46 protein-coding genes, 1 tRNA gene and 2 pseudogenes (1 of these 49 running past the window's edge) are annotated in these 57,671 nt (G+C 46.8%); 44 read left to right on the top strand and 5 right to left on the bottom strand.

Annotated features, from left to right (window positions below; all coding sequences use genetic code 11):
• From HMPREF9469_RS34180 to HMPREF9469_RS15320, 5 genes and pseudogenes are all read left to right on the top strand, one after another.
• Positions 1 to 67: pseudogene (locus HMPREF9469_RS34180) on the top strand (IS200/IS605 family transposase); the annotation flags it as partial.
• A gap of 1,056 nt (positions 68 to 1,123) precedes the next feature.
• A complete protein-coding gene (locus HMPREF9469_RS15305; RefSeq protein WP_006775569.1) occupies positions 1,124 to 2,317 on the top strand; it encodes a site-specific integrase in 1,194 nt (397 codons plus the stop codon).
• A complete protein-coding gene (locus HMPREF9469_RS15310) occupies positions 2,314 to 3,597 on the top strand; it encodes a tyrosine-type recombinase/integrase (protein WP_007863469.1) in 1,284 nt (427 codons plus the stop codon). The genes HMPREF9469_RS15305 and HMPREF9469_RS15310 overlap by 4 nt, the downstream gene beginning before the upstream one ends.
• A gap of 317 nt (positions 3,598 to 3,914) precedes the next feature.
• Positions 3,915 to 5,897, top strand: a complete 1,983-nt coding sequence (gene uvrB / locus HMPREF9469_RS15315; protein ID WP_007863470.1) for an excinuclease ABC subunit UvrB — start codon at positions 3,915 to 3,917, stop codon at positions 5,895 to 5,897.
• Positions 5,898 to 6,038: 141 nt separating this feature from the next.
• Complete coding sequence (locus HMPREF9469_RS15320; RefSeq protein WP_007863473.1) at positions 6,039 to 7,220, top strand: N-acetylmuramoyl-L-alanine amidase family protein; 1,182 nt, start codon at positions 6,039 to 6,041, stop codon at positions 7,218 to 7,220.
• Between the two features lie 196 nt (positions 7,221 to 7,416).
• Here the strand turns inward: HMPREF9469_RS15320 and HMPREF9469_RS15325 are convergent, their stop codons facing one another.
• Positions 7,417 to 7,896 (bottom strand): hypothetical protein, encoded by a 480-nt coding sequence (locus HMPREF9469_RS15325; RefSeq protein WP_007863474.1) that lies wholly within the window; start codon positions 7,894 to 7,896, stop codon positions 7,417 to 7,419.
• Between the two features lie 192 nt (positions 7,897 to 8,088).
• Between HMPREF9469_RS15325 and HMPREF9469_RS15330 the strand changes: the two genes are divergently transcribed.
• The 5 genes from HMPREF9469_RS15330 (at position 8,089) to feoB (ending at position 14,825) form a co-directional block, all read left to right on the top strand.
• Positions 8,089 to 8,817, top strand: coding sequence for a response regulator transcription factor (locus HMPREF9469_RS15330; protein WP_007863475.1), 729 nt, complete (start codon positions 8,089 to 8,091; stop codon positions 8,815 to 8,817).
• Positions 8,817 to 10,268 (top strand): sensor histidine kinase, encoded by a 1,452-nt coding sequence (locus tag HMPREF9469_RS15335; protein WP_007863476.1) that lies wholly within the window; start codon positions 8,817 to 8,819, stop codon positions 10,266 to 10,268. Before HMPREF9469_RS15330 ends, HMPREF9469_RS15335 begins: the two co-directional genes overlap by 1 nt.
• Positions 10,269 to 10,418: 150 nt before the next feature.
• A complete protein-coding gene (locus tag HMPREF9469_RS30690; RefSeq protein ID WP_007863477.1) occupies positions 10,419 to 12,320 on the top strand; it encodes a plasmid pRiA4b ORF-3 family protein in 1,902 nt (633 codons plus the stop codon).
• 172 nt (positions 12,321 to 12,492) lie between these two features.
• Positions 12,493 to 12,729: a FeoA family protein gene (locus HMPREF9469_RS15345; RefSeq protein WP_007863479.1), complete on the top strand. Its 237-nt coding sequence runs from the start codon at positions 12,493 to 12,495 to the stop codon at positions 12,727 to 12,729.
• A complete protein-coding gene (gene feoB / locus HMPREF9469_RS15350; protein WP_007863481.1) occupies positions 12,726 to 14,825 on the top strand; it encodes a ferrous iron transport protein B in 2,100 nt (699 codons plus the stop codon). Before HMPREF9469_RS15345 ends, feoB begins: the two co-directional genes overlap by 4 nt.
• A gap of 24 nt (positions 14,826 to 14,849) precedes the next feature.
• On the opposite strand, the gene HMPREF9469_RS15355 is transcribed toward feoB, so the two are convergent.
• Positions 14,850 to 15,779 (bottom strand): DUF5688 family protein, encoded by a 930-nt coding sequence (locus HMPREF9469_RS15355; RefSeq protein WP_007863483.1) that lies wholly within the window; start codon positions 15,777 to 15,779, stop codon positions 14,850 to 14,852.
• Between the two features lie 378 nt (positions 15,780 to 16,157).
• Here HMPREF9469_RS15355 and HMPREF9469_RS15360 point away from each other — a divergent pair, with 378 nt between their 5' ends.
• From HMPREF9469_RS15360 to metA, 8 genes are all read left to right on the top strand, one after another.
• Positions 16,158 to 16,943 carry a threonine/serine exporter family protein gene (locus HMPREF9469_RS15360; protein ID WP_007863486.1) on the top strand — a complete coding sequence of 262 codons (786 nt, stop codon included), beginning with the start codon at positions 16,158 to 16,160 and terminating at the stop codon, positions 16,941 to 16,943.
• A complete protein-coding gene (locus HMPREF9469_RS15365) occupies positions 16,937 to 17,392 on the top strand; it encodes a threonine/serine exporter family protein (RefSeq protein ID WP_007863488.1) in 456 nt (151 codons plus the stop codon). The genes HMPREF9469_RS15360 and HMPREF9469_RS15365 overlap by 7 nt, the downstream gene beginning before the upstream one ends.
• Positions 17,393 to 17,426: 34 nt before the next feature.
• A tRNA-Arg gene (locus HMPREF9469_RS15370) sits at positions 17,427 to 17,498 on the top strand.
• Positions 17,499 to 17,676: 178 nt separating this feature from the next.
• Positions 17,677 to 18,747 (top strand): hypothetical protein, encoded by a 1,071-nt coding sequence (locus HMPREF9469_RS15375; RefSeq protein ID WP_007863490.1) that lies wholly within the window; start codon positions 17,677 to 17,679, stop codon positions 18,745 to 18,747.
• 18 nt (positions 18,748 to 18,765) lie between these two features.
• A complete protein-coding gene (queA, locus tag HMPREF9469_RS15380; RefSeq protein WP_007863492.1) occupies positions 18,766 to 19,815 on the top strand; it encodes a tRNA preQ1(34) S-adenosylmethionine ribosyltransferase-isomerase QueA in 1,050 nt (349 codons plus the stop codon).
• 26 nt (positions 19,816 to 19,841) lie between these two features.
• A complete protein-coding gene (locus HMPREF9469_RS15385) occupies positions 19,842 to 20,636 on the top strand; it encodes a pseudouridine synthase (protein WP_007863494.1) in 795 nt (264 codons plus the stop codon).
• Positions 20,637 to 20,655: 19 nt separating this feature from the next.
• Positions 20,656 to 22,608: an NAD-dependent DNA ligase LigA gene (gene ligA / locus HMPREF9469_RS15390; protein ID WP_007863495.1), complete on the top strand. Its 1,953-nt coding sequence runs from the start codon at positions 20,656 to 20,658 to the stop codon at positions 22,606 to 22,608.
• A gap of 155 nt (positions 22,609 to 22,763) precedes the next feature.
• Complete coding sequence (gene metA, locus HMPREF9469_RS15395; protein ID WP_007863496.1) at positions 22,764 to 23,684, top strand: homoserine O-acetyltransferase MetA; 921 nt, start codon at positions 22,764 to 22,766, stop codon at positions 23,682 to 23,684.
• Positions 23,685 to 23,908: 224 nt separating this feature from the next.
• Here the strand turns inward: metA and HMPREF9469_RS31390 are convergent, their stop codons facing one another.
• The gene (locus tag HMPREF9469_RS31390) at positions 23,909 to 24,082 is read right to left on the bottom strand and encodes an Arc family DNA-binding protein (RefSeq protein WP_007863498.1); all 174 of its coding nucleotides are present in this window, start codon (positions 24,080 to 24,082) and stop codon (positions 23,909 to 23,911) included.
• A 133-nt stretch (positions 24,083 to 24,215) separates the two neighbouring features.
• Here HMPREF9469_RS31390 and HMPREF9469_RS15400 point away from each other — a divergent pair, with 133 nt between their 5' ends.
• The gene (locus HMPREF9469_RS15400; protein WP_007863499.1) at positions 24,216 to 24,851 is read left to right on the top strand and encodes a hypothetical protein; all 636 of its coding nucleotides are present in this window, start codon (positions 24,216 to 24,218) and stop codon (positions 24,849 to 24,851) included.
• 69 nt (positions 24,852 to 24,920) lie between these two features.
• On the top strand, positions 24,921 to 25,460 hold the full coding sequence (locus HMPREF9469_RS15405) for a GNAT family N-acetyltransferase (RefSeq protein ID WP_007863500.1): 540 nt from the start codon (positions 24,921 to 24,923) through the stop codon (positions 25,458 to 25,460).
• Between the two features lie 155 nt (positions 25,461 to 25,615).
• Here the strand turns inward: HMPREF9469_RS15405 and HMPREF9469_RS15410 are convergent, their stop codons facing one another.
• On the bottom strand, positions 25,616 to 26,302 hold the full coding sequence (locus HMPREF9469_RS15410) for a helix-turn-helix domain-containing protein (protein ID WP_007863503.1): 687 nt from the start codon (positions 26,300 to 26,302) through the stop codon (positions 25,616 to 25,618).
• A gap of 245 nt (positions 26,303 to 26,547) precedes the next feature.
• Here HMPREF9469_RS15410 and HMPREF9469_RS15415 point away from each other — a divergent pair, with 245 nt between their 5' ends.
• From HMPREF9469_RS15415 to HMPREF9469_RS15435, 7 genes and pseudogenes are all read left to right on the top strand, one after another.
• A complete protein-coding gene (locus HMPREF9469_RS15415; protein WP_007863504.1) occupies positions 26,548 to 26,877 on the top strand; it encodes a hypothetical protein in 330 nt (109 codons plus the stop codon).
• A 96-nt stretch (positions 26,878 to 26,973) separates the two neighbouring features.
• Positions 26,974 to 28,110: a replication initiation factor domain-containing protein gene (locus HMPREF9469_RS15420; RefSeq protein WP_007863505.1), complete on the top strand. Its 1,137-nt coding sequence runs from the start codon at positions 26,974 to 26,976 to the stop codon at positions 28,108 to 28,110.
• A gap of 10 nt (positions 28,111 to 28,120) precedes the next feature.
• A complete protein-coding gene (locus HMPREF9469_RS33810) occupies positions 28,121 to 28,246 on the top strand; it encodes a hypothetical protein (protein ID WP_465244949.1) in 126 nt (41 codons plus the stop codon).
• A gap of 84 nt (positions 28,247 to 28,330) precedes the next feature.
• Complete coding sequence (locus HMPREF9469_RS15425) at positions 28,331 to 29,605, top strand: site-specific integrase (protein ID WP_007863506.1); 1,275 nt, start codon at positions 28,331 to 28,333, stop codon at positions 29,603 to 29,605.
• A 361-nt stretch (positions 29,606 to 29,966) separates the two neighbouring features.
• Positions 29,967 to 30,200: pseudogene (locus tag HMPREF9469_RS34085) on the top strand (DUF4624 family lipoprotein); the annotation flags it as partial.
• A gap of 162 nt (positions 30,201 to 30,362) precedes the next feature.
• Positions 30,363 to 31,736 (top strand): hypothetical protein, encoded by a 1,374-nt coding sequence (locus tag HMPREF9469_RS15430; protein WP_007863508.1) that lies wholly within the window; start codon positions 30,363 to 30,365, stop codon positions 31,734 to 31,736.
• 66 nt (positions 31,737 to 31,802) lie between these two features.
• Positions 31,803 to 35,402, top strand: coding sequence for a protein kinase domain-containing protein (locus tag HMPREF9469_RS15435; RefSeq protein ID WP_007863509.1), 3,600 nt, complete (start codon positions 31,803 to 31,805; stop codon positions 35,400 to 35,402).
• Positions 35,403 to 35,523: 121 nt separating this feature from the next.
• On the opposite strand, the gene HMPREF9469_RS15440 is transcribed toward HMPREF9469_RS15435, so the two are convergent.
• A complete protein-coding gene (locus HMPREF9469_RS15440; RefSeq protein WP_007863510.1) occupies positions 35,524 to 35,850 on the bottom strand; it encodes a helix-turn-helix transcriptional regulator in 327 nt (108 codons plus the stop codon).
• A gap of 185 nt (positions 35,851 to 36,035) precedes the next feature.
• Here HMPREF9469_RS15440 and HMPREF9469_RS15445 point away from each other — a divergent pair, with 185 nt between their 5' ends.
• The 17 genes from HMPREF9469_RS15445 to HMPREF9469_RS15525 form a co-directional block, all read left to right on the top strand.
• Entirely contained in the window at positions 36,036 to 36,401 is a 366-nt protein-coding gene (locus HMPREF9469_RS15445; protein WP_007863512.1) for a hypothetical protein, read from the top strand.
• Between the two features lie 117 nt (positions 36,402 to 36,518).
• On the top strand, positions 36,519 to 42,854 hold the full coding sequence (locus HMPREF9469_RS15450) for an InlB B-repeat-containing protein (RefSeq protein WP_007863518.1): 6,336 nt from the start codon (positions 36,519 to 36,521) through the stop codon (positions 42,852 to 42,854).
• Between the two features lie 235 nt (positions 42,855 to 43,089).
• A complete protein-coding gene (locus HMPREF9469_RS15455) occupies positions 43,090 to 44,091 on the top strand; it encodes an N-acetylmuramoyl-L-alanine amidase family protein (protein ID WP_007863520.1) in 1,002 nt (333 codons plus the stop codon).
• 129 nt (positions 44,092 to 44,220) lie between these two features.
• Complete coding sequence (locus HMPREF9469_RS15460) at positions 44,221 to 46,116, top strand: sigma 54-interacting transcriptional regulator (RefSeq protein ID WP_007863522.1); 1,896 nt, start codon at positions 44,221 to 44,223, stop codon at positions 46,114 to 46,116.
• Positions 46,117 to 46,328: 212 nt separating this feature from the next.
• The gene (locus tag HMPREF9469_RS15465; protein ID WP_007863524.1) at positions 46,329 to 47,519 is read left to right on the top strand and encodes a CaiB/BaiF CoA transferase family protein; all 1,191 of its coding nucleotides are present in this window, start codon (positions 46,329 to 46,331) and stop codon (positions 47,517 to 47,519) included.
• A 28-nt stretch (positions 47,520 to 47,547) separates the two neighbouring features.
• Positions 47,548 to 48,450, top strand: coding sequence for a hydroxymethylglutaryl-CoA lyase (locus HMPREF9469_RS15470; RefSeq protein WP_007863526.1), 903 nt, complete (start codon positions 47,548 to 47,550; stop codon positions 48,448 to 48,450).
• A 39-nt stretch (positions 48,451 to 48,489) separates the two neighbouring features.
• The gene (locus tag HMPREF9469_RS15475; RefSeq protein WP_040416570.1) at positions 48,490 to 49,323 is read left to right on the top strand and encodes a transketolase; all 834 of its coding nucleotides are present in this window, start codon (positions 48,490 to 48,492) and stop codon (positions 49,321 to 49,323) included.
• Positions 49,307 to 50,254: a transketolase family protein gene (locus HMPREF9469_RS15480; RefSeq protein WP_416387970.1), complete on the top strand. Its 948-nt coding sequence runs from the start codon at positions 49,307 to 49,309 to the stop codon at positions 50,252 to 50,254. The genes HMPREF9469_RS15475 and HMPREF9469_RS15480 overlap by 17 nt, the downstream gene beginning before the upstream one ends.
• Before the next feature lie 58 nt (positions 50,255 to 50,312).
• Positions 50,313 to 51,581 carry an SLC13 family permease gene (locus tag HMPREF9469_RS15485; protein ID WP_007863532.1) on the top strand — a complete coding sequence of 423 codons (1,269 nt, stop codon included), beginning with the start codon at positions 50,313 to 50,315 and terminating at the stop codon, positions 51,579 to 51,581.
• Between the two features lie 46 nt (positions 51,582 to 51,627).
• Positions 51,628 to 52,602 (top strand): D-2-hydroxyacid dehydrogenase, encoded by a 975-nt coding sequence (locus HMPREF9469_RS15490; RefSeq protein WP_007863534.1) that lies wholly within the window; start codon positions 51,628 to 51,630, stop codon positions 52,600 to 52,602.
• A 38-nt stretch (positions 52,603 to 52,640) separates the two neighbouring features.
• Complete coding sequence (locus HMPREF9469_RS15495) at positions 52,641 to 53,018, top strand: VOC family protein (protein ID WP_007863537.1); 378 nt, start codon at positions 52,641 to 52,643, stop codon at positions 53,016 to 53,018.
• A gap of 287 nt (positions 53,019 to 53,305) precedes the next feature.
• Positions 53,306 to 53,569: a CD3324 family protein gene (locus HMPREF9469_RS15500; protein WP_007863539.1), complete on the top strand. Its 264-nt coding sequence runs from the start codon at positions 53,306 to 53,308 to the stop codon at positions 53,567 to 53,569.
• Positions 53,570 to 53,698: 129 nt separating this feature from the next.
• Positions 53,699 to 54,334: a CatB-related O-acetyltransferase gene (locus tag HMPREF9469_RS15505; RefSeq protein ID WP_007863541.1), complete on the top strand. Its 636-nt coding sequence runs from the start codon at positions 53,699 to 53,701 to the stop codon at positions 54,332 to 54,334.
• Positions 54,335 to 54,336: 2 nt separating this feature from the next.
• Entirely contained in the window at positions 54,337 to 55,032 is a 696-nt protein-coding gene (locus tag HMPREF9469_RS15510; protein ID WP_007863544.1) for an Ntn hydrolase family protein, read from the top strand.
• A gap of 128 nt (positions 55,033 to 55,160) precedes the next feature.
• The gene (locus HMPREF9469_RS15515) at positions 55,161 to 55,826 is read left to right on the top strand and encodes a response regulator transcription factor (protein WP_007863546.1); all 666 of its coding nucleotides are present in this window, start codon (positions 55,161 to 55,163) and stop codon (positions 55,824 to 55,826) included.
• Between the two features lie 7 nt (positions 55,827 to 55,833).
• Entirely contained in the window at positions 55,834 to 57,222 is a 1,389-nt protein-coding gene (locus tag HMPREF9469_RS15520) for a sensor histidine kinase (RefSeq protein ID WP_007863548.1), read from the top strand.
• Between the two features lie 91 nt (positions 57,223 to 57,313).
• Positions 57,314 to 57,671, top strand: the 5' portion of a protein-coding gene (locus HMPREF9469_RS15525) for a DUF6034 family protein (protein ID WP_157140304.1). 974 nt of this gene lie beyond the right edge of the window; the window shows 358 of its 1,332 coding nt (coding positions 1–358); it begins with the start codon at positions 57,314 to 57,316; its stop codon lies off the right edge, out of view.

Genomic DNA, 57,671 nt, shown 5'->3' on the forward strand with positions numbered 1-57,671 from the left:
CCAGATGTCGTTAGTAGAGTACATAGACCCGTTTACGGGCGAGCCGGTGAAGAAAAACAAGAAGTAGGACTCTTAAGAGTCAGTAGGAAGTCAAAGCAAACCGGTAAGCCCCTATTGGGGCAAAGCCGGAGTAAGGAAGCACTGAACATGCCCTTTTAAGGGCAGCTGAGAATGTGGTGCAGCAGGCAGACTTTTCAGTGCGCCTTCCGGGCGCAAGCAGGTAACAGCCCCTTATAGGGGCAGAACAAGCCACCGGCTAAGCCGGTGGTCTTGACTTGATAACACATAATTCCATAATAATCTATATTATAATTCTGAACAATCCGATTTTACTCCTATATATATAATATAATGTTTTATTTATGTACCATGACAAAAGAATATGTTCAGTTATCTTATTACGAAAGCTAATATCGAGCATACGAAAGATACGCGGAAGCAGAAATGTTGCGATACATATCAAATCAAAATAAATCCATGCAGGGATTTGATGGTTTGTGCTGGAGGCATAAACTGTGCGAGGATGATATTAGTTGGATACTTGTGGGGACTGCCGCTCACCAAATGAGGGGATGCTGCGCTGGCATGGAATATCCAGTGTGGTTTAAGCTGTTTTGCAGACAGGTAAGATAATTCCAAATGCCGGGGGGAGGGAAAATACGGCATATAAATTTGCTTTGGAGAAAGCACAACCACCTTAATGAAATGTTATAAGAAGTAAAAAAATTGTGAAATGCTCTTGAGGAAACAAAAGCCAATTTTTTACAATGATTGTAGAGAAACAGACTGTTTTAAAAACCGAGCGGTTTTGTGAAATCAATATAGTATTAGCGATTAGTCTAAGATTGAACCACGTTAGGTGGTATCAATCATGCTCATGGCTAGTTGCCTTTGTAAAGGGGGTGACAGCGATAGAAGTTTTACAGAAAGATAAAAAAGTATATAACGCAGAGGAAATCCAGGAGATTTTAGGGATTGGGAGGAGCAAAACATATACCTTTTTGGACGAGGCGTATAGGAATCAAAAGCCGTTCCGGGTCCTTAAAGTTGGAAAGCTTTTCAGGGTTCCCAAACAATCTTTTGATGACTGGCTAGACGGAATTAGTTAAGGCGGGTGAGATAGTTGAAAAGAAAACCACAGAATAGTGCAGCTTTTTTTGAAAATAATTCATGGTATCACCGTACCAAGATACTTCAGGACGATGGTTCGATAAAGTACAGCAAAAAGGGCGGGTTTGCTACCAGTGAAGAGGCTGATAAGAGCTATAGGCGACACGAAGATGAGTTTAAAAAGGCGTATCGGGCCTATCATCTGGCACATCAAATCAATACAGAAGTCACGCTTAAGGATTATTTGATTTATTGGTTTGAGGAGATATTCTCTCAAAGAATTGAAACAACAACCAGAATGGTAGGCGCGTATGCGGTTTATGACTTAATTTTGCCGAATATTGAGTACGACATCAAGGTCCGGTTTGCCAATGCAGAGTATCTTGATGCATTGTTGGAGCGGGTAGCAAAGGTCAGTGCCTCTGCAGGAAATAAAGGGCGGGAGATTCTAAATATGGCAATGAAAGAGGCAGTAATCGGTGGGTATATTAAAACCAATCCGGTTACTGGCACAAAGCCGTATAAGAGACAAAAGCCAAAGATAACAATTCTGAGTAAAGAAAAAATCAAGGTCCTGCTGAAAGCGTCTTCCGAAAATAACTGGTATTTGGAAATATTGTTAGGGCTATTCTGTGGCTTACGAAAAGGCGAGATTCTTGGACTTAAATTCAGTGATTTGGATATGGAGAAAAGGACTGTAACTATCAGAAGGCAGATTGCTTCAGATCCACTTATAAAAAAAGGGAGTGGAAGTAAAATAGACAATTATGGGCTGATTGAACGAGATCCAAAAACACCAAACAGTTTCCGGGTTTTGCGGGTTCCAGCCATAATCATAGAAGAACTGGAAAAACGGAGACGACTTGTGGAGTCCAATAAGGTAGTGTATGCCGGTCAATATGATGACAATGATTATATCAGCTGTCAGAGAAATGGAAAACTACATAGTTTGTCAGCTTTAAATAGCGCTTTAACTGGAATTTGTAGCAAGAATGGCCTTCCGCATATCACGGTACATGGATTAAGGCATATGTATGCAACAATTCTGATTGAGATGGGGGTTCCACTGATTAAGATATCTGCATTACTTGGGCACGGCTCTGTCCACACAACGTTTGAATATTATTGTGATGTAATGGATGAAAACGAGAATATATTGGCATTTATGAATCAAGCATTCGTTCCTGTAGAAAGGAGAGCAGTATGATAATTGATTTGAGCCTTCAGCAGTATGTGGATTGGGAAGTAAAGCCAGTGATTCCTATAAAGGGAAAATTCGGATACCGTGTTGTGTTAAAATACATAGATGGTACTGAAAGAACTCAGCAAAAGTCGGGGTTTAGGACAGAAAAAGAGTCTAATGCTGCCAGGGATAACACAATAGGTAAATTACATGCTGGAACTTATATTGTATATGAGAATGTTAAAGTAAGTGACTTTTTAGAGTTTTGGCTAAAGGAGGATATATGCAAGAGGGTAAGAAGCGAAGAAACTTATGCTGCTTATTCCAATATCGTGTATAACCACATTATTCCAATCCTTGGAAAGAAAAAGATGTCGTCCGTTAACCGTGGAGATGTTCAAAAGCTGTATAACGACCGTGCAGAATATTCTGTATCGGTCTCAAGGCTGGTTAAAACGGTGATGAACGTCTCTATGAACTATGCTGTAGCGAAAAAAATCATTGCGGAGAATCCGGCAGTTGGTATCAATCTTCCTAAAAAGGTAAAAAAGAAGGAATACCATGCCCGCAGTATTGACACACAGAAAACCCTGACAATGGATCAGATTCTGATTCTATTGGAGGCCAGCAGGGACACGCCGATACATATGCAAATCCTGTTTAATGTATTAATGGGACTTCGCAGAAGGGAAATCAATGGTGTGAAGTATTCGGATATTGACTATATTAACCGAACACTAAAGCTTCGCCGGCAGCTGGGGAAGAAAATCAACACAAAAAAAGAAGACTTTCCACCTAAAACCTTTACGAAACAGGAACTTGGATTGAAGACCCCATCGAGTTACCGAGACATTCCGATACCAGATTATGTGTTTGAGGCGATTCTGCAACAGAGGGAGGTGTATGAGAGAAATAAGAGCCGCAGAAGAAGCCAGTTTCAGGATTCAGGATATATTTGCTGCTCTAACTACGGGAAACCGCGAAGCAAGGATTTCCATTGGAAATATTATAAAAAACTGTTAGCGGATAACAACCTGCCGGATATAAAGTGGCATCATTTACGCAGTACCTTCTGCACACTGCTTTTGAAAAATAATTTTAATCCCAAAGCGGTATCCAAATTAATGGGACATGCAACGGAACTAATCACCTTAGATGTATATGGTGATAACCGGGAAATTATTGCTGACTGTGTAGATGAAATTCAGCCGTTCATAGATGAGGTGCTTCCGATAAAGGAGGTAGACAAGCAGCTTGAGGAAGAACTGTTGGAAATCGAAGTTCCGGCAGAAGATTATTTTTAAAAATTAAGGGCAGTAGTAGTTTCAATCAAATATCAATTTGGTTCTCAAAATAAAACAAGGCGCAGGGAAAGAACAAATGTTCCTACTTGCGCCTATACTTTTTCCTTCCGCTATGTTATAATTTTGGTGACATTTGGTATTACTAATTTCATTGAGTTTATATAGTGTTGCGGAGTTAAGAAAATAGCATTTTGGTGACCTTCATTCGTAAAATGGCAAAAGTTCGTCTATTAGGCAACTCAAAACGGTCTTCTTTTACGAATTTCTGCCTAATAGGCGAACTTTTTAAGTGGTCACCAAGGAAGGAAAAAGCGAAAATGGAGTTCAAATTACACTCAGAATACCAGCCCACCGGCGACCAGCCGCAGGCGATTGAAGCCCTTGTAAAAGGCTTCCAGGAAGGCAACCAATTCCAGACTTTACTAGGGGTTACGGGCTCTGGCAAGACCTTCACCATGGCAAATGTAATCCAGCAAATCCAGAAGCCGACCCTCATCATTGCCCACAACAAAACCCTTGCCGCGCAGCTCTACAGCGAGTTCAAGGAATATTTCCCGGAGAACGCGGTGGAGTATTTTGTATCCTACTACGACTACTACCAGCCGGAGGCTTACGTCCCTTCCACAGACACCTATATAGAAAAGGACTCCTCCATCAATGATGAGATTGATAAGCTGCGCCACTCAGCCACGGCTGCGCTTTCTGAGAGGGAGGATGTGATCATTGTGGCATCCGTGTCCTGTATCTATGGTCTGGGCAGTCCCATTGACTACAAGGAGATGGTAATATCCCTAAGACCCGGCATGGTAAAGGACAGGGATGAGATCATCCACAAACTGATCGATATCCAGTATGACCGCAATGATATGGATTTTAAGCGCGGCACCTTCCGGGTCCGCGGGGATGTGCTTGAGGTTTTTCCGGCATATTCTGACAGTGAGGCATACAGGATTGAGTTTTTTGGGGATGAGGTGGATCGGATTGCGGAGATTGACACGCTAACTGGCGAGATAAAATCTCAGCTGGGTCATATCGCTATCTTTCCTGCTTCCCATTACGTGGTCCCGAAGGAAAAGATGATGGAGGCCACTGAGAATATCCTGGCCGAACTTAAGGAGCAGGTTGCGTTTTTTAAGAGTGAAGATAAGCTGCTGGAAGCGCAGAGAATCTCGGAGCGCACGAATTTTGACGTGGAGATGATGCGGGAGACTGGTTTTTGTTCCGGTATTGAGAACTACTCCAGGCATCTGACAGGAGGGCTTCCCGGAGAACCGCCCTGTACGCTGATCGATTATTTTCCGGATGACTTCCTCATCATTGTGGATGAGTCCCATATCACCCTTCCACAGGTCAGGGGAATGTATGCAGGCGACCGGTCCAGGAAATCCACCCTGGTAAACTATGGTTTCCGTCTGCCTTCCGCATTGGACAACCGTCCGCTAAGCTTTGGGGAATTTGAGGATAAGATCAGCCAGATGATGTTTGTGTCAGCAACTCCCTCTGTCTATGAAAAGGAACATGAGTTGATGTGTGTGGAACAGATCATCAGGCCCACAGGCCTGTTGGATCCGGAAATCAGCGTCCGCCCTGTGGAAGGACAGATCGATGACCTGATCTCAGAGGTAAACAGGGAAGTAGCCAATCATCACAAGGTGTTGATCACCACCCTGACTAAGAGAATGGCCGAGGATCTGACGGATTACATGCGGGAAGTGGGAATCCGCGTAAAGTATCTCCATTCAGACATTGACACCCTGGAGCGGGCTGAGATCATCAGAGACATGCGGTTGGATGTGTTTGACGTGCTGGTGGGCATTAACCTTTTGAGGGAAGGACTGGATATACCGGAGATCACCCTGGTGGCGATCCTGGATGCGGACAAAGAGGGATTCCTCCGCTCTGAAACTTCACTGATCCAGACCGTGGGACGTGCTGCCAGAAATTCAGAGGGCCATGTTATCATGTATGCGGATAAGATAACGGACTCTATGCGTGTGGCTATTGAGGAGACGGAACGCCGGCGGCAGATCCAGCAAACGTATAATGAGGAACATGGGATCACTCCAACAACCATCAAAAAAGCGGTCCGAGACCTGATCGCAATATCCAAGGCAGTGGAGGAAAAGGATGCCCGGTTTAAGAAGGATCCGGAATCCATGGATGTGAAGGAGCTTAACAAGCTGGTGAAAGAACTGGAAAAGAAGATGCGTCAGGCCGCGGTTGAACTTAACTTTGAGGAGGCTGCAAGACTTCGCGACCGAATGATGGATATCAAGAAAATACTATTAGACATGGAATAATTTGTAACCTATCTCCCCCTGGTCTTAAAAATGTAATATTCTCTTAAGGATTATTAAATTGTACAAAATGGATTGATTTACTATAATAAAGATAGGCAATTAAAACAAAATTTATATAATTGTAGGCAAGGAGGAAGGTTTATGAGAAAACAGAAAGGATTATGCCTGATTTTGGCAGCCGTGATGGCTATTAGTACCGGTATCACGTCTTGGGCAGCAGATACTAAGATTGATAAGGTAAAACTTACATTTTCTTATGATAAGGCGCCTGCAAGCGGTGATGATATCGGCGATATCACTGTAAAAGCGGGAAGCAGCGAGTTTTATGTGGAATCAGCGGAGTATACGAATTCAGAGGACCAGGATACCTGGACAGTGGGCGATGTGCCTGAGGTAAAGATTGAACTGTCTGCTAAGGATGGCTACCGTTTTTCCTACACATCCAAAAGCCATTTTCAGCTTTCGGGATGTAATGCGGAATTTAAGAAAGCCAAGATATATGACAGCGGGGACTACATTGAAGTTTATGCAGAGCTGAAGCGCATTGGCGGAAAGCTGGAAGGGGCATCAAACCTGGACTGGGAAGATACCATTGCTGTGTGGGATGAGATAGAGGGAGCTAAAAGCTATGATGTAAAACTGCTGCGGGATGATAAGACAGTGACCACGGTCAGCACCACAGGGACATCCTATAACTTTGCCGGCTATTTTAACCGGGAAGGGGACTACACCTTTAGGGTAAGAGCAATTTCAAAGTATAACAGCAAAACAGGAGAGTGGTCCGAGGATTCCCATTCCTTCTATGTGGATGAGGATGAACTGGGAACCTATGGAGGAAGCGGCCGCTGGGTACAGGACCAGAAGGGATGGTGGTACTCCTATGACACAGGCGGATATCCGTCCTCCTCATGGCGCCAGATTGACGGTGCATGGTACTATTTTAACAATTCAGGCTATCGGGTGACCGGCTGGCAGCGGCTGGACGGGACCTGGTATTATCTGAACGGGGATGGCGTCATGACAACGGGCTGGCAGGCTGTGAACGGACAGTGGTATTATATGAATGGCAGCGGTGAGATGCAGACGGGCTGGCAGGCTGTCAATGGAAGATGGTATTATCTGAACAGCAGCGGTGCTATGCAGACAGGCTGGTTAAAGATGAATAACCAGTGGTATTATCTGGACGCATCAGGCGCAATGACAACGGGCTGGCAGGCTGTAAACGGCAAGTGGTATTACCTGGGCAGCAATGGTGTGATGTACGCCGGTACGTGGACACCGGACGGCAGATATGTGGACAGTTCAGGAGCATGGGTGCAGTAATCGGTTTAAATGTGGCTATTGATCGTTTGCAAAATTGAAGTTTGTAGAATTTCTGTAAAATAAAAGTTTGCTGAAAAATGCGGTAGATGGCTGAAATACCATCTATCGCATTTTAAATAAAATGAGATCCCTGCTGCAGCAACTATCCCTGCTGCAGCTGTTTTTCCGGTTGCACCCGTTATCCCAGTTCCGGGTATTAACCCTGCTGAAGTAGTGTATCGATCTGCTGCCAGATCTGATGGATCTCATTGATGGGATCCTGTCTTGATTTTTTCAGTTCCAGGAGCTGGTCCATGCTTTGGATGGCCGTATGGAAATTTTTCTCCTTAACAGCGGTTTTTATCTGCTGTCTTAAGTCTTTGCCGGTGGATTTGCCCATATCTTTGCGGATCGCCGTGATCTGACTGTGAAGTTCCTTTGCTTTTTTCCATGTTTCCTTGCTGACACTTAGAGAGCCGGTTTCCTTTTTAGAAAGGCGTACCGATTTATAACGGGCAGCAGAAGCCTTGTTTTCTTCGCGTATAGGTTTCATTTCTGATTCCAGGGCTTTTAACTCCGCCCGGACCGGGGCAATCTCTTCCTTGTATTCGGCTTTTGTCTCTGCAGCCCATGAGGGAAAGGCCGTGAGACAGCCCATGACAGCTGCGGTACATAAAATTTTAATATTTTTTTTCATAATAAATACTTCCTTTCTGGTTTGTTTTAGTCGTGTGAATGCTGATCACGAGGTTATTATACCTGTTTCAGTTTGGTGGTTAACAGTGCATGTTTGTGGCAAATATGTGGCAGCCGTTTACGATTTTCTGATAAAATGTTATGATGATAGACATATATTTCGATTTGGAAAAAAATAACAGAGGAGGGCAGGATGCAGAAACTGATTTATATAGCGGATGATGAACAGAACATACGAATGATGATGAAAACATTTCTTGAGAATGAGGGATATGCAGTGGAGGTCTTTGGGGATGGCTATAGTATACGTAAGGCGGTCCGTGAAAAGATGCCGGACATGATCATTCTGGATGTGATGATGCCCGGAGAGGACGGCCTCAGTTTATGTACTTCATTCCGCAAAGAAAGCAGGGTGCCGATCATGATCGTATCGGCAAAGGACAGCCCCATGGACCGGGTTACGGGGATTACCATGGGAAGTGATGATTATATTTCCAAACCATTTCTGCCCCTGGAATTGATTGCCCGTGTAAAGGCATTGTTTCGCAGGTCAGAACTGTCCGGGGAACAGTCCGGGAGCGACAGACCGGTCCAGGATGAGTATGAGTGCGGTAACCTAAGGATATACAGAAAGGAACGAAAAGTGTATGCGGGCGATGAGGCGTTTACGGTTACGCCTACGGAGTTTGAGTTTCTTTTGTATCTGATCGAGAGAAAGGAAGCGGCTGTTTCTAAAAAGGAATTGCTGGAGCAGATTTGGGGATGCAAGGGAATCCAGGATGAAATGCGGATGCCGGACGACCTGGTAAAACGTCTCCGAAAGAAGCTTAAACAGAAGCATGTATCTGCAATGGTGGAGACGGTCTGGGGATATGGATACCGCCTTACACAACAGCCGGTTTGGGAAAGGCAGCAATCTTAATGGGAAACAGAATACATACGCGTATATTTTATCTGGTTCTGCTGGTGATCCTTCTGCTGACCGGCTCAGCCTGGTTTATTTTTTCTTCCACATCCCAATGGTATGTAAATGTCACGGCAGAACGGGATGCGGAACGGGTCATAAAGATCGTGGAGGGACTGGCCGGGGAAATTTACCGGGATGCACCTGCACCGGAGGACAGAACGCCTGAGGAAGACAGAGCATATTCCAAAGAACTATTAAAGCAGGTTAAGCAGAGTGTAAAATCAGGTGAGACAGGCGGCAGGCTTTTGGTCTTTAATTCAAAATTAAAGAAGATTTACCCGGATGATCAGGATGAAACGGCTGGCTTTGACCGATTTACTTCAGCTTGTGTTGAACTGATCGAAAGCGGACAGCTGGATCGGACGGCTGGAACGAATATAGAAGCGGGCGGTGAAAATTGGAGCATCCGTCTTTTTCAGGCAGAGGCAGAGAATAATGTCAGGGCAAAATATTTTATTGCAGCAGCGAGGATACCGGATGTGGCGCTGTTATGGAACTATACGGGAAAGCTTTTGGCATTTATAGCAATTGCGGCTGTCTTTGTTGCTGCCGGTATGATATGGATGGTGGCAGGCAGTATTGCACGGCCCTTGGAACAGTTATGCGGACAGGCTAAGGCAATCGGAGACGGGAAGTCTGCGCAGATCGAAGATGTTTATTCGGTTCGGGAACTGGAGACGCTGAAACAGGCATGCAACCGGATGGAATTAAAGATCAGGGAAAGTGAAAAACAAAAAGAGCGTTTTTTTCAAAATGTATCCCATGATCTCAGGACGCCGCTGTCGTCCATAATCGGATATGCCCAGGGCATCCAGTGTGATGTGATGAAGGAACACAAAAAAGCCGCCGGAGTCATCTTATCAGAGAGCATGCGCATGATGAATCTGGTGGAGAGTATCCTCACACTTACGAAGATGGATAACAATGAACTAAAGATGCATATGACAGAGATAGATTTGGAAGAATTTTTGGAAGAACGAATGGACGCCCTTCTAGGGATCGCGGGAGGGAGTAAGCTGCGGATGGAACCGGGAGAGCGGGATGTTTATGTGTGGGCGGATCCTGAACTTTTAGGGCGGATCGTACAAAACGTCCTTTCCAACTGCATCCGCTATGGGAAAAGTGAAGTTTTGGTCCGCTGTGAAACGGATGGGGAGCAGGCGGTCATACTGGTTGAGGATGATGGAATGGGATTTAGTATGGAGGATATTCCCCATGTATTTGAGCGGTTCTACCAGGGCAAGGGAGGAGAATTTGGAATAGGGCTCTCTGTGGTGCGCACCGGAATGGAGTATCTGGGGGGGCGAGTGGAAATCGGCAACCGTAAACCGCCGGAGAACGGGGCTTATTACAGATTGGTTCTGCCCGCCGGCACTCCCGATCCTGCCCATTGTATAGGGAAATAAACCGGTGGGTGAGCCGGTGGAGGGATAGGTGTTAAAATGGCATCTATCCCTTTTTACATATCAATGATATAATTCTAGCATCAGGTTTTATATAACGAAAAGCATTGCAGCCAATGGTGCAGTGAAGGTACGATGGAGAAAGGAAAAAAGATGAAGGCATATCAGTTGAAAATTGTGATCAATGGCTCCAAACCGCCGATCTGGAGACGGTGTATTGTCCCCTCAGGTATTACATTTTCCCAATTGGGGGTGATCTTAAATAAGGTAATGGGATGGACCGGGTATCATTTGTCCCAGTTTGAGTTTTATCATCTGGAACTATGCATTATGGAGAATGTGGAAGAGTTTGAGTATTTCAAGGGCGGAAGATATGATTACGGGGAAGCCAATACCACTTATATCCGCAAGTATATGGAGGAAAATGACTGGTTTACCTATATATATGACCTGGGAGATTACTGGAGACACCGGGTGACGATTGAGAAGATCATTGCGGATTATCCCTTTAACTATCCACAGGTGATCAAATATAAAGGGGCGTGTCCCATGGAAGACTGTGGGGGGATCGAGGGATATTACCAGTGCCTTGAAATTATGGCTGATAAAGGCCATCCCGAGCATGACGAGAGATGCGAATGGGCAGAGTGTCAGGGATATCAGGAAGCGTATGATATGCTTGGGGTGAATGAGATTCTTGAAAGTGATTGTTTCCTTATCTGGGGAAAAGGGGACAGGCGCACGGGCAGAGAGATTTACGAGGATTTTTTGAATGGGGAATTTGGACTGAAAGCAACAAAATCAGACCGGAATAAGAACATTCCTCTCCGTTCGGACCGTCACAGGATGGAGGATTCCATACAAATGATGGCAGAGCTTATAAGAAAAAATATCAACAGGTATGACATTAGTTTAGAGAATGACAGGGAGGCATTTCAACAGTATTTGAAAGATGAGATCTCACAGGCTGTCTACTTAAAAGATATATTTGCTGATTTCACCAGAAAGGATCTGGTGGAGATTGCAGAGCTCAAAGGCATGGATCAGTTTTCAAAGTATGGGAAGGAACGGCTGATCACCGCATTGTCAGCGGAGATGCTGAAAGCTGAGGAGGCCATACGGTATTTTGTCTGCATTGGAACGGATGAGCTGAATCGCTTTGAGCAGATTATTAAAAATGGCGGGATCGGTGATGAGGATGAGGCAGAATTGCTGGAGAGACTTTATGAGTCTTGTTATATAGGTGTCAGGGAAGATGACCGGATCGTGATTCCTGAAGATGTGAAGAATATTTACCAATCCATAAAGTCAGAAGAATTTGAGCAAAAAAGAAGACGATTCAGTGCCCTGGTGGACTGCTTTGATGCGGCAGCCGGTCTTTGCGGGATCCTGCCGGCAAAGATCATGACCCGGTATTTTGCCGCTGCCAGCGGGGATTCTGTCAGCTGCGAGGAATTGGTCCGGATGGCGGAACAGGTACCGGATTGCTTTATGGAGTTTGTGTATAAGAAGGATATGTTTTATAACAAGCTCCTTTATCCCAATGACAGAGGACTTCTTATGGCACAGGGAGATAAGGAGTTTTATATACCCACAGGAGATGAGATCCGTGACCTGGCCCGGACCGGGTATCTGCCCAATGACCGGTTCCTGAAGAATTTTATTGCATTTCTGGTAAAGAAAATGAAACTGGATCAGGAGACCGCGGAGTATGCAGGGATGATGGTTCAGCATGAGATCACAGACGGCTGCCAGATGCGGGAGATTTTAAATATCCTGGTGGAAAATGATATTATATGTAACGGTCAGGCGCAGATGGAGCAGCTGGTCCAGGCCATCGGCGAACTGTGGAACAATACCCGCATGCTGATGAACCGGGGATATACGCCCCTGGAGCTGGTTGATAAGGGAGCATTAGGATCCGGGATAAAAAAGGACAATATCATCCGCCTTTCACAGCGACAGGGGGAGAAGGCAAAGAAGGTATATCCAAACGATCCCTGTCCCTGTGGAAGCGGTAAGAAATATAAGAACTGCTGCGGAAAAAACCGTTGATATTACCATAAAGGCATAGAGAGATTTCTCGGTGTCTTTTTGTATTTTTATCTCATTTCATCCCATTGTTAAAAAAGAGTTTGTTGTGACAAACTCTTCTTATTGACAATTTTTCTTATTAAGCATACAATGAATATGGTTTGAAGGATTTTACAGGAGGATACAAGTCGGAATGCAAAAGAGATTAAATGAGTGTGAGGTTGGCGGCCGGTATGTGGTGGCCGGTGTTCAGGTGGATGAAAGCATTACCAGGAGGCTGGAGGCCCTGGGGGTCAATGAAGGCACGCCTGTGAATATATTGAATAAAAAGGGAAGCGGAAGCGTTATCATCAAAGTTAGAGGGACCAGGCTGGCATTGGGCCGCCGCCTGTCGGAAGGGATAACTGTCAGGGAGGAGCATGCGTCATGAACGGTCAGGGCAGAGCATCGGGAAGCGATTCGTATGGAAGTGTGATCCTTGGAAAGGAACCTGACGGGAGAAAGCCGGGGGCTAAAAAGCATGAGAGGAGCAAGCGTCCCATTACAGTGGGATTTGTGGGGAATCCCAACTGTGGGAAGACCACCTTATTTAATGCATTTACAGGAGCCAAGCTCAAAGTGGCCAATTGGCCCGGCGTTACCGTGGAGCGTGTGGAAGGGGAGACTAGTTACAAGGGACGCCCCATCAAAGTGATCGACCTTCCAGGTATTTACAGCCTTACCTCCTACACCATAGAGGAAAAGGTGACCAGAAAATGTATCGAGGACGGGGAAGTGGATGTTATCATTAATGTGGTGGACGCCTCCTCCCTGGAACGCAACCTGTACCTTACCATGCAGCTTATCGAACTTAAGAAGCCGGTCATCCTGGCTCTCAACATGATGGATATCGTGGAGGAGAGGGGCATGGAGATTGACATGCACCGCCTTCCGGAAATGCTTGGCGGAATTCCGGTGGTCCCGGTTTCTGCAAGGAAGCGCACAGGATTGGATGTCCTGATGCATGCAGTGGTCCATCATTATGAGGAAGGACCTCAGGGAGTGGTTATCCGCTACAGCCCTGAGGTGGAGGAGAAGATTGCCCGGATCGAGGAAGCGCTGTATGAAACATACGGTGAAATGGACAATATGCGCTGGCATGCCATTAAGTTCCTGGAGTTTGATGAGGTGGTCATAAGCGACCATCCTCTGGAAAAGATGGAGCAGATCCTTACAAAGAACTATGAAAAGCAGATCATCAATGAAAAGTACGATTACATAGAAGAAGTGATCCAGGAATGCCTTTTTAATAAGGATGTAAAGGCAGCCACCACGGACAAGGCAGACCGTATCATGACCCACCCGGTGTGGGGGATCCCGGTGTTCCTGGGGATTATGGCGCTGGTATTTTTCCTGACTTTTACGGTGGGAGATTTCCTCAAAGGATACTTTGAGACCGGGCTGGACGTGTTATCCCGGGCGTCCCTTGCATTTCTCACCAATATCCATGCGGCCCAGTGGATCACTTCCCTGATCGTGGATGGGATCATTGCAGGCGTGGGAGGAATCCTCACCTTTCTGCCCAATATTTTCATCCTTTTCCTGGCATTGGCCTTTTTGGAGGACAGCGGATATATGGCCAGGGTTGCTTATGTGATGAATGAGACAATGGGCATGGTGGGACTTTCAGGCAAGGCATTCCTGCCCATGCTGCTGGGGTTCGGGTGTACGGTGCCGGCTGTAATGGCTACAAGGGCTCTGGAAAGTGTGAAGGACAGGCGCAGGACGATTTTGATTACACCCTTTATGTCCTGTTCCGCACGCCTCCCCATCTATGTGCTGTTTGCTGATATGTTTTTCCCGGATAAGGCCCTGTTTGTGGCATATTCCCTGTATATCATAGGCCTGTGCATGGCGATTTTCGTGGCATTTGTGGCCCATATGCATGAGAAGCACGACAGCTCGCAGAATGCCCTGCTGATCGAGCTGCCTGAGTACAAGACCCCCAACAGCAGAACCGTGGCCATCTATGTATGGGACAAGGTAAAGGACTACTTAAGTAAGGCCGGAACCACTATATTTATTGCTTCCATTGTACTCTGGTTTGTTCTCAACCTGGGACCGGCAGGCTTTGTATCCGATGTATCAGACAGCTTTGCTGCCATTATCGGCCATGTTTTGGTCCCGGTGCTGCGCCCGGCAGGATTGGGGATGTGGCAGGTGGCGGTTGCCCTTATTTCGGGTATTTCAGCCAAAGAGGTGGTGGTATCCAGTTTCAGTGTCCTTTTTGGCATTAACAATATTAACTCTGCGGCAGGTATGTCCCAGCTGTCCTCCAGCCTGTCTGTGGCCGGTTTCGGCGGGGTAAATGCCTATGCATTGATGATATTCTGCCTGCTGTATTCTCCTTGTATCGCTGCAGTGGCAACGATCAAAAAGGAGACCGGTTCCTGGAAATGGACCATTGGCATGGTTTTCTTTCAGCTGGCGGTCGCATGGGCCGGAGCCGTACTGGTATTCCAGGTGGGAAGCCTGCTGTTTGGATAGGCAGGGAGCGCATGTAAGATGGGATCAGCAGATCGGTATCATACAGCCGGACGCCAGGGTAAGGGTCTGATGGATACGTGAATAGAGATATACCTGATTGGAGAGACGGTCCTCTTTGGGAACCTCGGTTTGATTGATGTGGGTCACAAGCCTGCTCATCTCATCGCAGGAAATGTCTCCCTCATCAGGGAGCAGAAGAACTTCGTGGATGCTGGATGGAAGGATGATAATATCTTTTTCCATTATTTCTGCGAAGTTTTTTATTACATCCGGGTACAGGATACATGCGGCGCCATTGATTCCGGATGTATTGCTCAATACAAAGAATGGCGCGGATTGGTCAGAGGAGGGAAGACATGCGGATTCCTCCTCTGCCACGGCCCGGCTCAAGTCTTCGATCATCTGTGACATGCTGGTTATCACAGGGGGAAACAGGGATGGGGTGTTGGCAAGTGCCGTCTCCTTTAATTCCTCCAGGGAAATATCCCATACATCCAGGTGATTGTTATGGATCACGGCGGTCATCAGGCCGCTGTCATCCTCATGGATACACAGGTAAAAGATAATGGCCAGATCCAGCCACAAGATATGAGGGATCTCCTCTAAAAGGGATTGGTTGGAAGCGGCATGGATCAGTTTACAGGCAATATGGGGTTTCATATCCCTGTAGCGTGCCAGCCTGGCGTAGTCCAGGTCGGGCGGCGTGTGGTTCTTCTGATACAATGTAATGAGCTCTGCCACAATATCCTCCATGGGCCGTCCTGCCAGATACTGATCATAGCAGGGATTCAGATACATGGCCGGAGCCACATGGTCATCCCCATGGGTGATGCACAGTCCGTCCAGGATCTGTCCGTTGTTCTTGGGGACCTTGCACAGTGTCAGGCCATAGCCCTCCCCCAGTTCCTGTGTCATCTGCTTGGTTACTTTGTTGAGAAATGCTTCGTATATCACGAAACTACCCCCTTTTTTATAATATTTATGATAACTGTGATACAGTTACATATCATGGAGAATGCGGATCATGAAGAATGCGGACCATGAAGAATGCGGACCATAAGGGTGGCCTGGGATCAATGCTGAGAAATATGCAGCCTTAGAATCTACAGGATGAAAAAGATGGATCATGGATAGAATAATTAAGAATTGAACCTAGCTTAATCCATGTTTCCCATTTTGTCAATGGCAAGGAGGGGGATTTTATGAATTCTTTACATTCTCAGGGAGGCGGTGAATCCGTTTCTGATTGTTGACGAAAACCGGCATGGCTGTTATACTCAAAATTGGCGAAATATGTGAGTATAAGTAAGATTAAAATACACAGGTGAAAACATGGGAAATGAAGACCATCTCCTGGCAAGGACTGCGGTGCTGGCCGGGGAAATCATGCTTGTAAGCGGGGCTGAGATAGCCAGAATCGAGGGTACGATCCAATATATCCTAAGCAGCTGTCCCGGCAGGAAAGCGCAGTCTATGGTATTTAGCACAGGTATTTTCGTAAGCCTGGACAGCGGGGACGGGGAACCGATCACCCTGGTGCGCAGGGTGGAGGACCGTTCCACCAATCTGGGCAGGATCTATCTGGTCAACCAGGTGTCCAGGAAGCTGTGTGGAGGGGAAATGGCGCCCGCCGAGGCATATGAAGAACTGGAACGAATACAGGCCGGCTCCCAGTATAAGAAGTGGCTGAAAGCCCTGAACTATATGTTCATTGCCTTTTTCTTCGGTATTGTGCTGGGGGGAAGCCCTGTGGACTGCGGAGCTGCCGCTGTTACTGGAGGCGTACTGGGTCTGGTGGTATATGTGGCATCCCGTATCATGCTTAATGACTTTTGTACCAATGTGCTGGGAGCATTTTCATTGGGCCTCAGTGCCCTGGTGATGAACCGGTGGCTTTTTCCCGGGAGTAATACGGATATTGTTATTATCAGCGCCATCATGCCGCTGCTGCCCGGGGTTATTTTTACCACGGCGGTGAGGGACACCCTGAACGGGGATTATTCTTCCGGGGCAGCCAGGATGCTGGAGGCCATTGTGACAGCACTTGCAGTGGCAGCCGGAGTGGGTGCCAGTATGGCATTATTCCATCAGCTGGCAGGAGGTGGAGGCATATGGTAGGAAGTTATGTAGCCGAAGCTGTGCAGGTGGCCGGATCGTTTATGGCAGTGCTCAGTTTCGGGATCGTATTAGACCTGCCAAAGAAATATCTGGGCTGGTCCGGTGTGACAGGGGGTGTCTGCTGGCTGGTGTATCTTTTGATCAGAGAGGAAACGGGATCCCTGATCTTTGCCGCATTTTTGTCCGGCCTGTCTGTTGCATTGCTGGGGCATATCCTGGCCAGGATACTCAGAGCGCCTGTGTCTGTTTTCCTGATCCCGGGAATCCTGCCCCTGGTTCCGGGAACCTCTATTTATAACTGTGTATACAATATCATCCGCAGCAGCCGGGAACAGTCCACCTATTACCTGATCGAAACCATGCAGATCGCAGGCGCCATTGCAATGGCTGTGTTCCTTATGGACTCCATGTTTAAGATGATAAAGAACAAAGATAAAAATAGGGCTTGAAGTTTTTGGGAAAATATAGTATTATTATGGGGATGCGTCTGTAGCTCAGTGGATAGAGCAGTGGCCTCCGGAGCCGCGTGCGGAGGTTCGATTCCTCTCAGACGCATTTTTGATTGCATTTTTTGATACCGCAGAGTGTAGGGGAGACCTTGCCTTTGCGGTGTTTTAATTAATTCTTAAAGGATGGTAACATTGCATTTTGCCGTGGTTTTTGTTAGAATAAAACGAAGTAGTTGAATGAATCAAATTCCATGGAAGTGGTATTAGAGCGGAGGACTTATAATATGGGACAGAACAGAAGACGGACCAGCAGGAGATCTGCTGATGACAAGATAAAATACATTCGTATGGCAGCAATCCCTCTTTTGATCGTGATCGTGCTGGTCATCATTATTGTGGTGATGGACAAAAAGCCATCGGACAAGCAGACTGCTGCCCCGGGAACCGAGACTTCAGCGGATGCCGGCCACAGCTCCCAGGACAGCCAGGGGCAGAAAGACCAGGGGCAGAAAGAACAGAGCCAGGATGCGGTTGCACCGGACAACAGTCAGTATACAACGGATTTTTCGGATTATGAGCTTCAGAAGGACGAGATTCCACAGGTGAACCTGATCATCAGCGAGTATTTCCAGGCAAAGGTGGACCAGGACGCTGAAAAGCTGTTCCAGCTATTTGGAAAGGCAACGGATGAGAGCTTAAATGCGCGCAAGGATGAGCTGAAGAATGAAGCCGTGTACATTGAAGATTATCAGGATATCGTGTGCTATACAAAGCCAGGTCTGACAGAGGAATCCTATGTGGTCTATGTGACCTACGAGGTGAAGTTCAGAAGAGTGGATACCCTGGCACCCGGCCTGATGTGGTGTTATGTGCTGAAGGATGACAGCGGCAATTATATCATCCGTGAAAATGTGGTAGGTGACGAGGCCGATTATGTGGCAAAGCAGAACCAGTCCGAGGACGTGAGACTGTTATCCAACCAGGTTAATGAGCGCCTGAGGCAGGCTATTGAGTCCGATACCCTGCTGGCGGGAATTTATAAGGATCTGAGAAACGGTGCGGTTGTTTCAAACTCCGAGGAGGATGGACAGGACAGTTTTGTATCCCTGGAGGATGGCGGAAGTGATGAATCCGGCAATGATGGCACCCAGGCCGATGACAGCCGGAATGAGGGAAGCCAGGATGATTCGGCCATCTCGCCTGAGAGCGGTTCCCCAGCAGGGGAAAACGGATCCCAGGGACAAGGCTTAGAGGGACAAAGCTCGGAGGGACAAGGCTTAGAGGGACAGACTGCTTCCAGCGGACAGGAACCGGCCGAAGGGACCACTGGCGGTTCCAATGTGAAGATAGAGTGATGCTGGAGGAAGAAAGACATGGATGTTAAGGATTTTTATTTTGATTTACCGGAAGAACTGATCGCCCAGGATCCTCTGGAGGACAGGTCATCCTCCAGGCTTCTGGTGCTTGACAAGGATACAGGAGAGATCCGGCACAGGGTATTCAGGGATATTGTTGAGTATTTAAGACCGGGGGATTGTCTGGTGATTAATGATACCAAGGTGATACCGGCCAGATTATTCGGAACAAAGAAGGACACCGGTGCAAAGATTGAGATACTGCTGTTAAAGCGCAGGGAGAATGATATATGGGAAACCCTGGTCAGGCCCGGAAAAAAGGCCAAGCCAGGTACTGTGATTGATTTTGGAGAGGGGCTTCTGACCGGCACTGTCATCGATACCGTGGATGACGGAAACCGGCTGATCCGGTTCAGCTACAAGGGGATCTTTGAGGAGATCCTGGATCAGCTGGGTCAGATGCCGCTTCCTCCTTATATCACCCATCAGCTTCAGGACAAGAACCGGTATCAGACCGTGTATGCAAAGCATGAGGGATCGGCAGCAGCACCTACGGCAGGGCTCCATTTTACAAAGGAGCTTTTAAAACAGATAGAAGACATGGGAGTGAAGATCGCCCATGTGACGCTTCATGTGGGTCTTGGTACTTTCCGCCCGGTAAAGGTGGAGAATGTGCTGGACCACCATATGCATTCGGAATTTTATGTGGTGGAGGAATCTGAGGCCAGGAAGGTCAATGACACTAAGGCAGCCGGCGGCCGGGTCATTTGTGTGGGAACCACAAGCTGCAGGACAGTGGAATCAGCTTCCACCCAGGAGGGGATTCTGGAGGCAAAGACAGGATGGACGGAGATCTTCATCTATCCGGGATACCGGTTTAAGGTGTTGGATGCGCTGATCACTAATTTCCACCTGCCCGAGTCCACCCTGGTCATGCTGGTGAGTGCACTGGCGGGGAGGGAGCACATCCTCAATGCCTACCAGGAGGCTGTGAAGGAACGCTACCGGTTTTTCTCATTTGGGGATGCTATGTTCATTGCATCTGATCCAAAAACGGGGAACCAGTAGCTGCAGAGGATATGAGAGAGATCGTTATGAGAGAAGCGGTTAAAGAATCAGTGAAAGACGAATCGGTTAAGGACGAGCGTCTGAATAAATGGCTCAGTCAGATGGGGGTATGCTCCCGGCGGGAAGCGGACCGTCTGATCCAGGAAGGCAGGGTACTGGTGGACGGCTGTCCGGCAGTTATGGGGCAGAAGGTGTCACCGGGGCAGACGGTGGTCTGTAATGGAATCCCTGTGTCTTGGGAGACATCGGGAAGGCCGGAGCCTATTTTGCTGGCAGTAAACAAGCCGCGGGGGATCGTGTGCACTACCTCATCCAAGGACAGGGCTGAAAATATAGTGGAATACCTGAAGTATCCGGAACGGATCTATCCGGTGGGAAGGCTGGATAAGGAGTCGGAGGGTCTGCTTCTTATGACAAATCAGGGGGATCTGGTGAATAAAATCATGCGCAGCGGCAATGCTCATGAAAAGGAGTATATTGTCACCGTGGATCATGCAGTGACAGCGGAGTTCATGGATCAGATGGCAAAGGGCGTGTATCTGAAGGAACTGGATGTGGGAACCCGGCCCTGCAGGCTTCACAAAGTGGGGGAAAAGACATTTTCCATTGTACTGACCCAGGGACTTAACAGGCAGATCCGCCGCATGTGCGAAGCCTGCGGATATCATGTAAAACAGCTGGTCCGGGTGCGGATCATGAACCTTTGTCTGGGGAACCTTAAAACAGGGGAAAGCAGGAAGGTGACACCGGAGGAATACCGGGAACTGACCCGTCTTTTAAAGGATTCCACCAGTTTGCCGGTCAGACATGGCGGACAGTAATCTAAATCAGGAGAACAGAATGGAAGACAGAATTCAGAGAATGAAAGAATTGGTTTCCATCCTGAGGCAGGCGGGAAAAGCCTACTATCAGGAGAGCAGGGAGATCATGAGCAATTTTGAGTATGACAAGCTTTATGATGAGCTGAGTTCTCTGGAACAGGAGACAGGAATCATCATGTCAGGAAGCCCTACCCAGAAGGTAGGGTATGAGGTGTTAAGTGAGCTTCCCAAGGAAACTCATGATTCTCCCATGCTTTCGCTGGATAAGACAAAGAGCGTGGAGGATCTGCAGGCATGGCTGGGAACCCAGAAGGGCCTGCTGTCCTGGAAGATGGATGGTCTGACCATTGTGCTGACCTATGAAGGGGGAAGCCTTCAGAAGGCGGTTACAAGGGGAAATGGAGAGATTGGGGAAGTGATCACTGCCAATGCAAAGGTATTCTCCAATATTCCGTTGAGTATTTCCTATGAGGGACAGCTGGTACTACGGGGAGAGGCTGTGATCACTTATTCGGATTTTCGCAGGATCAATGAGGAAATCGAGGACGTGGATGCAAAATACAAGAATCCCAGGAATCTGTGCAGCGGCTCCGTGCGCCAGCTCAACAGCCAGATCACGGCTGAGCGGAACGTGCATTTCGAGGCATTTGCCCTTGTGAGGGCGGATGGGGTGGATTTTGACAACTCCAGGAGGAGACAGTTTGAATGGCTGAGGGAACAGGGATTTGAGGTTGTGGCATTTACGGAAGTAACCGCAGAGAGCCTGCCTGAGGCGGTGAAGGAATTTGCGGACGCGGTGGAGGGCAATGACATTCCTTCCGATGGTCTGGTGCTTACCTATGATGATATTGCTTACGGGGAATCCCTGGGAAGGACTGCGAAGTTTCCGCGCAATTCCATTGCGTTTAAGTGGCAGGACGAGATCCGGGAGACACGGTTGGACTACATTGAGTGGAGCGCTTCCAGGACAGGGCTGATCAATCCGGTGGCGGTGTTTGATCCGGTGGAGTTGGAGGGAACCACGGTGAGCAGGGCCAGTGTCCATAATCTGAGCATTATGGAGGGGCTGGAACTGGGAGTGGGCGATACCATAACTGTTTATAAGGCGAATATGATCATTCCACAGATCGCAGACAATCTGACCCGCAGCGGGGTAAAAGATATACCTGGGGAATGTCCCGTATGCGGCGGAGAAACCCAGATCAAACAGATCAATGACGTGAAAAGCCTGTACTGTATCAATCCTGACTGCCAGGCTAAGAAGATAAAGAGTTTTACATTATTTGTAAGCCGCGATGCCCTTAATATTGACGGACTTTCAGAGGCGACCCTGGAGAAATTTATCGGGGCAGGTTTTATCCATGAGTATGCCGACATTTTCCATCTGGACCAGTACAGGGACACGATCGTGGAGATGGACGGTTTTGGGCAGAAATCATATGACAATCTGATGGCATCCATACAGACTGCGTCCAATACTACCCTGCCAAGGCTGGTTTATGGTCTGGGAATTGCCGGGATCGGGCTTGCCAATGCCAAGATGCTTTGCAGGGAGTTTAAGTTTGATTTTGAGAAAATGCGCCATGCCCAGGCTGAGGAGCTGGTGGCTGTGGACGGGATCGGAGGCGTGCTGGCCCAGGCATGGATGGATTACTTTTCATCGGAGAAAAATAACCAGTCGGTGGATCACCTGCTAAAAGAACTTACCATTGAGTTGGAGCAGGCGGAGACAGGCGAGGCTGTTTTTGAGGGAATGACCTTTGTGATCACCGGATCGGTGGAACATTTTGCAAACCGCAAGGAGCTGCAGGAAGTGATCGAGAGCAAGGGCGGCAAAGCCACAGGCTCTGTCACTGCCAAGACCACGTATCTGATCAATAATGATGCGGCCTCCAATTCATCAAAGAATAAAAAGGCAAAGGAACTTGGGGTTCCCATCATATCCGAGGAGGAGTTCCTGCGAATGTTGTAGCACAGTTTCGGCCGGCATACGGATGGCGGAAATGATTATTCAAACACGCTCGTGGATGGTTCAGACAAAAACCTGTATGCAGCGGCTGTGGGATTGCCGGCGAATCTGTGCTGTTTGTGAATGGATCACACAACATTTGAAGGGAGAGAACAAGTATGCCAATAAAAGTACAAAAGGAACTTCCGGCCAGAGCCATTCTGGAATCAGAGAATATATTTATCATGGATGAGGACCGTGCCATGAGGCAGGACATCAGACCTTTGGAGATTTTAATCCTGAACCTGATGCCTATCAAGGAGGATACCGAGACACAGCTTCTGCGGGCATTATCCAATACGCCCCTGCAGGTGGACTGCACCTTTCTCATGCTGTCCACCCACGTGTCCAAGAATACCTCGGCCAGCCATCTGAATAAATTTTACGTAACATTTGACGATATCAGAAAGCGAAAATACGATGGCATGATCATCACCGGGGCGCCTGTGGAAAACCTGGAATTTGAGGAGGTTAATTACTGGCCGGAACTTTCCAAAATCATGGAGTGGAGCAAGACACATGTGACATCCACCATACATATCTGCTGGGGAGCCCAGGCCGGACTGTATTATCATTATGGGATCCATAAGTATCCAATGAAGAGGAAGCTGTCCGGTATCTACAATCACAAGGTGTTAAACAGGAAGGTGCCCCTGGTGCGCAGCCTGAACGATTACTTCCTGGCGCCACACTCCAGGTATACGGAAGTGCGCAAAAGTGATATCTTAAAGCATCCTGAGCTTATGGTGCTGGCGGAATCAGAGGAGGCGGGAGTCTTTCTTGTAATGAGCTGTGACGGCAGCCAGGTCTTTGTCCAGGGCCATCCGGAGTATGACAGGATGACGCTGAACAATGAATATCACAGGGATTTAAACAAGGGGTTGGATCCGGAACTGCCCTGTAATTATTATGAACACAATGATCCCTTCTCGGTACCGGCGTTGACATGGAGAAATACCTCCAATACATTGTATACAAACTGGCTGAACTACTACGTATATCAGGCGACACCGTATGACCTGTACGGAACACCGTTTTAAAGCGGGTTTTCAGTGGTTTTGTAAAAATTGGACTTATCATAAAATGGTGCAAAATAACGGGTAATATCGTAAGTTTGGGAGTACAAAGGGAGTATAGAAGTTTCTCTTTTGGGAGTACAAAATTTGTGGTATAAAGGGTCTGCGAAAGGAACATTTCGAGTGAAGAAATGAAGAAGCAGGAGATTGCTGTAAAATACAGTGGTCTCCTGCTTATTTGTTAGAAACTATTGGGATAATTCAATTTTTCCATGAGCCTTTTCAAAATCTGCGATGTGCTTTTTCATAATGACTTCAAGCTCACGATTGGCTGAACGGGCGTTATATTCGGCAACATAGCGAAATTTCTGTAATAGTTCGGTATCCGTCCGTAAAGTGAATTTTGCATTATCATTCGGCATAGGTCAATCTCCTTTCTGTGACATTATTATAACGTCAAAATGACGGCTAAAAACATATTGACGGCAAAGTGACGGCATAATATAATAAAAGAGAAACAGGAAATGAAACAAGCAAAAAGAAAGGGGATAAAAAATGTCAGAATTTACGGAAATCATGAAAAAGATAAGTTTGGAGAATCTTATGTCTTACCTGATTTACGGCATGGATTCTTCAAGAGAAAATTTTGAAAGTTATGGAGATAAAATTGAAAAGTCCTTTGAGGTACTTTTTGAAAAGCTGGAACAATTATATGACGGAGCAGACAGAAATGACAACAGATTGTTTGACGCAGTATCAGATTTTGCGATATTACATGATGATATATATTTTGAAGTGGGAGTTATCATAGGCACTGAATTGTTTAAGGTTCTGGAAAACAGTTATCGGAAACATGAAAACGGAGATATAGAGAGGATTTTAAGAAGCAGTAATCGTTTGAAGAAAAAATCAGAACAGACAGTTATGCAACAAATCATACAGGGGCGTATGGACAGCGCATTGGAAGAAGCGTTGAGAAAAGAACGGGCATATCAGGACTTGAACAGAAGCGTGGGGGAAAAACTGAAAGACTTAGATAAAAGCGAGCTTACTTCGGAGCAATGGGAATTGATAGACGAGGCTTTGACAAAGAGCAATGAAAGAAGTTGTGAGTACGGGAGAATGGCATATCAACAGGGGCTATTAGATACGCTAAACTTCTTGAAAGATATGTTGGTGTTAGAAAAATAGTTGCTTGTAGGGAAAGAAAAAAGTATAATGAAAGAAAGTTGCAAATTGGAATTTAAAGGAGAGGGTATTGTGATAGAAACTCAACGTTTAATAATGCGACCGTTTGATATAAAAGATTTAGATATACTATCGGAACTATATGGAAATTCTGACATTATGGTGTATATGCCTTGTGGATGCTTAACGGATAAAGAAATCCGTATACATTTGCAGAAAATAATATCTGACTGGAACGAAAGGCCTCAAGTTAATTATGAAATGGCGGTAATTTGTAAATCAGATTTCAAAAAAATTGGACGAGCAAGAATACATATGGATTATGAAAATGATACAGCAATGATTGGATGGCTTATCATTCAATCTGAATGGAACAAAGGATATGCTACGGAAATTACAAAATCTTTGTTGGAATATTGTTTTAATGTTCTCAGTGTTCATCGTGTGTGCGCTCTCTGCCATCCGAAAAATATAGGTTCGTGGAAGGTGCTGGAAAAGTGTGGGCTGAGACGAGAGGCTCATTATATCAAAAAGGTAAAATACTTAAATAATTCTGATATTCATTGGGAAGATGAATTGGAGTACGCTATTCTAAAAGAAGAATTTGTGTAAGCAAAATCCCAGTTTGTAGGACAAACCAGTGAGGTCAAGAAACAAGGCAAAGCCGATACGCCGTAGGGCAGTTCTTGACGGAACGGACGAAAAGAAAACAACATGATATGAGAGAGGACTTGAAAGGTCAAAAGCCTTGCAAGTCCTCTTGTTTATTACTTGGCGTTCTGCTTTAAATACAGAGACTCTTTTTCCAATTCCCGCACAAATCCTTTGACATGGACGGCATGAGGGGCGGTGTCAACAGAATAGCGTTTTTCAGCCTGTGAATAGGAAAGCTGGGTGATTTTCGGTTCAAAGGTTTCGGTATCAATCCCGTAATAGTAGATTGTGGAAGTTTCCAATATCATGTGAATACTGTCAAAGTCCTTTGTGAAAACAGAGTGCTTTTCTGTACTGAAAAATTCAGAGGGACATTCGTAAAATTCAGAGCTGTCCTCTCGCAAAAACAGCGGGAGCAAGTGCATTTCATTTCCGCTTTGATTGACAAGGACATAAAAGCGGGGAATGAGCGCGGAGTATTGTGTCATCATGGCGATATACATATCATCTGAATTATCAAGCAAATATTCGGAACAGGTATTGTTGTAAAAGACATATTGCAGGACGGTGTCGTCTGGCTTGGGATTGGTCTGCATAGGTACGTTTTCCCCGTTCAGCCAGTTTACGTCAACGCCGAGGGAATCCGCAATCAGTCGGAGCTTGTCCGCTTTCGGATTGTACTGTCCTGAAAGATAAGAGCTAAACGCCCCTTTGGTGATTCCCGTGTCCCGTACAATATCGACCTGCTTTTTGTTCTTGGCTTTCATGGCAAATTTAATTCGTTCTGCGATTGTATTCATTTTAAATCCCTCACTTTTCATATCTCGTTATAACTTGTTATATCTTATCGCTTAAATCCACTATACCACAAGTTCAGAAAAAAAGAAACAAAAAGTTTATAAAAAACTAAATTTTCTATTGCAAAAGGGAAAAAGGTGTGCTATGATACAATTAAGTTCAGAAATAACTGAACAATATGACGTCATATAAAAATCCAAAATAGAAAAGCTGTCCTATCGGCAAAACGGGGAGAAAGGAAACAAGTATGCAGATTACATTGACAAAAGAACAGGTGAAGGAAGCCTTTGGGGAGCTTCGCTATATGGGGGCGGATATTTGCTACCGCTACGACAGGGAGAGTAAGAAAAAGACTGAGGACGTGGAAGCGGTGAAACTGCACCTCGGAAGCGCAAAGCTGGGAAACAGCGTAGACATTCGTTTGGAGACAACGGAGCTTCCAAAGATTGAGCCGTATTCTGTGGTGGAGTTGGACGGGGCAGTCTATTCCCCTTATGTGCAGAGAGGAAACTTTCCCGTGCTGGTGGAGAGAGTTACCTGCAAAGGAATCCGCTGTGTTGTAAACAAACAGGGATAAAGGAGAAGTCCCCCTGTCCTCGTTCTGAACCGTCTCAAACGGGCAGGTTGAGGACAGGGCAGGGGCGAAGCCACTGTAAAAGAAAGGGGTGACGGTTTGGAAGAAAGAAGCGGGAGCGTTCTTTCAAAACTCCCCTATACTAACAGGGGAGTAATACGGCAGGAAGAATTATCGGCACTGATAGATTGGTGTCAGATAACGGTAAAAGACATTTCTCTTGAGGAAGTCATAGAACGAGTGCTTAGAATCCCGTCCGAGCTTATGGAAGTGACAGAATATCAAAAGGGAATCGCAGGGCATGAGCTGGTGGCGGTATTTGATAATATCAAAGTCTTAAAGCCGACAGGGAAAGCGCAGTATAACGGATTTCAGATTTTGATGAGTGGTTCGGGGTGCAGGAATTATGAGAATTTTCTGCAACTGAATGGGGAAACGTGGTTTGACTTTCTAAGGCGTGTGAACCGATACCATGTGAACTTTCCACGGCTTGATTTGGCGATTGACGACAGAAAACCTTATTTAAGTATTCCTGAATTGATACAGAGGACAAAAGAAGGGCTGTTGTCAAGCAAAATGAGAGAGGTAGATTTCCACGATTCGGGGGAAGTGAAAGAAGAAGTATATCAAAGCAAAGGCGGGAGTCTTTATATCGGAAGTTCAGCAAGTAATTTGAGAATTGTATTTTATGAAAAGGGATATGAACAGAATCGGAAATATGGGACGGAGTTAGATGAAAACTGGAATCGGTATGAATTGAGATTCAGGCAGGAAACAGCGGTCAAGGCGGTGGAAGAATTGATACGCTGTGAAGATGTGGCAAGGCTGGCAATGGAAGTCCTCAACAGCAAAGTGCGGTTTTTGGAACAACCAAAGGATAATAAGAATTTAAGAAAAAGGCTTTACCCCACTTATGAGGCATGGGCGGAATTGATGAAAGAGATAGGAAAGGTAAGGCTGACAATAGAACCGCAGAAGAAGAACCTGCAAAGGGTGTGGGACTGGCTGGAAAGGAGTGTTGCCCCGTCGCTGAAGCTGTTTGCAGAATTGGGAAAGATAGAAAAGAAAGATTACATAGGGGATTTGATAGAAAATGGAGAAATGAACGCAACGCAGAGAAAGCTGTATGACGATTATATAAAGGCACGTTGTTTTGACGAAAGGGGGCGAGAACATAGAAAAGGCGTTGCTGAATCTGAAAGAAGTAAGCGAGTATCTCGGTCTTGGAGAAACTAAGACAAGAGAGGTGTTGAAAAATAGAAACTGCCCGTTTTCCATGAAAATCGGGTATCGGTGGTATGCCAATAAAAAATTATTGGATAAGTGGCTGGAAGAACAGCCAGAAGGGAGAGGGGGTAAATTTTTTATTTGATATATGGACTGAAATTTGTTATATTAAATGAGAAATGTTCTGTAAGTGAGACTACTTTATGCTACACGGAAAGGTGTGGTGTAAATGGGTAAAAGCTTAACAGGAAAAGAGCTGGGCGCAGGATTTTATCAAAGAAAAGACGGCAAGTATTGTGGGCGTTTTTATGACCGTTTTGGTATCAGACGTTATGTTTATGGGAAAACCATTGCAGAAACAAAGGAAAAGCTGAATACCGCAATCTATGAAGATAAAATGGAAATGAATGTTGCCGATAATACAGTAACACTAGATGAATGGTATCAAAAATGGCTGGAAATCCATAAGTATAAAGTTATTGCCCCCAGCACAAGAGTTCAGTACGAGGGTATTTATCAAAGGCATATTCAGCCAGATTTTGGGCGTATGAAATTAAAAGATATACAACCTCTGCAAATTAGAGGAAAGCTCGTAAAGCTGGATAAACAGGGTTTTGGGTACGAAACACAAAACAAGGTTCGTATTTTATTGTTGGATATGTTTGACAAGGCAGTGTTGGATAATGTAACCATGAAAAATCCTGTTAGAGGAATTAAGGTAACTCGTGATGAGGACAAAGAGCCCCGTGTACTGACAGTAGAAGAACAATCTGCATTTTTTGATACCTGTAAAGGAACATTTTATGACAATCTTTTTAATGTGGCAATTTCAACGGGACTTAGGCCGGGGGAATTGTACGCTCTGCAACCGCAGGACTTAGATTTTGAAAAGAAAGTGATACATATTACGAAATCACTGTCTTATCAGAAATTTGAGGGAGATACAGGCAAGACGTTTCATATGGGAAAACCAAAAACAAAGTCAAGCTATCGTGACGTACCTATGAACAGAAAATGTGAACTTGCATTAAAGAAACAGCTTTTGCAAAAAAGAGTTGTTGCAGGTAAAAATGGGGCGAAACCATTAAAAGGATTTGAAGATTTAATTTTTACAACAAAGTACGATACTCCACTAAACGCACAAATCTATGCGGACGCTATCAAGGCTATTGTAGAACAAATCAATCTTGTCAGAGATGATTTGGAACAATTTGAATCTTTTTCAGGGCATTGTTTCAGACACACGTTTGCAACCAGATGTTTTGAAGCAGGGATTCAGCCTAAAACCGTTCAGAAGTATTTAGGTCATGCAACCTTACAGATGACAATGGACTTATATACTCATGTGCTGGAAACACATTTATCAGATGAAATGGACAAACTGGATAACAGGTTAGAAGCAATCGAATTATCCAGTGACAGCATAGTAGAAGAACGGTATCAAAAAGAGCGTGAAGAAAGGGATAATATCATCTCGTGTGAGAAGCTGATACGCATAGGATAGAGGGAGTAAAAAGGGAGTACGGTAAAAGCATATGGGAGTGCAGAGAGCAAAAAACAGCGTAAATATAAGGGATTTGAGATAATTCTTTGTACTCCCTGAAAGTTTTACTATGTGTATCAGACAACGCCTTATGTGTTGGATGAGGAGGAGTGAAGGCTATACCTGCCATAAGCTTTTGGGAAAGAGTTCAAGGATAACTGCCTATACTGCAACTGGGGAACCTGTTCGCGGTGTGATGGCTCGGGTCGAGTGTCTTATTAAGTCAAAATTCAGTAGGCTCTGTTTGACACAAACAAAAAAATAAAAGCAGGATGACTGAGAAAATGGTTTCAGTCATCCTGTTTTAATATTCCAGTTTGTAGTGGAGTCAGATGAAGATTATAATGATATAGATCGATTTATCAATGAAAAGCTGTTTTGCGTATCTGGTGATTTAGAAGTACTCACTGCTGAGGTTCTATTGGCTATGGACGGCGAAAGTGATATTTTAGAAATAAAAGGTAACAAAACAAACGAGAGCTTGCGGAGTAATGCATGGGATAGAAAATCTGATCTTAAAAAGAAAAATATAAGCAATAATCCTGCTAGACAAAATAATTATAAAATATGGATCATATTGAGATATTATTCCAAACATAGTATAATCATAGTCAGACTTAAGCGTGAACAGAGCGGGAAAATACAGTTTTCAGGCTGGAAATGCGATACAATCATTTCATCACAAAAATTTATTGATCAACATAACCAAGGAGAAACTATGGAAAACGCCAGTGATATGACACGTATTTCAAGGTGTAACAAATCAAAGATCCAGCGGTTTGATCTGTCGCCCCGGGAAGTGATCGATTTCCTGGACCATGGAGCCATTTACAGAACATTTTCTGATGTATTGACCAAGGTTTATCCCGGCAATGACCTGCAAAAGGTGCTGGTTGGCCAACTGGAGGAAATAACCGGAAAAAAGCGGGACAGCGTTACACGCAATGTAAAGAATTGGATCAAGGGATGCAATGAACCCAGCCGGGAAAGTTTATTTCAGATTTGTTTTGCACTGCGCCTTGATGAGCAGCAGGCATACCGGCTGCTGGCCAGTTCCTCGGATACGGGTATTCACTATCGAAATCCAGTGGAACTGATTTATGCATTCTGTCTGAAAACCGGAAGGACTTATAAGGAGGCACAAAGATTAAAGGAGGAGTTGATCCCCATTTATGAGGCTGAGAGGGCATTGGCAAAGCAGTCTGAAGCAAGGGAGGAAGTCCGGGAACAGACAGCGGTGCATACCTTATACATGAAAGATGAGTTCAGTGAACGGGTGGAGACAGAGGAAGAACTCCGCGCCTTTTTCATTGACCACGGCAAAATGCTGGGAATCCTTCATAATACGGCATATGAGGAATTTATGAAAATGCTTGGCCGGCTGCAGGATCCGGATGAGGGGTTTGAGGATGATTCCTTTGACTTTATGAAAAAGCACAAAGATGAGTTTGACGAGACTTCTCTGAACAGATTGGCGGAGAGGGAGGAAGGCTTAAGAAAACAGTCCATCAAGGCAGTGGTTGAAGAATTTATGCAAATGCATGTTCCGGTGAGAACGGAGAGTAAATCGGAGAAAAAACAGGCGAAAAGGCAGGAGCGGGATTATGTTTATCTGCAGCAGGTGATCAAGGACAGCTGGCCCAGCGAAGATATCCTTTATAAAATGATATCCAGGGAAAATGACGTGAGCCGCAAGGTACTCCTGCTGCTGTTTTTGCTGACCGAAGAGTTTGAAGCAGAGGAAATGGAAACTTCCGATATGGGATCAGGGATGGATGATCTGTATTTTGAGAGGATTGAGAGTGAAGACGGAGGCGAGCGCATGGAAGCACGTCTTCATCTGATGAATCTGTTTCTTGACAGGTTCGGTATGAACCGGCTGGATCCGGGAAATGCCTTTGACTGTCTTGTTCTGTACGCGCTTCGGGCCAGCTACAGCGGAGGCGAAGGAGATCCCATGAGCAGCCGGCTGAAGCAGACCCTGGAACTGTTATTTCCGGAACATGGGGCGGACCGGAACATGGGTATGGACCGGAATATGAATGTGGACTGTAACATGGATGCGGACCGGAAAACGGAAGCGGATATCTGATGATCCCCTGATATACTTATAACGGAAGTCAGCAAGAGCATTGCGGGAGAAAGGCGGAACGGATGGATGGCGTACACAAGGACGTTTCGGAAAGACGGTGAGGTTCTCTATCTTGGAGAAAACGCATATCGGATTTTAGGTATTGCCGGTTATGGCGGCAGTTCTGTGGTGTACTACGCTGCATACCGGGATGGGCTGAACACGGATCAGGAACACCGTGTTCTGATCAAAGAGCTGTATCCCTATGATCCCAGAGGGCATATTTATCGGAATGAGGAGGGCGAGATCTGCTGGACGGAGGAGGCAGGGCAGAAGATCGAACACAGCAGGAAGTGCTTTCGCCTGGGCAATCAGGTCAATCTGGAACTTTTGGAAAAGCTCCCGTCCCAGATATCCGGTAATCATAACTCCTATGAGGCATACGGCACCTATTATTCCGTACTGACGGTTCACGGGGGAGTGATACTTGAGGATCTGCTAAGTGGGGAGGAACCCGCCAAAACCCTTCGGCAGGCAGCTGTCATCACCATAAAGATTCTGGATGCGCTGAGGGGATTGCATCAGAATGGACTGCTTCATCTGGACATCAGCCCTGACAATATCCTGCTCCTTCCGGAACAGGCAATGCTGATTGACTACAACAGTGTCCTTAGACGGTCGGACATAGAAGCATGTGAGTTTTTGTTTGCCGGGAAGGCGGGATATGTGGCTCCGGAGGTCCTTGAAGAAGATGTGTCATCCATCGACTATTCCTCAGACCTTTACTCTGTGTGCGCGGTGTTTTACCGGATGCTCACCAAAGATGGGATGACGGACCGGGAGATGGATCCCAGGCATATGCAGAAAAAGCTTTGTTCCGGGTTGGAGATCTTTTGTGGCGAACCTCAGTCTGCCGTTTCCAAAGCGATTCAGATCCTGCTGCGCGGGCTGCAGGTTTTATCAAGAAAACGATACGCGGATATTGATTCCTTAAAGCGGGATTTGGAGGAACTGGTTGAGCGCATTGACGGGAAAGGCATTTCCAACAGCGCCCTTTGGGAAAGCAGCAGGACCTTATACCGCCGGACAGGGGATATGGATCATGTTTACCTTCCCCAGAACATTTCCATATCGGATTTTGGGGAGGTTACGCTGCGTGAACTGTACGATTATCTGAAAGAGGGACATAATGTTCTTTTAAAGGGACCGGGTGGAATGGGAAAGACCAGTCTGCTGAAAGAACTTTGGGGAATGCATGTGGAAAGCTACCGGGCAAATGCTCCTGTGGTTTACTACATTTCGCTGAAAGACTATCAGGAGACCCAGGGTGAGTCCTGCTTTATCCGCAAATATTTTTTAAGGCAGCTGTGTTTTTCCGAAGGGCAGCCGGATACAGAGGATGCACTCCATGAACTGGAGCGGATCTTTGACCAACGGGCCGGTTTGGATGCAGGGGTGATCCTGCTGTTAGACGGCCTGAATGAAGCGGGAAGCAATCGGGAAAAACTGCTGAGGGAAATCGAGGGCCTGGGTGATAAACCGGGTGTGGGCGTATTGGTGACAGAGAGAACGGAAGAAGTTCTGGAATATGGGCTTACAATGTTCCAGTCTGCCCAACTGCTCCCCTTGCCATCACAGACAGTTAGAAATGAATTAGAAAAATATGGAATACCACTTCCGGAAAAGACAAACCTGAGAGAACTTTTGTCCAATCCCATGATGCTGGATCTTTACAAGAGCATTATTTCCATGGAAAAGGATAACCGGACCCATGTGGCATCAGACAGGAGCATCCGCAGTGCAGATGACTTGGTACGTCTGTATATGGAGAATCTTTGTACTACCCAGCTGCGGATCGATGCGGGAAATGAATCCATGCAGCTGTGCCATAAGTATATTTTGGTGCATCTTCTGCCCGCCATTGCCCTGGCCATGACGCGAAAGAAGCGCACTCTTTTGTCATTTGACCAGATGTATCAGATCCTGAGGCAGAATTACGGAAATCTGAGGAAGATTGGGTTCGGAAAGAAATTTAAGGATTACCTTGGGAAATCCCGCATGATGCTGGGCAGCTTAAGCGAGATGGAATGGTTTGATTTTGCAGTGGCGGAACAGCTTGACGGAAATCTGGGGCTTGTAACAAAAAACAGCAATGGATATTATGGATTGATCCATGATGATTTTCAGCATTATCTGGCCAAATGCGGGAGGGACAATGAAAAAAGGCTCCATAGCCTGAGATTGCCGGTGGCCATTGGCCTTACGGTTTGCCTGGCGGCCCTGGATTTTGTTGGGATCGGCCGCATCCTGCCGGGGAAAGGACATGATCCGGCAGCAGGTGCGGTAACGGAATACTACCATGATATAAAAGAAGTCTATGATGTTCCCAAGGGGATACATCCGGTAACAGAGGATGATCTGCCGCAGATGAGTTCATATTGGGCCATCCGGACCAATGAAAGTAAAACCATATTTGGAAAACGATTCACCAAGGGGCTGGGGACAGGATCCTTCCTGTGGGCCACAGATGTCGCGGACATTGAAATCTTTTATGATGATCCGCTGTATTACAATGGGGAGACCACTTACCGGTCGGCAGATATCCTTTCTTCATCCGGCTATGTTACCTATTCCTACGGAAAGGATTTCTATGAATCTGCGGAAGGGGCTTACCGGGTGATCAGCTGTACGGGAAGTGAATCCCCGGACAATCTTCCCTTTGGAAATGTGAACGCATACTATGAGGATTACGGTGAACTGGGAAAAGATATTGTACGCATAAAGGAATACTATACCCAGGAGGGATACATACATTACAATATGTTTCTCAACAGTTTTACGGATGCGGACAGCTACAGCAAGGATGAGAACGGGATTTCCGGCCTGGAGTTTGAGTACAATGAACTTGGGATCAGGACGGCCCAGTATTACCTGGACCAGGACAGAAAAAGAGTTTCCAGGCAGGGGGTATACAAGGTTGAGTATGTATATGATGAAAGCGGAAACCTGGTGGAAAGCACATACAGGGATAAGGAAAATTCCCTGGTCCAGGGGCGGGAAGGATGGGCCCGGGTAAAACTTAGCTATGACCAGTGGCATAACAGGACCGGTTTGTGGTTTTATGACAGGGCCGGAAATCCTGCAAAGGGACCGGAGGGAGCGGAGCATCTGGAATTTGTGTTTAATAAGGGCAATGTGACAAACGTGTCCTATTTTGATGGAAATGGAAATCTTCAGAAAAATACCAACGGATACGCTGTTGAGGAACGGTTTTACGACCATGGGTATTCTGTGAGACAAAGGTTTCTGGATAAAACAGGGAAGCCTTGTAAGCATGCTTTTGGCTTTGGGGAGCGCACTCTGGAATTGGGTTATGACGAGGAAACAGATACGTATAAACCGCTGACGGTCCGTTACCTGGATCTGGATGGGTCCATGTGCATGAATGCAAACGGCTTTGCAGGGATCTGCTATGAGTATACTCAGGATGGGATCCTTTGCAGGATCACCATGATAGATGTCCAGGAAAAACCATGCAGTTCATCAGATGGGTATGCCGTAATAGAAGGAAAAGACCCCATTGAGGATGGCGGATTTCGGTCGATCATCTGTTATGATGAGAATGGAAGGGAGGTTGAAAGAATGGACTCCACAACCTATGATGGGGTATACCTGAAGTGGAGATAGACAAAAGCATATTATTTAATGTAAAAAGAACAGCAAGATCCAACGGATGAAACAGTTGGTGCTTGCTGTTTTTGTATGCTTGGAATGCTGATCGCGTATAGAGCCATGTTTGGTTCTGGGATCAAAGCGTCTTGGATAAACCCTTCAAATAGGCGAGGGCCAGCTGCTTATCTTCCTGGGGAAGAGCTGTGAAAAGTGAAAGACAGAGGGCCTGTTCAGAAGTCAACCCCTGTTTGCTGCGGTTTGGTTCAAAGAAATCGGAAACAGTGATGCCAAATCCCTGGCATAATTTGAAAAGGGTTGGGATGGATGGCATGTTCTGTTTATTGATCATGGTGTTTAAGGTGGAATATGTGATTCCTGCTGCTTTGGAGAGCTGGTAGTAGGACCAATGCCGTTCTTCACAAAGCTCCTGAATGCGCTCCAACGGATTTATCATATCATCCATGAAAAACCTCACTGTTAAAATAGTCAAAATTGGGCCATTTCTATTATATATGAGAAATTTCAATTAACCCAGATACTATTGTACGTCATTGATAAGACGAATAAACGTTACTTACGGCGGAAACGTTTGGAAGAAAACTAAAAAAAACGCGGTATGATCATAATGGAAGAAAGGTGGTGACGACAATGGACAGGTTGACCATGCTTTGGATCCAGGCATTACATGGATCCGGAAAAGCGTACAGAAAGCTGGGCCTGGTGTTTGCCGCGGGCGGCATAGAGGAACGGACATTGGCAAAGATTTGCCTGGAGAGGTCCATGGAATTGGGGGATGAATACGGTTTTTTTCTGTACCACAAGCTTTTTTGCAAAGGAGGCCAGGTAATTGACGACTTTTCCTATAGGACAATATGCAACGAATATATACGGGCCAGGAGCCTGGTAAAGCGAAGACAATTAAAACCATATCTTGAATTGGGGACAAAAAAACAGAGAGCTTTATTCCGCGCACACTATGCCAGGTGCAAAAACGCTGAGACAAGGAAAAATTGAGACAATAAAACGAAAAGACGTTGATATATATATACGAAAATACGTTATAATGTGTAATAATCAGAAAGGGGACGGCTTGCATGGATCAATGCCTCCCTGAATAAATGGAGGTACATAATGAAGAGGACAAAATTAGTAAAAGGAAGTGCTAAAAGGGCAATTGCAGTGGCATCTGCTTTTATGATGACCTGCGTTTCAGTTGTGGCAAGCCCTGGGTTGGGCACGGCCACTGCGTATGCCAAGGAGGCCGGTATTACAGGACAGGAAGCGGATCCTAAAGCAGATACGGATGCAGATCCGAAAGCAGATCCGGTATCAGATCCGGCAGCTGGGGACAAAGCTGGGGGGAAAGAGGACAAAGGGGAAAACAATCCGGAAGCGGGCAATGGGGAGACAGAGGATAAAACGGAAAGCGGAAAAGGAAACCCCGAAACAGGAGATGGAGAATCGGAAGGAAATCCTGAAAAGGGAGACGGCGAAACGGAAGGAAATCCCGGAGCCGGAAATGAAGAGACAGAGGGAAATCCCGGAGCCGGAGACGGCGAAACAGAGGGGAACCCTGAAGCCGGAGACGGCGAAACAGAGGAGAACCCTGAAGCCGGAGACAGCGAAACAGAGGAGAACCCTGAAGCCGGAGACAGCGAAACAGAGGGGAACCCTGAAGCCGGAGACGGCGAAACGGAAGGAAACCCGGAATCTGGAGCCGGGGGCAGTGAAACAGAAGACAAATCAGAAGCCGGGGCCGAAGATCCTGAGGACCAGACTGCAAAAGGACAGCAGACTGCCCAAACCGCAACATCAGTGCAGCCGGTTGCTGCGTCACAGGAGAGAGAGAACGGAAGCTGGTATATCATACTGGATGAAGACTGTGTGTTTGATGAGGAAAAAGGATATTATTATAAAACAGACGAGAATGGGGATCCAACGGATGAGGTCATAAAAAATGAGTTTATCCAGCTGGATCACGCGGTGATCCATGTAGGCAAGGATGGGAAGAAAGAGACAAAGAAATGGATAGGAGACAAGGATGGCGGCTTCCGTTATGCGGACAGCAACGGAGAGATCATCATGGGTGAGGAGGCAAAGGCAGCAGGTAAGTACTACGGCAATTTTGCTGATGACGGCTATTGGGAAGCAATCTCCTATACATTTTTTGAAAATGACGGAAAGCTGCAGTATGCGGGCAAGGATGGAAAGATCGCGGCCAAAGAGGAGGAAGAAAGCTGGCAGCCTTATTACTTTGAGAATGATGATAATGGAACCAAATGCCTGCTGCCGTCCCAGTCCGGAGGGACGGAGGTGACATCCGCATGGGCTGAGGATCTGTGGATCGATGAAAACGGTTATCTTATGACCGGTGATGATATGAAGCCGGAAAAGATTGGCGATCGGTATTACACCTTTGATGAGGAAGGGCACAGTACACTGGTTTTGGATTCCATTATTTATGACGCGGATGGGACGATCCTGTGCTATGTAGATGAAAATGGGGAAATGGTGAAGAACCAGTTTGTCTCCGATGGTGACCGCACCTATTATTTTGGCGATGACGGCGCCCAGGTGTTCCGCAAATGGATTGAGGGTGTGGACGAAAACGGCCAAGCCACATTCCGCTATATCAATGGCAAGGGTTATATGGTCTATGGCGATGTGAAAGTGGTGGGCGGATACTACGGTGAATTTGACATGGAGGGCTATTGGACCGCCATTGAAAACCAATTCTTTCAAGATAAATTGGATGACGGGACAGAGGTGACAAAATATTCCGGAAAAGGCGGAAAAGTTGCAGGTATCGGTGAAAAGGATGCCAGGCAGGACTATTGCTTTGTAAGTGACGAAAACGGCAGGAAATGCTATCTGCTGACCGAGGACGGAACAACCATGGGGCAGGCGGCATCCGGATGGGTGGAGGACTTATGGGTACAGGAAAACGGCTATCTGCTGACCGGACAGGAGAGCAGCCAGCATAAGATAGACGGCAAGTACTATAACTTTGACGGAGAGGGACACGCTGGCCTGATCACAGATTCCATTATTTTTAATGCAGACGGAACGATCCTGTGCGGTGTGGATGCCCAGGGAAACATGGTAAGGGAAGCGTTCTTTACCTTGGGAGACTTCACCTATTATTTTGATAAGGATGGGGCCCAGGTATTCCAGCAGTGGATCGAAGGTGTGGATGAAAGCGGAGAAAGAACATACCGCTTTGTGAACAGCGAAGGATATATGGTTTGGAATACGACAACGGCGGCAGGCGGGCGTTACGGCGCCTTTGACTTAGACGGCTATTGGACTGCAATTCCTAACACATTTTTTGAAGATAATGACGGAAAGCGGCAATACTCGGGCAAGGATGGCAGGATCGCAGGCGCGGGAGAGGGGGAGAACCGGCAGCCTTATTCCTTCCTGTCTGACGAAACCGGAAAGACTAAGTGCCTGTTGGCGGCCGAAACCGTAAGTTCCCTGTGGATTGAAGATCTGCGGGTCGATGAAAATGGATATCTGGTGACCGGAAACGATTTGGATAAACTGGAGATAGATGATAAGTACTACACGTTTAATATAGAGGGACACAGCACTTTGGTTACAAATACATTCATCCGTGATCCGGAAACAAACAACATCCTATGCTACGTAGATGAAAATGGCGGCAAGGTACGCAGCAAAACCGAGTGGGAGATCGATGGCAATTATTATAATTTTGAGGCGGATGGCTCAGGAATCATGATCACCAATGCGTTCATTCATGACCCGGACGGTAATATCCTGTATTATGTAGATGTATTTGGAGAAAAAGTGACTGATGAGAAGCATAAGGAAATAGACGATAAGTTTTATGACTTTGATGCGTCAGGTATAGCTGCATTGATCACAAATTCCTTTATTTACTGGCAGGATGGGACGGTCCGGTGTTATGTGGGTGAGGATGGGGCAATCATGAAAAATGTACCCCAGCAGGAGATCGAAGGTAAATTCTATCAGCTTGATGAGCTGGGCGCAGTTACCTTGATCACCAATTCCTGTATATATGCTGCGGATGGACAGACCGTACTGTACTATGTGGATGAAAACGGAAACAAGGTGTCCAATGAAGACCAGAGGGAGATAAACGGCAGATATTACCGCTTGGACGAGAGGGGAAATGCCACGCTGATCACCAATGCGTTCATTTACGAGGCGGACGGCCAGACCGTTGCGTTTTATGTGGGTGCGGACGGCCTGAAGGTGACAAATGTACCCCAGCAGGAGGTGGAAGGCAAATATTACAGCATTGACGGGACCGGAAAGGTTACCTTGATCGTGAGCGCCTTTATCACAGACAGGGAAAACACCTATTATGTAGATGAAGATGGAACCAAAGTGACTGATGAAAAACAAAAGGAGATAGATGGTAAATATTATAACTTTGATGGGACCGGCAATGCCTCCCTGGTTATAAATGCCTTTATTTACGGATCAGACGGCCAGACGATTGCTTTTTATGTGGGTGCGGACGGCCTGAAGGTGACAGATGTGCCTCAGCAGGAGGTGGAAGGTAAATATTACAGCATTGACGGAGACGGCAGGATCACCTTGATCGTGAGTTCCTTTATTGAAGCCGGGGAGACTACCTATTATGTGGACGAAGACGGAAATAAAGTGACCAATGAGAAGCAAAAAGAAATAGGGGGCAAATATTATAGCTTTGATGGGTCGGGCAGCGCTTCCATGATCATAAACAGTTTTATTTTCAATGAGTCCGGGGACCCCCTGTATTACCTGGACGCACAGGGAGATAAGGTGACGGACCGGACCCAGGAGCTGATAGGGGAGAAATATTACAATATTAACGCAGAGGGGCAGGTCACACTGGTTACATCCGAGTTTATCCTTAAAGACAACGGAGATAAAATATGCTACGTAGATGCAGACGGAAACAAAGTGATCAGCGTTACTGGAATGGAGATAGACGGCAAATATTATAACTTTAATGAGTCGGGCATCCCCACTATGATCTCAGCCGGGTTTGTGTATGACGAGTCCGGAAATCCTCTGTATTATCTGGATATAAATGGGGACAAGATAACGGATAAACAGCAGGAACTCATAGAAGAAAAGTTCTATGATATTGACGCGGACGGAAAGGTCACACTGATCAAAAACTCCCTGATCTATTCAGGTGACAGCATTTGGTGCTACGTTGGGGAAAATGGAGAACGGGTTACAAACGTAGACCAGCAGCCCATCGGGGATCAGTATTACAGGATTGATGAATCCGGCAATGTTATGCTGATCACATATGAATTTATCCTGGATTCCAACGGGGATAAGCTTTACTACATGGATGAAAATGGAAATAAGATCACCAGCCGGACATCTATGAACATAGAAGGTATGTATTACAGCTTTGATGATATGGGAAATGTCACCCTGATCATAAACTCCCTGATCCGTGACGGAGAACGCATCATATGCTATGTGGGGGAAGACGGGCAGATGGTGACAAATGCAGTCCAGATGCTTATAGAAGGCAAATATTATAATATTGACGGGAGAGGCGCCGTGATCCTGATCACGGATTCCTTTATTGTGGATTCAGAGGGCAGGAACCTGTTCTATGTAGGTGCGGATGGAAACAAAGTGATCAATGAGACAGGAAAGTTCATAGACGGTAAGTATTATAATATTGACGGAAACGGCCTGGCCTCCCTGATCACAGATGCCTTTGTATACGACAGGCAGGGGAATATTGTATGCTTTGTTGATCCGGAGGGGAACATGGTGACTAACGCAAACCAGAAACTCATAGACGGCAGGTATTACAACATTGACTTAAGCGGCAATGTCCATCTGATCACAGAAGATTTTATCCGTGATCCGGAGAGCGGAAGTATTGTATGCTATGTTGGCGCCAACGGCGATATGGTGACTGATAAGTTTGTATCTGACGGTGAACACACCTATTATTTTGGAACAGATGGGAAAATGATGCTCCGCCATTGGATCGAAGAGGTAAAAGGCGGGGAGAGAAAATTCCGCTATGTTGACGGCAAAGGGCGTATGCTTGTCAATGTGACAAAGGAAGTGGCAGGGTATTACGGAACCTTTGACAGTGCTGGCTATTGGACGGCGCTGGAGGACCAATTTTTCAGCACAAAGCTGGACAACGGGACCACAGTTAAAAAATATGCCCTTGAAGGCGGAAAGGTTGCCGGAATCGGAGAAAAGGCAGAGCGGTGGGATTACTGCTTTGTAAATGACAAAACAGGCACCCTGTGCTATCTGCTCTTTAATGATGAGAGCATCCAGACACCGGTGGAATCCACATGGATCAAAGATTTCTGGGTAAATGAAAGAGGATATCTGGCTATTTCGGCAGACGTGCCCGTGGATGGCGTGTATTACCGCTTTGACCAAGAAGGACACGGTACCCTGATTACCTATAAGGTTTCCTATGAACTGAACGGCGGAACCAATAACAGTGCAAATCCTTCAGGCTACACCGGAGCCATGAGCACCATCCTGTTAAATGCGCCCTCAAGAAGCGGATATACCTTTGACGGCTGGTACACAGACGGCAGCTTCACAAACCGCGTCACGGAGATTGCGGGCAAGAGCCATGGAAATATGACACTGTATGCAAAATGGACAGTGATTTCAAGCAGTGACGGAAGTGATGGAAGCAGCAGTGGAAGCGGAAGCAGTGGGAACAGCGGTATGGGAACCGGAAACAGCAGTGCAGATAATGGAACCGGCAGCGCAAATGGCAGCACCGGTAATACGGCATCGGTAACAGTTACGGTGGAAGAAAATCAGACTGTGACCGTGCAGACCGGAGAAAGCACAGTAGCAGCATCTGCGGTCCAGACAGCGGCAGGAAGCATAAGCGGCAATACCATTGTTTCAACAGCAGAACCGGTGACCGTTCCCGTGGCGGGGGGACAGACGGCAGCTGTGGCAACCATAGCTGTGGGCATGGATGGTTCCTCCAGAACGCTTTTGGCCTCCCAGGTACAGGGAGCCGCTGTTCAGCAAAAGACTGTTACCATACAGGGAACAGAAGTAACGCAGAATGTGGTCGTATATGCGGACGGTACTCAGGTTTCACAGAAGTCCGGCACCGCGGAGCTGGAGGGCTTTGACACGGCAGTTGTATTGGCGGAGCAGGCGATCCAAAGCGGTGTGCAAAGCGTTGCAGCAGTATACAATGACAAGGTGGACATTGATCTGCATCAGTATCAGCAGGTCGGGGCAGCTGTCACATATGAGGTGGTTGCAGGAACAAACGGAGCAGTTTCACAGACGCAGATGGAGCAGACCAGCTTTGCTCCCGGACAGGAGATCGCGGCACTGATCACAGATGCCAACGGAGGAGTAACGGCGATCACCATTGTGGTGGGTGAAAACGGGATCATCCAGTATCAGATTCCCGGCGTAAACTGTGTGGTCAGATTTATGAGCAAGCTTGCATAAGCTTTGCTGAAAAGTCAGAGAGCCGGCAGAGGATAGGAAACTTCCTTTGCCGGCTTTTTGAATGTTGGGTCCGGACCATTTCACATAGTTTCTCTCATACGGTTTATCTGAAAAAGAATTATGAAATTGTAAGGATTATTAGATTGTATAAATTTGGTATTTTTACTATAATGAGTATATGTAACTGGAAATTGTAACTGGAAATAATCCAAATGATAACAGAGAGGGGATCGTTATGAAAAAGCAGAAAGCGTTATGCCTGGTCATGGCAGCTGTTATGACAGTCAGTTCCGGGTTTACTGCATTTGCATCCGACACAAAGATTGACAAAGTTAGGCTGGAATTTTCTTATGGTGAAACTCCTAAAAGCGGGGATGACATAGGTGACATTACGGTAAAGGCAGGGGGAAGTGAATACTATGTGGAGTCCGCGGAATACACCAACTCGGAGAACCAGGATACCTGGACATTAGGTGATGTACCGGAGGTAAAGGTTGAGCTTTCCGCCAGGGATGGCTACCGTTTTTCCTATACAAGCAAAAGCCATTTTACCTTAAACGGATGCAATGCCAAGTTTAAAAGAGCCAAGGTTTATGACAGCGGCGATTATATAGAGGTTTATGCTGAACTGAAGCGGATTGGCGGAAAATTGGAAGGCACATCCAATCTTCAGTGGGAAGATACCGTAGCTGAATGGGATGAGATCGATGGGGCCAAGAGTTATGAGGTAAAGCTGCTTCGCGATGAGAAGACCGTGACAACAGTCAGTACCACGGGTACCTCCTATGATTTTGCGGGTTATTTTAACCGGGAAGGGGATTACACCTTCCGCGTAAGAGCCATCTCAACATACAATGACAAGGCAGGAGAGTGGTCGGACGATTCTGATTCCCTGTCCATTGACGAGGATGAAATTGCAAATTACGGCGGCAGCGGCCGCTGGGTACAGGACGGCACAGGCTGGTGGTATTCCTATGACACCGGCGGTTATCCGGCATCCTGCTGGAAGCAGATCGATGGTGCCTGGTATCACTTTAACAGTTCAGGATATATGCAGACGGGATGGCTGAGACTGGACGGCGAATGGTATTATCTGGCAGGAAACGGAGCCATGATGATCGGATGGCAGGCCATTAACGGAAAGTGGTATTATCTGGGGACGGACGGTGTGATGTATGCGGACACATGGACTCCTGACGGCCGCTATGTGAACGGTTCCGGCGCCTGGGTACAGTAAGTGATTGTCAGGCCGAAAGGTTTTATAATTTGATGGAATAAAAAGAAAAGGACTGAATCCAGGAAAACATTTGATGGATTTGGTCCTTTGTCCTATACTGAAAGAAAACAGACAAAGGAGGAGCATGGGGTGCAGGAAAAAATATGCTGTGTAACATACGGGGAATTGGATCAGCTGGTGCGTCAGGTAATAGACAGCTATAAGGATGAAACCTGCTGTTTTGATATAGTGGAAGGGGTTCGGGAGGAGAACCTGGACCGGATCAACCGTTCTATTTTGGAGGGGGCGGAGATCATAATAGCCGGAGGCGCCAATGCGGAGGTGATCAGGGGATATTTTAAAGTTCCTGTCATCAATTATAAGGTAACATTTTTGGATTATATGCAGGCGGTCCAAACTGGATTCAGGGAAGGGAAAAAGGTGTGTCTGGTAAGCTATATGACACACATGAACAGCCGTCTGAGGGAATATCTGGAGCAGATCCAGCGGCCGGTTATGGAGATTATTTATGAGGATACTGAAGAACTGGAGGAAAAGATAAGGCAGAGTGAAGCGGATGTCTTTGTGGGAAATGGCCTGGCTGTCCAGCTGGCCAACAGCCTTGGACGAAAGGGAGTTATTCTATATTATGGGAAAGACAGTATAGAGGAGTCAATTGAGGAAGCCAGGCGTTTGTTAAGGGAAATACGCAGGGATAAAGAGCGGAATCAGTTTGTAAAAGCAATGATGGAGTACAGCCCCAACGGTGTCCTTTACCTGGATACGGAGAACCGGATCATTGACTGCAACAGGACTGTTTACGAACTGCTGCATAAGCCGTCCGGTATACTCGAAGGGAAGATCATTGAGGATGTACTTCCTGAATGTGTTCCTGAAAACCGGGAAGGGCCGGAATCCATGGTGGTCCAGGTGGATAACCGAACGTATATTGAGCGCTGGATCCCAGTTGATGATGGAAATGGAAATTGTTTTGGCTATATCATTATCCTTGCCTTGTTTTCCGATTACAAGAAGGCGGAACTGGATTACCGGAACAAACAATCTGGGCAGAGAAAAAAACGTGGATTTACAGCTAAGTTCACATTGTCTGATATCATTGGTGATTCCTATCACATGAAAATGGCAAAGGATGAGGCAAAATTATTTGCCCGCAGTGATGCCTCGGTGCTGATCTACGGTGAAACGGGAGTTGGAAAAGAACTGTTTGCCCAAAGTATCCATAATGGATCCCTGCGCAAAAACGGTGCTTTTGTGGCGGTGAATTGTGCGGCTTTGCCGGAGAATCTTTTGGAATCTGAATTATTTGGATATGATGAAGGGGCATTTACAGGAGGCCGCAAGGGCGGAAAAAAGGGACTGTTTGAATTGGCGGAAGGAGGATCCCTGTTTTTGGATGAAATCGGTGAGATATCCCCGGCTCTTCAGGCGCGGCTTCTTCGGGTCCTTCAGGAGAAGGAAATCATGCATGTGGGAGGAGACCGGGTTATCCCGATCAATGTGCGTGTTATAACAGCCACAAATAAGGATTTGGAACATATGCAGGACAGCGGGTTCCGCCGGGATTTACTCTACCGCCTGAATGTACTGGAACTGCATATCCCACCTCTTAAAGCCCGTGAGGATGATGTGATCAAGCTGTTTGATTTTTATTGCAATAAGAAACGAAAACTTGAATCCTGGGATATTGTGCTGACCGAAGATATGAAGAGGATCCTGACATCCTATTCCTGGAGGGGCAATATACGGGAACTTCAGAATGTTTGTGAACGTTTCTGTTTGTATATGGAATGTAGCACCAAGTTTAGTGAAGGCTATGCCAAGCGGTGCATCATAAAAGCAATCGGTGAGAAAAAGCTGGTTCAAGATTTACAGGAAAAATATGGGGATAAGAATAAAAAGGAACTGATTAAGGAGATAAAAAGGCTGTTTTCCTACAATAATGATCAGGTGGGGCAGCTGTTGGGGATCAGCAGGACAACCTTATGGAGGATCCTGAAAGATGAGAAACAGGCTGTAATTGATTGATCCGGTAAGTAATATTAAAAATACATATATGTCAGCATGGGAAATGTTTCAAATTTTTGAAAATTGAAAATTTGAAACATTTTTTTGCGCTTCAGTGGAGGCTATATGAGGTAATAATACGAAAAACCCTGATAAATCCGTACTTTTTTAAAGTTGGCACGCATTTTGCTTTATATAAGTGTACAAATACAAAATTGAAAGGAATGGTAAAAATGAATAAGGGTTTATTAACAGGTGTAAAAGTTCTTGACCTGACACGGGTTCTGGCAGGTCCCTACTGCGGAATGATGCTGGCTGATATGGGCGCGGAGGTTATAAAGATTGAGATGCCGGGCAGAGGTGATGATGCCAGGAAGAATGCCCCCATTGTCAATGGGGAAAGCGCGTATTTCATGAATCTGAACAGGAATAAGCGGGGCATGACCCTGAATCTGAAATCGGAGGAAGGCCGCCGGATCTTTAAGGAGATGGCTGCAAAAAGCGATATCATACTTGAAAATTACAGGCCCGGTGTGATGGAAAAGCTGGGGCTTGGTTATGAAGAACTGCGCAGGATCAATCCCGCCATTGTATATGGCGCCGTATCGGGCTTCGGACATTACGGACCGTATTCCCAGCGGGCCGGGTATGACATTATCGGCCAGGCCATGAGCGGCCTTATGAGTACCACCGGATGGCCGGGAGGACAGCCTACCAGAACAGGAACCGCTATCTCTGATGTAATGGGCGGTATCAGCTGTTGTACCGGAGTGCTGGCAGCCTATGTTAACCGGCTTAAAACAGGGGAGGGAGACAAGGTGGATGTATCGCTGGTGGATTCCATGGTGTCTTCATTGGAGATCATCAATATGATTTATTTGTGCACAGGCAGGGTTCCGGATCGTATCGGCAACCGGTATGAGGCAATCTATCCCTACGATACCTTTGAAGCATCGGACGGCATGGTCATCATAGCATGTGGCAATGATAAACTTTATGGACTGCTCAAGGGAGTACTTCAGATCCCGGAACTGGAAGCGGAGGAGTTTGGTGACAATATCAAACGTGTACAGAACCATGCAAAGCTGAAGCCCATAATTGAAGCCTGGACTGGTAAAAAGACGATTGACGATGTGGTGGAAACGCTTCTGGCAGCCGGGATACCGGCCAGCCCCGTAAATACCATTGACAGGGTTGTGAAGGATCCTCACATTGCGGGAGCCAGGGAAATGTTTGTGGAACTGGAGCATCCGGTAGCGGGAAAAATGAAGGTTACAGGCAACCAGTTAAAGTTTACCAACAATAAAATAGCGATCGATACCCCGGCTCCTCTTTTGGGACAGCACACAGAGGAAATCCTGAAGGAGTTCCTGGGAACCAGCCATGAGGAGTATGAGAAGCTGACAGAAGAGGGAGTATTTTAGCCAGGGACGGAAAGGAGCGTTTAAGATTATGAAAGCAAAGGTAGTTGAGATCGGACCAAGGGACGGATTTCAGAATGTTAAGGAGTTCATACCCACAGAGATAAAGCTTCAGATCATTGACGGACTGGTACAGTCAGGTTTTAAGAAGATACAGGTGACCTCCTTTGTAAGCGAGAAGGCCATTCCGCAGATGAAGGATGCGGCCGTGATCGCGGATCGGGTCTTACATAAGTATGAAGGCGTGGATTTCTTTGCGCTGGTACCCAACTTTTATGGGGCCAGATCGGCTGTTGCCGCAGGGCTTAAGGAGATAACACCGGTTATTTCCCTAAGTGAGTCCCATAACAGGGCCAATGTAAAACGTACGGTGGATGAGTCTGTGGAAGAAATAAAGAAGATACGCCAGACATTCCCGGACATCCGTATAACCCAGGATATTGCATGTGTATTCGGATGCCCATTTGAAGGGGAGATGCCGGTGGAGGCTTTGCTGCTGCTGGTAGGAAGGCTTAAGGAGATCGGCGTGGACGCATTTACACTCTGCGATACCGTAGGGCTGGCTTACCCTGCCCTGGTTGAACGCATATTTAAGGCAGTGAAGTCAGAATTTCCGGGGATGGAATTTAACGCCCACATTCACGACACAAGGAACATGGGAATCCTTAACAGCTATGTGGCCCTTGGAAGCGGAGCAGACAGTATCCAGGCAGCGGTTGGCGGTCTGGGCGGCTGTCCCTTTGCGCCCGGTGCGACAGGCAACACCTCCAGCGAGGATCTGGTCTATATGCTGAACCACTGTGGGTATGATACGGGAATCGACTTTGATAAGCTGCTTGACGCAGCAAGATTTGCGAAAGAACACATTGACGGTAATTTCAGCGGACACCAGATTCATATTTCCCCAAATCCATGTGTGGTGACACAGGAGTAGGGGACAGGCACAGCAAAAGGCTTATTATTCAAGAGGAGAATGGAATTGAAACAGGAAGTAAAAGATATCTGTGTTCAGATCAGAAAAGATATTATCAACATGGTTTATGACGCTGGATCCGGGCATCCGGGAGGTTCCCTTTCAGGGGTAGAGATCATGGCAGCCCTTTATTTTACGGATCTGTTCCGGTGCGATACAATGAACCCCGACTGGAAGGAACGTGACCGCTTTGTGTTGTCCAAAGGCCATGCCAGCCCATTAATATACAGTGTGCTGTGCAGAAAGGGGTTCTTCAGGGAGGAGGAACTTAAAACCTTCCGAAAAATTGGGACGATCCTCCAGGGCCATCCCCACAGGCAGCAGGTGCCGGGGCTGGACAGCTCCGGCGGTTCCCTGGGGCAAGGTCTTTCCATCGCCAACGGAATGGCCCTGGGATACAGGATGCAGGGCATTGAAGGCAGGTGCTATTGCCTTCTGGGCGATGGGGAGATCCAGGAAGGGCAGGTGTGGGAGGCCGCTATGACAGCGGCCCAGCAGAAACTGGACCATGTATGCGCCATAGTGGATAACAACCATGTACAGCTGGACGGAATGACGGCGGATGTGTGCTGCGTGGAACCGGTGGCCGACAAATGGCGCTCCTTTGGATGGAATGTGATCACGGTTGACGGTCACGACCTGGATGCATTATACGCGGCATACCGGTCGGCCGGGGAGACAAAGGGACGCCCCACCGTTCTGGTGGCGGAAACCATAAAGGGAAAAGGAGTATCCTTTATGGAAGGGCAGGCAGGCTGGCACGGTGCAGTGCCCAATGAGGAGCAGTATAAGCAGGCAATGACGGAAATAGAAGGAGGTGGAAAGGTTGGATAGGATACCGCCCAGGGATGGATATGGAAAAGCATTGTTACGATTAGTGGAAACTGATGAGAGGATCGTGGTATTGGATGCGGATGTGGCCAAGTCCACCAGGACAGAGTGGATTAAAACAGCAAAGCCAAAACGGTTCATTGACATGGGGATTTCGGAACAGGATATGGTGGGTACGGCGGCGGGGCTGGCGCTTTCGGGAATGATACCCTTTGCAACTACATACAGCGTATTTCTGGCTGGACGGGCATGGGATCAGATCCGCACAACCGTCCTGTACAGCGGATGTAATGTGAAGCTGGCAGGCGCCCATGCCGGGATCAATGTGGGTCCTGACGGGGCAACACATCAGGCTATGGAGGATGCAGGCATTATGAGGGGGCTGCCGGGAATGACAGTGGTGGTTCCCTGTGACGCCATTGAAACGGAAAAGGCAACCATGGCCATTGCTGCATTAAACGGCCCTGCCTTTATACGGTTCGGACGGGAGGCCATGCCAGTTGTCACCAGTGAGGATACGGAGTTTGAACTGGGAAAGGCACGGCTGGTATCAGAGGGCGATGATGTTGTGATATTTGCCAACGGCCCCATGGTATATGAAGCCATGGAAGCGGGACAGGAATTGTTGAAAGGCGGGATCCATGCTATGATTGTAGATGTCCATACCATAAAGCCCCTGGACTGTGAATGTATTGTAAATGCAGCCAGGAAAACAGGGGCGGTGGTAACTGCTGAGGACCATCAGGATATAGGCGGTCTGGGGAGTGCGGTGTGTGAGTGCCTTAGCGGAGAATACCCAGTGCCTGTGATCAGAGTAGGGCTTCACAACACCTTTGGAGAGTCGGGACAGGCAGGTGAACTGATGGAAAAGTATGGGATAAGCAAAAGCCATATCATCAGCGCAGTCAAAAGAGCATTGGAGTTAAAACGTTGAATCGCATTATATTAGAGATTGTGAAGTATTATCAAATCACAAAAAGCAGGGGGTAAGAATGATGGATATTGGGTTGACCGCACTGTTGCTGCTGCTGTTAGTGGTAGTATTAGGGTTCTGGCGCAAAGTAAATGTAGGACTTCTGGCAATTGCAGGAGCTGCTGTTTTAGGTTATGCATCCGGGCAGTTTTCCGGGAAACAGATTATAGGAGGATTCAGCGCGTCACTTTTTATGACGCTGCTGGGCGTCACTTTATTCTTTGGGATCATACAGGAAAATGGCTGTATCGAGTTTGTAATGCGGCGCATGGTTGGGGTGTTCGGAAAGCAGATATGGATGGCGCCTGTTCTGGTATTTGCCATGGGATTTATTGTGGCAGCCATCGGGCCGGGATGCGTACCGGCCATGGCATTTGCGGCGGCCATGGCAGTTCCTCTGGCGCATGAAACAGGATATCATCCCGTGATGCTGCTGGTAATCGGCAATCTTGGAACCTACTCGGGCAGGTTTTCTCCCATCACCCCGGAGGGAATCCTTATTAGAAGCCTGTTGGAAGAACAGGGGCTATCTATATCCATTACGTCTCTGATACTTAACACTTTGATAGGAAACCTGGTATTATTCCTGATTGTGTTTGCGGCTTATAAAGGATTTCGCGTTAAGGCCTCGGACGGAATAAAAATAGAGTGTGAAAAGGAGAAAATGCGGGCGGATCAGGTGATCGCCCTGATCAGTGTTGCGGTTATGATCCTTCTGGTTATTTTTGTAAACATGGACGTGGGCCTTGCGTCATTTCTGGTATCAGCCGTTCTGATCCTGTTGCGGATAGGAGATGAAAAGAAAGCAGTTGGAAGTGTTCCCTGGAATACACTGCTTCTGGTGTGCGGGGTAGGTGTTCTCATGAACCTTGTAATCAGTACGGGCGGGATCGATATGCTGGCCAATTCCATGTCATCCATTATGACATCGGGAACAGCAGCCGGTATCATGGGTGTAGTATCAGCGGTTATGTCATGGTTTTCATCAGCGATCGGAGTTGTTTTCCCCACATTGATTCCAACGGTGGGAACCATTGTGAATAATGTGGGAGGCGGTGTACAGACAGCGGAGATGGTAAGTGTGATCGCCCTCTTTGCGTCCGTAGCAGGATTGAGTCCGGCTTCGACCGGCGGCGCCATTATCATGGGAGCCTGTGGAGCGGACGAAGAGTTTAACCGCCGGTATCCGGGAGATAAGCTGTTCGCACAGCTTCTGGCCTGGGCCTTTATCACAATTGGCGTGCTGGCGGTAATGGCGTTTGCAGGAGTGTTTGGCTGGTTTGGATAGCAGAAGCTGGAAAATATGAAGAAACATAGTTGATTTGGAGGTAAAGATGAAGATTGTAGTGCTTGACGGATATACCCTGAATCCGGGAGACCTGGACTGGAACAGTTTCAATGCATTGGGGGACTGCGTGGTGTATGACCGCACCTCCAAGACAGAAGAGAGGGAGATCATTGAACGGATAGGGGATGCAGAGGCTGTATTTACCAATAAGACCCCACTATCAAAAAGCATATTTGACGCATGCCCGGCCATACGGTTTGTTGGCGTATTGGCAACCGGGTATAATGTTGTGGATATCCAGGCAGCAAAAGAAAGGGGGATCATTGTTTCCAATATCCCATCCTATGGCACCAGTGCAGTTGGGCAGTTTGCCATTGGCCTGCTTTTGGAAATATGTCATCATATAGGTTATCATGACAAGGCTGTACATGAAGGGGCCTGGATGCGCAATATGGATTGGTGTTTCTGGGATTATCCCTTAATCGAACTGGAGGGAAAAACCATGGGGATTGTGGGATTTGGACGTATCGGCCAGATGACAGGCAAGGTTGCCAGGGCTATGGGAATGAAGGTGATCGCCAATGACCGGTTTGAGAATGAGAGCGGACGCGGGATCGCCGACTATGTGGACCGGGAAACGCTTTTTAGGACCTCTGATGTGATTGCCCTTCACTGTCCCCTGTTTCCGGATACGGAGAGGATGATTAACCGGGAAAATATAGGGAAAATGAAAGACGGCGTGATCATATTAAATAATTCCAGAGGCCAGCTGGTTGTGGAACAGGATCTTGCGGATGCTCTGAATTCCGGCAAAGTATACGCAGCCGGACTGGATGTGGTTTCAGAGGAGCCCATACAGCCGGATAATCCTCTGTTGGGGGCAAGGAACTGTATCATTACTCCTCATATATCCTGGGCCCCTAAGGAATCCAGGGCCCGGCTGATGGCATTGGCGGTGGATAATCTGCGGGCATTCATGGAGGGCAAGCCGGTCAATGTGGTGAATCCTTCCATTAAGTAAGGCCGGAAAAATTGATATAGGATGAAAGGAAACCAAGTTTGAGAGTAAAAGGCTTTGACCATATAGTGATCACAACAGGGAATCTAAAAGCGTGCCTTCATTTCTATGTGGATATACTTGGCATGGAGCTGGATGAAAGGAACAACAGATGCGAGCTCAGGTTCGGTAACCAGAAGATCAACATCCACAGAAAAGCGGCGGAGTTTCTGCCCGCAGCCAGGAATGTTACATATGGCAGTCAGGATATCTGTTTGATCATCGAGGGCAGCATAGAAGAGGCGATGGAGGAACTTAGGCGCAAAAGAGTGGAGATAGAACTGGGCATTGTTGACAGAACGGGTGCCTGTGGGCCGATCTCCAGTATTTATCTGCGTGACCCGGACGGAAATTTGGTGGAGATCAGCACTTATAAATGATCTCAGGCACGGGAAACTGGCCAGGTGTTTCTGTCCCCGGTTCATTGATGAGGCTATAAGCTGGAGTTCCTTGAATTATACGAATTAAAATGTTATACTTGTAACCGTTAGGAAACGATCAGTTCATATCGGCGGTGAAAATCATGTGCATAAACAAGAAAAAGAAAAACAAAGTATGGCTCCATGCAAAGCCAGTATAAGCGACACTTGCATGGAGTAATCTTATTGTCGCTGTCATAATAATGCTGGCTTTGCTGCTTGACTATATCGATCAAGGAGGAAGCCGCATGAAATACATAAATGCAACTACAATTCTTCCGGATATGTTGATCCAGGAACTGCAAAAATATGTTCAGGCGGGTTATATCTATATCCCTGCCAAAGATGAACAGCATAAATCCTGGGGCGAATTATCCGGCTGCCGGAAGGAACTTGGCAAACGCAATAAAGCTATCATTGAAAAACACCGGAATGGGGTTTCAATGGAAGAACTTGCTGATGAATACTATCTTTCGGTATATGCCATAAGAAAAATAATATATCAGAAATGATGATGGAGAGCTGTCGAAAAGGCAGCTCTCTTTTTCTACTGATCGCTTCGGTGCCATTTGGTGTATTGAGAGTACATTTCCTCCGGAGTACAATCATTGTAAATAATTAGCTGACAGGAGGATTGTAAAATGGCTGATTCAAAAAAGTTATATCCAAGAACAGGGGATACACAGACCATCTATCTTAAAAATGCGATTACCAGCCCTGACATAGTGGTGGGCGATTATACGATGTATAATGATTTTGCAGACAACCCAATCAAGTTTGAACAGAATAATGTGCTGTACCATTATCCTATCAATCATGACAGGCTTTTGATCGGAAAATTTTGCTCCATTGCCTGCGGTGCGAAATTTCTTTTCAACAGTGCGAATCATACAATGGATTCGTTATCTACCTATCCATTCCCTCTGTTTTTTGAAGAATGGGAACTTGAGAAAAAGGATGTTGCAAAAAGCTGGGATAACAAAGGGGACATTATTATTGGAAATGATGTTTGGATTGGTTACGAAGCTGTGATATTGGCAGGCGTTACCATCGGCAATGGGGCAATTATAGGCGCCCGCGCTGTTGTGACCAAAGATGTGCCGCCATATACCATTGTTGGAGGCGTACCAGCCAAACCCATCAAAAAGCGCTTTGACAATAAGACCATTTCTGAACTGTTGGATATCCAATGGTGGAATTGGCCGGATGAAACGATTGCCCAAAATATCAAAGCAATACAATCAGGGAATATGGAACAGATTAGCAGGAGGATTTGATCATGTGTACGAGATTTGTTTATAATGGAAATGATACGATTACAGGGTTTAATTTTGATATAGACCTTTCGGTTTGGACACATACCGTTATCAAAGAAAAAGACCGGTTTTATATCGGAATAAAAATGCCTGACGGCGATTATCATTCCTTTCATGGAGTCAATAAGAACGGAAATACGGGCACGCTGCTGTATGTGAATGGCAATGAAAATGGAAAACATGCGGACGGCAGAACCTGCTGCACCATTTCTGAGCTGACTGAAAACTTTATTAAAGGCGAAATCTCACTTGATGACGCGCTTAATATAGTGCAAAACAGCAAAGTTGTTTATGCTCCGGATACCACGATGCAGGCTATGCTTTCGGATAGAAACGGGCGTGTACTTATCATAGAGCCTGGATTGGGATACCGGTTAGAGCGGACAAGGTATTCTCTGATTACAAACTACTCGGTGTTGCGTCCGGAAACAACCAGGCCTTATATTGTATCTGGAGATGACAGATTTGAAAGAGGCGTCAAACAGCTTGAGGTCTGTGATGATGAGTTTTCCGTTGCGGAAGCATTCCGCGTATTAAAATCTGTAAAGCAGGAAGGATTATGGGCAACCAGAGTATCTTTTGTATATTCAGTTGGCGGGAATAAGGTTTACTATGTTCTCAATAATGACTTTGAACATATGGAAGAGTATGGGTTTTAAAAGAGACGGCATAGAAAATCCGCAGGCCAGGCTGTAATCTTCATAATATTGTAATGAGATTATCAATTGTGGCTTGCCGGAGAAACATGGTATACTGATTCTGACTACAAAAGCAGGAGAGAGCGGCCATGGATAAAAACAGGATTTTGATCATAGAGGATGAAGCTTCCATTCGGGAGCTGCTTGCCATGAATCTGGAGGCGGTGGGATATGAGGTGGATCTGGCAGAGGACGGTGTTAAGGCGGAACAAAAAATCCTTGCAGACCAAGGCTTATATGACCTGGCCCTGGTGGATGTGATGCTGCCCGGGCCCGGAGGGTTTGACCTGATCGGGAGCTTGAACCAGAAGGAGATCCCCTGTATCTTTCTCACAGCCAAGGCGGATGTGGCCTCCAAGGTAAAGGGGCTGCGTCTGGGGGCGGAGGATTATATGGTAAAGCCCTTTGAGATGATGGAACTTTTTGCCAGGGTGGAAAATGTCTTAAAGAGAAGGAAGAAACTAAAGGATTTTATGGAGATTGACAAATGCAGGATCGATCTGTCCAGCCATAAGGTATATGAGGAGGGGGAGGAGATCTCCCTAAAACCCATGGAATATGACCTGTTCCTCTTTTTCTGCAGGAACCAGAACGTGGCATTTACCAGAAACCAGCTGCTTGACAGGATATGGGGAGGGGATTACGGCGGTGAGACCAGGACCGTGGATGTCCATGTGGCCAGCCTTCGCAGGAAGCTGAAGGCTGGGAGCAGGATACAGACCATTCCAAAGCTGGGATACCGCCTGGAGGTGTAGGGTATAGATGAAGCTTACGAAAAAATTAGTTATCATACTGTTGTCAGGACTCGGAGCCGGGTTTCTGGCTATCAGTACCGCAGCTGTATGGCAGATGCGTTCCCAAAGCATAGCCATGGCCGTGGACAATTATGGAAAGCAGATGGACTCCATTGCCTATGCATTTTCTGAGATCGGCACAAGGGATGAGTTTGAAAACCTGGGGGACATTGCGGCGGAGGCATATCTTAAATACCAGTTCCGCAAGTGTTACAAGGAGGGGTATGCCCTTCTTAAGGGGAATGAGTGCCTTGTAAATCTTACGGATTATGAAATCCTTTCCCCGTCCGAGCTTGGGGAGGAACATATGATCCAGCATCTTGGTACCAGATCAGTCCTCCTGATGAAGCGGGAGGTCAGCCAGTTCCCCGGCTATCAGGTGCTGATGACCCAGGATATTACCCCGTATTATCAGGAGATAGAGCGTCAGGGAACGCATCTGCTTGTGCTCTGCGGTCTGATCTGGGCTGTCGCCGGAGCCGGAGTGTCTGTTTTGGTCCACAGGGCATTGAAACCCTTACGGCGGCTGACAAAGGCAGCTGAGAAGATCGGAGAGGGAAATCTGGATGAGCGGGTTCCTGTGGAGAGCCGGGACGAAATCGGGGAGTTTGCACAGGTTTTTAACCAGATGACCAAGAAGGTGGAAGGGCAGGTGGAGGATCTGCAGCTGCTTCTGGGGGCATTGGCCCATGAGATCAAGACACCTATGACAGCTGTGATCGGGTATTCCGACAGCCTGCTCCATGTGAAGTTGTCCGAGGAAAACCGGAAACGGGCCCTGGAACAGATCCACCATGCAGGTCTTAGACTGGAACGCCTTTCCGCTAAAATGCTGAATTTTCTGGGTACATATGAGAATGATGAGGTTCAGTTTGAAGAACTTGGCGTGGAAGCCCTGTTTCAGGAAGTGATCAGGGAAACGGAACCCTTGTGGAGCCGGAAGGGAGTTGTGGTGGAGGCGGAAACAGGGGATGGTGCGCCTGAGTCTGTGAACGGGGACAGGGAACTGTTGCTCACTCTTTTAAATAACCTGGTGCACAACGGAATAAAGGCCTCAGCACCGGGAAACCGTATCCGGCTCAGGGCAGATCAGGGCGTTTTATCCGTATGGGATGAGGGCTGCGGTATTCCTGAAAAGGATCTGCCCCATGTGAAAGAGGCATTTTATATGGCGGATAAATCCAGGAGCGGAAGTGAGGGCGGTTCCGGTCTGGGTCTGGCTCTTTGCGAGCGGATCGCACGCCTGCATGGAATGGAGATGAAGATTGAATCTGTGAGTGAGGGGGATGGGAAGGGGAAGGACCGGCCCAGGGGGACCGTGGTATTCCTTTATCTTCCGGACGGATATGGCCGGTGACCTGTTTACAAAACGTTTACATTTTGATGAGGACTTTGCCGTCCAAACCGGATACAATGGGCTTATCAAAAAGAAAAGGAGTGAAGAGACAGTGAAACGGAAAGAAAAACGGTCCCTTCTTTTGAGCATGGTCCTGGCCGCAGTTCTTCTTGGGGGCTGCGGGGGAACGGAGGAGCCAAAGGTGATCGGTGAGGAGACGGATGTTGTTTCCGGGCAGCAGACCGGGGATCACAACAAGGAACGTGTTCCGGGTACAGAGAACGGGGGTACTGAGGGGGAACAGATCCAGGAACAGGTACAGGCACCGGAATATTATAAGGCAGAGGTCAAGGGGGGCGGACTGCTTCTTTCAGCGGATGCACTTGTAACAGTGCCGGATGTGCGGGCAGCCGGTTCAGGAACCTCCGGCTCCGTGAATTTTACAAACGAAGAGTATTCTGCGGTGAAGA

The sequence above is a fragment of the [Clostridium] citroniae WAL-17108 genome, from assembly GCF_000233455.1.
Taxonomy (GTDB): Bacteria; Bacillota; Clostridia; order Lachnospirales; family Lachnospiraceae; genus Enterocloster; species Enterocloster citroniae.

Bases quoted from the DNA above. Each gene is read 5' to 3' on its own strand.
- HMPREF9469_RS15310 (WP_007863469.1), top strand. From the start codon at position 2,314: ATGATAATTGATTTGAGCCTTCAGCAGTATGTGGATTGGGAAGTAAAG.
- uvrB (WP_007863470.1), top strand. From the start codon at position 3,915: ATGGAGTTCAAATTACACTCAGAATACCAGCCCACCGGCGACCAGCCG.
- HMPREF9469_RS15320 (WP_007863473.1), top strand. From the start codon at position 6,039: ATGAGAAAACAGAAAGGATTATGCCTGATTTTGGCAGCCGTGATGGCT.
- HMPREF9469_RS15325 (WP_007863474.1), bottom strand. From the start codon at position 7,896: ATGAAAAAAAATATTAAAATTTTATGTACCGCAGCTGTCATGGGCTGT.
- HMPREF9469_RS15330 (WP_007863475.1), top strand. From the start codon at position 8,089: ATGCAGAAACTGATTTATATAGCGGATGATGAACAGAACATACGAATG.
- HMPREF9469_RS15335 (WP_007863476.1), top strand. From the start codon at position 8,817: ATGGGAAACAGAATACATACGCGTATATTTTATCTGGTTCTGCTGGTG.
- HMPREF9469_RS30690 (WP_007863477.1), top strand. From the start codon at position 10,419: ATGAAGGCATATCAGTTGAAAATTGTGATCAATGGCTCCAAACCGCCG.
- HMPREF9469_RS15345 (WP_007863479.1), top strand. From the start codon at position 12,493: ATGCAAAAGAGATTAAATGAGTGTGAGGTTGGCGGCCGGTATGTGGTG.
- feoB (WP_007863481.1), top strand. From the start codon at position 12,726: ATGAACGGTCAGGGCAGAGCATCGGGAAGCGATTCGTATGGAAGTGTG.
- HMPREF9469_RS15360 (WP_007863486.1), top strand. From the start codon at position 16,158: ATGGGAAATGAAGACCATCTCCTGGCAAGGACTGCGGTGCTGGCCGGG.
- HMPREF9469_RS15365 (WP_007863488.1), top strand. From the start codon at position 16,937: ATGGTAGGAAGTTATGTAGCCGAAGCTGTGCAGGTGGCCGGATCGTTT.
- HMPREF9469_RS15375 (WP_007863490.1), top strand. From the start codon at position 17,677: ATGGGACAGAACAGAAGACGGACCAGCAGGAGATCTGCTGATGACAAG.
- queA (WP_007863492.1), top strand. From the start codon at position 18,766: ATGGATGTTAAGGATTTTTATTTTGATTTACCGGAAGAACTGATCGCC.
- HMPREF9469_RS15385 (WP_007863494.1), top strand. From the start codon at position 19,842: ATGAGAGAAGCGGTTAAAGAATCAGTGAAAGACGAATCGGTTAAGGAC.
- ligA (WP_007863495.1), top strand. From the start codon at position 20,656: ATGGAAGACAGAATTCAGAGAATGAAAGAATTGGTTTCCATCCTGAGG.
- metA (WP_007863496.1), top strand. From the start codon at position 22,764: ATGCCAATAAAAGTACAAAAGGAACTTCCGGCCAGAGCCATTCTGGAA.
- HMPREF9469_RS31390 (WP_007863498.1), bottom strand. From the start codon at position 24,082: ATGCCGAATGATAATGCAAAATTCACTTTACGGACGGATACCGAACTA.
- HMPREF9469_RS15400 (WP_007863499.1), top strand. From the start codon at position 24,216: ATGTCAGAATTTACGGAAATCATGAAAAAGATAAGTTTGGAGAATCTT.
- HMPREF9469_RS15410 (WP_007863503.1), bottom strand. From the start codon at position 26,302: ATGAATACAATCGCAGAACGAATTAAATTTGCCATGAAAGCCAAGAAC.
- HMPREF9469_RS15415 (WP_007863504.1), top strand. From the start codon at position 26,548: ATGCAGATTACATTGACAAAAGAACAGGTGAAGGAAGCCTTTGGGGAG.
- HMPREF9469_RS15425 (WP_007863506.1), top strand. From the start codon at position 28,331: ATGGGTAAAAGCTTAACAGGAAAAGAGCTGGGCGCAGGATTTTATCAA.
- HMPREF9469_RS15430 (WP_007863508.1), top strand. From the start codon at position 30,363: ATGGAAAACGCCAGTGATATGACACGTATTTCAAGGTGTAACAAATCA.
- HMPREF9469_RS15435 (WP_007863509.1), top strand. From the start codon at position 31,803: ATGGCGTACACAAGGACGTTTCGGAAAGACGGTGAGGTTCTCTATCTT.
- HMPREF9469_RS15440 (WP_007863510.1), bottom strand. From the start codon at position 35,850: ATGGATGATATGATAAATCCGTTGGAGCGCATTCAGGAGCTTTGTGAA.
- HMPREF9469_RS15445 (WP_007863512.1), top strand. From the start codon at position 36,036: ATGGACAGGTTGACCATGCTTTGGATCCAGGCATTACATGGATCCGGA.
- HMPREF9469_RS15450 (WP_007863518.1), top strand. From the start codon at position 36,519: ATGAAGAGGACAAAATTAGTAAAAGGAAGTGCTAAAAGGGCAATTGCA.
- HMPREF9469_RS15455 (WP_007863520.1), top strand. From the start codon at position 43,090: ATGAAAAAGCAGAAAGCGTTATGCCTGGTCATGGCAGCTGTTATGACA.
- HMPREF9469_RS15465 (WP_007863524.1), top strand. From the start codon at position 46,329: ATGAATAAGGGTTTATTAACAGGTGTAAAAGTTCTTGACCTGACACGG.
- HMPREF9469_RS15470 (WP_007863526.1), top strand. From the start codon at position 47,548: ATGAAAGCAAAGGTAGTTGAGATCGGACCAAGGGACGGATTTCAGAAT.
- HMPREF9469_RS15475 (WP_040416570.1), top strand. From the start codon at position 48,490: ATGGAATTGAAACAGGAAGTAAAAGATATCTGTGTTCAGATCAGAAAA.
- HMPREF9469_RS15485 (WP_007863532.1), top strand. From the start codon at position 50,313: ATGATGGATATTGGGTTGACCGCACTGTTGCTGCTGCTGTTAGTGGTA.
- HMPREF9469_RS15490 (WP_007863534.1), top strand. From the start codon at position 51,628: ATGAAGATTGTAGTGCTTGACGGATATACCCTGAATCCGGGAGACCTG.
- HMPREF9469_RS15500 (WP_007863539.1), top strand. From the start codon at position 53,306: ATGAAATACATAAATGCAACTACAATTCTTCCGGATATGTTGATCCAG.
- HMPREF9469_RS15505 (WP_007863541.1), top strand. From the start codon at position 53,699: ATGGCTGATTCAAAAAAGTTATATCCAAGAACAGGGGATACACAGACC.
- HMPREF9469_RS15510 (WP_007863544.1), top strand. From the start codon at position 54,337: ATGTGTACGAGATTTGTTTATAATGGAAATGATACGATTACAGGGTTT.
- HMPREF9469_RS15515 (WP_007863546.1), top strand. From the start codon at position 55,161: ATGGATAAAAACAGGATTTTGATCATAGAGGATGAAGCTTCCATTCGG.
- HMPREF9469_RS15520 (WP_007863548.1), top strand. From the start codon at position 55,834: ATGAAGCTTACGAAAAAATTAGTTATCATACTGTTGTCAGGACTCGGA.